Below are 54,986 nucleotides of genomic sequence, written 5' to 3'. Positions count from 1 at the left end.
CCCCGTCCAGGTCGTTCTCCACCAGATGGGCCTCGCGCCGCATGCCCAGCCGCTCGCAGAGCCGGACCGAGGACACGTTCTCCACGTCGAGGCGGGCGAACACCCGGTGCACGCCCAGCTCGTCGAAGGCGAGCGCGGCCAGGGCGCGTGCCGCCTCGGCGGCGTAACCACGGCCGTGGAAGCGGGGGTTGAAGACCCAGCCGATCTCGGCCTGGCGGGCGTGCGCGTCGGCGTGCTTGAGCGTCACCTCGCCGACGACGCCCGGCTCGCCGGCGCGGACGACGGCGAGGGTCAGTTCGTCCCCGTCCCGCACCCACTTCGGGGCCTCGGCGGCCTCGGCGATGACCTCCTCGCACCGCTCGCGGGTGCGCGGCGGGCGGTAGAGGTAGCGGGCGACCTCCGGCAGCTTCTGGTAGTCGTACATGTCGTCGACGTCGCTCGGCGTGAACAGCCGCAGTTCGAGACGGTCGGTGGCCAGGGGCAGTACGGGAGCAAGGTCCATGCGTCGTCTCCGGGGCGTGGGCGGTGCGGCCGGCGGTGGGATGCGGCCGGCGGTCCATCCTAGGACAACACAGCCCGCGCACAGGGTGGGCCGGACCCCTTTCACCGCCTCAACCACGGCCTTTTCCGGCCGAGTTGTGGTGACCGTACCGCCATCTCCCGTCCACCGCGTGACAGGTGCGCCCCGCGGGGGCCGGCGTTACGATGTGCCGTGGAGCGAGCGGCCGCCTCGGCGGGGCCGGCGGCCTCCGCATGGGGGCGGCACCTGGCCGGCGGCGGGGAGGAGGCGGTGTGATCCGCTACGAGGCGATGGCGGACGACGTCGCGAGGATCCGCTTCTCGCTCTCCCCGCTGGGCGAGAGTGTGTACAGCATGCGCATGCTGGCCTCCCCCGAGCTGCGGCGGCAGCACCTGCCCTGGGTGCACGACATCCGGCCGAGGCTGAAGTCCGTCGACCTCAGACCGCTGCGCGCCGTGATCCCGCCGTCCGGGTACATCCCCGACTTCCTCACCCCGGCGCCCGGCGCCGCGCCGGCGGGCATCGACGAGGAGCTGGAGGCGGTACGGGCCACCGACCCCGAGGAGTTCGTCCAGGAGGTGGCCTGGATGGCCGCCGACACCGGCACCCCGGCCGCCTGGCGCAGCGACGCGGCACCCCTGCACCGGCAGATGCTGGCCAGACCGGAACGCGCGATCGGCACGCTCACCGAAGTGCTGCGCACCTACTGGCGGCTGGCGCTGGAACCGTACTGGCGCCGGCTCCAGCGCGAGCTGCACCACGACATCGGGTCCCGGATGCGGATCATGGAGAGTTCCGGCGCCGCCTCCGTCTTCTCCTCGCTCCACGAACGGGTGGCCTGGGACGGCTCCCAGCTCTCCGTGCAGAGCGATTACGAGTTCCGCAGCAAGCTCGACGGCCAGGGGATCGTCCTCGTGCCGAGCATCTTCTGCGGCTCCGAGGTGCTCACCATGCTGCCGCCGCTGCAGTCGATGGTCGTCTACCCGAGGCCCGGCGGCGCGGACATCTGGAAGCGCGGCCTGACCGACCGTCCCGGCCCGCTGGCGGCACTGGTCGGCAAGGTGCGGTCCTCGGTGATCGAGTCGCTGGTGATCCCCGCGTCCACCAGTGAGCTGGCCGCGGAGATCAACTGCACCCCCGGGGCCATCAGCCAGCACATCAGCGTGCTGCGGGACTGCAACATCGTGGTCAGCCGGCGGGTGGGCCGCCGCGTCATCCACTCCCTGACCGAGACCGGCGAGGCGCTGCTGCGCGGCGCGGCCACGGGCTGACGCGGTCCGGCCCCCGCGGTGGTGGTGCCGGGCTCAGGAAACCGCGCGCAGGAACTCGATGAGGGCCGCGTTCACCTCGTCCGGGCGTTCCTGCTGGGTCCAGTGTCCGCAGCCCGCCAGTTCGAGGGGCGGGCGCCACAGGCTGGGCATCAGGTCGGGGAGGCGGGCGATGAGTTCGGGCGTGCCGGGGAAGGCGGGGACGCTGTCGCGGTCGCCGTAGACGTACAGGGCGGGCCGGGAGACGACGGCGCCCTGCCAGGGGGCGGTCAGCTCCCAGTTGCGGTCCAGGTTGCGGTACCAGTTGAGGGCCCCGGTGAAGCCCCGCGAGAAGCTCTCGGTGAGCGCGTCCAGGTCGTCCTCGGTGAACCAGTCCGGCAGCGTGCCGGGGTCCGGCAGGTCCGCGAGCCAGCCGCGCTCGGGGTCGACCAGGGGTGGTTTCCCCTGGCCGGCGCCGGGCGCGTCACCGGAGGCCGCGTAGAGGAACTTGCGCAGGGCGGTGCGGGTGTCGCGCGCGAACTCGGCGTCGGCGACACCGGGGCGGTCGAAGTAGTTCCAGTAGAAACGGCCGCCGAACCGCTCCTGCATGGCGGCCAGTGGAGGGCGCGGCCCCCGGAACGGCGGCGGCGCGCTCAGGCCGGCCACCGCCCGCACCACGTCGGGTCGCAGCAGCGCGGTGTGCCAGGCCACCGGCGCGCCCCAGTCGTGCCCGACGACGTACGCGCTCTCCTCGCCCAGGGCCTGGATGAGCCCGACGACGTCACCGACGAGATGGAAGATGGTGTACGCCTGTACGTCCTCGGGGTGGTCGCTGCGGCCGTACCCGCGCTGGTCGGGGGCGACCACCCGGAACCCCGCCCCGGCCAGCGGGCCGAACTGCCGGTGCCACGAGTGCCAGGACTCGGGGAAACCGTGCAGGAGCACCACGAGGGGGCCCTCGCCCTGCTCGGCGATGTGCAGGCGGATGCCGTTCACGTCGACCATACGATGCTCGATCATGCGCCCGAGCGTACGCGCCCCGCTCCGGCGCCGGCGGCCGTACGCGCTGGCCGTACGCGCTGGCCGTGACGCGCTCACAGCAAGGCGGTGGCGGGCCAGGTGAGGACGGCGGCGGCGGTGAGGAGCCCGGCGTTGAGCGCGATGCGGCGGTCCCCGCCGGTCAGGTGGACGGCGATCGCCCCGGTCTGCAGGAGGACGAACCCGAGGGCGGCGGCCGGTGCCGGCCAGGGCGCGGCACCGGTCAGCGATGGCAGGACCAGCCCGGCCGCGCCGAGCATCTCGACCGCGCCCAGTGCCCGGACGGCGGGCAGCGGGACGCGGTCGACCCAGGCCATCATCGGGCGCAGCCGCTCGCGGTCCCGGGCCGCCTTCAGCGCGCCGGAGTAGACGTAGAAGAGGGCGAGCGGACCGGCGAGGGTCCAGTAGGCGAGTGTCGTCATCGGCTGCGGGCGTGGTCGGTGGCGGGCTCGGTCGCGTAGCGGCTCATCACGCGGAGGCCGTCCTCCGGCGTCGGCGGGCCGCCGCCTGCCATCACCTCCTGGAGGTCCCGGAAGTACTGCACGTACAGGTCGGGGGTGAAGGTGCTGAGCATGACGGCGGGCCGGTCGGCCGGGTTGGTGAAGGTGTGCGGGACGCCGGGCGGCACCATCACCAGCGTGCCGGGGGTGGCGTCGTGGACCTGCTCCCCGACGGTGAAGCGCACCGTGCCGGAGACGATGTAGAAGCCCTCGTCGTGGCGGGCGTGGCGGTGCTGCGGCGGCCCGGGGGTGTGCGGGGCGAGGACGGACTCGGTGATGGCGAGGCGGTGCCCGGTGTGGCTGCCGTCCTCCAGGACACGCATGCGGGTGGCGCCCAGCACGATCCTCTCGCCGCCGTCGGGGCCGACCACGGATACGGCGGGGACGGCGACGGCCTGCGATGCGCTGTTCTCGGCTTGTTCGTTGCGCTCGGCTCGTTCGCTGTTCTCGGTTTCGTCGTTGTTCTCTGCTTCTTCGTTCTCTGCTTCTTCGTTCTCTGCTTCTTCGCTCATGTCCCGAGTGCACCTCCACGGCCCCGCCGCTGTCCAAGACCTGTTCCGTGCCGCCGATACCGGATGGGTATCGTTGCAGCGTGGAGCTACGTACCCTGCGCTATTTCGTGGCGGTCGCCGAGGATCTCCACTTCGGCCGGGCCGCCGCCCGCCTGCACATGAGCCAGCCTCCGCTGAGCCGGGCGATCAGGCAGCTGGAGGCCGAGACCGGCGCCCCGCTGCTGGTCCGCTCGCCCGCCGGGGTCGCGCTCACCCCGGTCGGCGCGGTGCTGCTCGACGAGGCGCGGTCCCTGCTCGCCCGGGCCGACCGGCTGCGCGCCCGGGTCGCCGCGGCGGCCGGCACCGCGACCCTCACCGTCGGCATCCTGGGCGACGGCACCGACCCGGGAGCGGCCAGGCTGGCCGCCGCCTACCGCCGCGCCCACCCCGGCGTCGACATCCGCGTACGCGACACCGGCCTGACCGACCCGACCTGCGGGCTGCGCGCCGGACTGGTCGATGTCGCCCTGACCCGGGCGCCCTTCGACAAGACCGCGCTGACGGTGCGTGAGCTGCGCACCGATCCGGTGGGCGCGATCCTGCGTACGGACGATCCACTGGCCCGCCGCGACCGGCTGTGCCTGGCCGACCTGGCCGGCCGCCGCTGGTTCCGGTTCCCGCCGGGGACCGATCCCCTCTGGCAGGCGTACTGGAACGGCGGCGAGGCGCGCGAGGGCCCGGTGGTGCGCGTCGTCCAGGAATGCGTGCAGGCCGTGCTGTGGAACGGCACGGTCGGCCTGGCCCCGCTCGGCCACGACCTGCCCGCCGGACTGACGGCGGTACCACTGGCCGACATGGCACCCAGCCGGGTGGTGGCGGCCTGGAACGACGGCGACACCAATCCGCTGCTCCACTCGTTCGTGGAGACAGCGACGGGGGCGTACCGTCGCTGACGCGCGAGCCCTTGACCTCAAGCATGCTTGAGGGAGGAGCCTGACGGCATGGACACCGAAGAGACGCGGCGGCAACTGCGGAACCTGACCGACCGTGCCGAGATCACCGACCTGCTGGACCGTTACCTGCGCTCCCTGGACGAAGGGGTCTTCGACGAGGAGTGGGCGCGCGCCTTCCACACCGAGGACGTCAGCGCGGAGATGCCCATCGGCACCGTGCACGGCCGTGCCGCGCTGCTGGCCCGTGTGCGACGCGCGATGGCACTGTTCGACCGGACGGTGCACCTGCGCACCAACACCGTCATCGAGATCGACGGCGACCGGGCCACCGCCCGGGGCGCCCAGCTGAGCACCCATGTGCCGGCGGACGGTCCGGCCGGCCTCTTCGTCTCCGCCGGCCACACCGACGACGAACTGGTCCGGACACCCGACGGATGGCGGATCCGCGCCTCGGCGCTGCGCGTGGTGTGGACCCAGGGCACGCCCCCGCGCCTGCCGGACGCGGCCCCGGCGGCCGAGGGCCTGCCGGCTGCCTGACAGGCTGTACGGCCGCCGGGGTCCGCCGTCCGCCGCGGCTCCCTACGGGGTGGCCGCCGCGGCGGCCGTCCAGTCGGTGGTGCGCAGCACTTCGGCGGTCTCCGGGTCGGCCGGGAAGAAGCATTCGATGGCCAGTTCCGCGACGGTGATGTCGAGGGGGGTGCCGAAGGTGGCCATGGTGCTGAAGAAGGCGAGTTCGCGGCCCTCGTGGCGCAGCCGCAGCGGGATGGCGATCTCGCCGGGGCCGGGCAGCTCGACCTTGGGTTCGGGCTGGTCGCAGGGGTAGGCGCGCAACTCGTCGTACAGCTTGCCGAGGACGGGGTCGGCGGTCGTGGTCACCTGTCGGCGCAGCCGGCCGAGCAGGTGGGCGCGCCACTCCCCGAGGTTGGCGATGCGCGGTGCCATGCCGTCGGGGTGCAGGCTCACCCGCAGCAGGTTGACCGGTTCTTCCAGCAGGGCGGGGTGGACGCCCTGGCCGAACAGCCAGGCGGGGTCGTTGGCGTCCACCCGGTTCCAGTACCGGTCCAGGACGACCGCCGGGTACGGCTCGTGCGCGGCCAGTACCTGGCGCACCATGTCGCGGACGGCCGACATGTGCGGGGCCCGCAGGCTGGTCTCGTGGTAGACGGGGGCGTAACCGGCGGCCAGCAGCAGGGGGTTGCGTTCGCGCAGCTCCAGGCCGAGCGCGTCGGCGAGCCGCAGCACGGCGTCTCGGCTGGGTACCGAGCGGCCGTTCTCGACGAAGCTCAGGTGCCGGGAGGAGATCTCCGCCAGCGTCGCCAGTTCCAGCTGGCTGAGCAGGCGGTGCTTGCGCCACTGCCGCAGCAGGTCACCGAGGGACTGTGCGAGCCGCGGGTCCGTCGTCGTCACCGTCATCTGTTCCTCACCTCGTTCTCCTGGCGGGCGACGCGCCGGTCGTCCCGCCTGTCGTCGTTCTCCGTCACCGCGCCGGGCGCGACAGCGCTCTCGCGGAGTGGTCATCGTGGCTCCCCGCGGGCGGGGAGAGTGGACGTACGGTGGCGTGCCTGGCCGGGGTGTGCCGGTCAGTTCCGGGCGGCCGGCTCGGGCAGGGCCTGCACCAGGACGGCGACGGCGACGGTGAAGGCGGCGAGCAGGGCCACGCTCCAGCCGAAGGCGTCCGCGTACGCGCCCCGGCCGCCGTGGCCGAGCACTCCGAAGAACACCACGCCGATGGCCGCCACGCCGAGGGCGTTGCCGCCTTCCTGGGCGGTGGAGAGGACTCCGGCGGCCGCGGCGGCGTGGTCGGGTTCGACCCCGGCGAGGACGGTGGGCGTGACGGGGTTGGCGAACAGTGCCATGCCGACGCCGGCGACGCACAGTCCGGGCATGATCCAGTAGACGGAGCCGCTGACGCCGGTGGCGGCCGCCGCGACGATCATCACTCCGTACCCGGCGGCGACGACCAGGGCGCCCAGGGTGAGTACCTGTTTGCCCAGCCGGGCCGCGAAGGCGGCCGGTACGTAGCCGATGCCGAGGGCACCGAAGATCAGGCCGGAGTTCAGCGGGGACGCGCCGTGGCCGTCCTGGAGGTAGAGGGCGAGGACGAACATGAAGGAGGCCATCGCCGCGAAGAAGCCCAGGATGATCAGGATGCCGACGGAGAAAGCCCGTTCGCGGAACAGGCTGAGCGAGATCAGCGGTGCGCGGTCGGTGCGCTCCAGGCGGTTCTGGCGCAGGGCGAAGACGGCGAGCAGCGGGACGGAGGAGGCCAGGACCACCCAGGACCAGGCGGGCCAGCCCTGTTCGCGGCCCTCGACCAGGGACAGGACGACGGCGAGGAGACCGCAGGAGCCCAGGGCGGCTCCGATCAGGTCGAGGCCGGTGCGACCGGTGCCGTGCGACTCGGGGACGTACTTGCGCATCAGCAGCAGGGAGAGAGCGCCGATCGGCACATTGACCAGGAAGATGGCGCGCCAGCCGATCCCGGCGATGTCGGCGTGGATGAGCACGCCGCCGATGAGCTGGCCGAAGGTGGCGCTGATGCCCATGGACAGGGCGAAGGCGGTGAAGGCGCGCACGCGCTGGACGCCGCTGAAGGAGGTGTTCAGGATGGCCAGCATCTGCGGGGTCATCACGGCCGCGCCGATGCCCTGCACGACGCGGGCCACGATCAGCACGCCGGGGGTGGGGGCGAGACCGGCGGCCAGGGAGGCGAGGGTGAAGAACGCCATGCCGAGGGCGAACACGCGGCGCCTGCCGTAGAGGTCGCCGAGGCGGCCGGCGGTGACCATGCCGGCGGCGTAGGCGAGGCTGAATCCGGAGACGATGAACTCGATGGCCGCGGAGCCGGCGTCGAGGTCGACGCGGAGGGAGGGGATGGCCACGTTGACCCCGAAGAAGTCCAGGGTGATCATGAACATGCCCGAGACCACGATGAGCATCCGGATCAGGGCGGCCTTGTCCATGCCCGGCTCGGCCGCCTCCTCCGAGCCGAGTGAGGCGGAGCGAATACCTTGGTCCACCGACATTGCCGGCCCCCCGATCGAATCGATGTGTTTTCCGTGGCGGTCAGTCGTCGAGCCCGGCGTGGACGAGTTCTTCCCTTCCGGTGGGACCTATTGAGCCTGCCGGTGCACAGCGGGGAGCGTCGATTACCTCATAGGTAATAACTTCCCGCCCGCGTCCGCCGATGCCGGTGTCCAACTCCCGGGGCAGCCACGGGCGCGCCCCGGCCGGACGGCGAGCGAGGTGAGAGGCCGCACACCGCATGGCCCGCATCACATGTCAGAGGCCTTGTCAGAGGCCCGTGCGGCACCCGGAACCGGCCGGCCCGGGAACCGGGCGGGATACTGTCGGATCTCTATGGGCAAATTGAGCTATAGGAAGGCTCGTCGCAACAACAGTCCCGGTCTGCTGAGACTCTGCCTGGTTCTGGCCGTTCTCTTCTCACCTGCCCGCGTCCTCGCGTACGGGGGCGAGGAGTATCTCCACACTTTCACTGGCGGACAGGCCGGCCTCGGCAAACTCGCGGCCTACCAAGGTGCTCGCCCCAACCGATGCACGGCGTCACGTCGCAGCCCGCGCTTCAGCTTCGAGTTCGTCCTGGTCGGCAGGATCACTCACTGAGCGGGCGCACCGGGTACCACCGCTCCTCCCAGGTTCCGATGCCCTAGGCTTGCCGCCATGCATACCGGGACGGCCTCGCGCCACGCACGGATCGGTGACCCGGTGCTCTCCTGAGCGCCGTACGGGCCGGTCGGGGCCCGCTGTGCGATCGAGGACCCGGCGCCGCCGCGCGGGCTCCGCCTCCGTCGTGTTGACCACAGGCTCTGCACGTCAACCACGACAGGAGATCCCATGCCCACCAAGACGCTGCGCGTGCCCACCCCGGACGGCCGGGCCGACGCTTTCGCCGCCTTTCCCGACGGCGGCGGCCGGCACCCGGGGGTGCTGATGTACACGGACGCCTTCGGCCTGCGGCCCGAGCTGGAGGACAAGGCCCGCGAACTGGCCGGACACGGCTACTACGTGCTCGTCCCCCACCTCTACTACCGGCACGGCCCCGCGCCGCTGGTCGAACTCCCCGCGCACATCGGCGAGGACGTCCGCCCCGCGGTCATCGCCCGCTTCCTGCCCTGGATCGCGGAGCACACCGGCGAACGAATCCTCCGCGACGCCGACGCCTACCTCGGCTTCCTCGCCGGCCGGCCCGAGGTCGGTGCCGGGCCGGCCGGGGTGATCGGCTACTGCTGGGGCGCCGCCCTGGCGCTGCGCACCGCGGCGGCCCACCCCGGCCGGGTCGCCGCCGTCGCCGGATTCCACCCCGGTTTCCTGGTCACCGACGCACCCGACAGCCCACACCGCCTCCTGCGCGACCTCACCGCCGAGGTCCACCTGAGCCTCGCCGAGAACGACATGACCCCAGAGGCCCTCGACGAGCTGACCCGGGCACTGGACGCCGCGGGCGTCGCCCGCACCGTCGAGATCTGCCCCGGCACCCTCCACGGCTACACCATGTCCGACACCGACGCCTTCCACCCCGCGGCACTGCGCCGGCACTGGGAGGGCCTGCTCGCCCTGCTGGACCGCAACCTGGGCGTCGACTGAGCCTCCCCCTCCCCCGGCCCCTACTCCTGTCCTCCCCAGTCGGCGAAATGGGGCGCGCCGACGCGCTGGATGCGGTGGTCGTGGGTGGACGTCCACCCGTACACCCGCGATCCGTCGTCCAGCGTCCTCACCAGGATTCCGGCGCCGTCGGGCCCGCCGGGCACCCGGTACTCCACCGCCCCCCGCCACCACGGGTGGCCGTCTCCCGTGCAGGTGGTGTGCGTGGCGGAGGACCTGCCCGCCCGCACCTCGTCGTAGGCGCGGGCGATCCGCTCGTCCATGCCCGTGGGGCGGGGGTCCGGGAGCCCGCGGCAGGTGCCCTCGGCGGCACGCGCGCCGCCGGTCCCCGTCCCGGTCGCGGTCGTGCAGGCGCCGGCGGCGCGGTCCTGCTGCTCCTGGCCGGCGAGCCGGGCGGCCTCCCCGGCGGGCAGGGCCATGGCGTCGATGCGGGCGGAGGCGCTGGTGGCGGTACGGGTTGCGGGGGCCGTGCAGGACAGGGTGCCGGGCACGGTGTTGCCGGTGAGCGGGAAGTCGCCGCGCCGGCCGGTGCACTCACCGGCGTCGTGCCCGTCGAGGGTGAGGACCGCGCTGAGGGTGGCGCTGATGCCGCTTCTGTCCACACGGGTCACGGTGTGCGGGTCGACCTCCCCGGTGAACGGCTCCGTGACCGTGCAGCCCCCGGTTTCGCAGGTGAGCGTGGCGTCCCGGCTGACCGTGAGGACGGTGCCGCGGTCCACCGCGCCGTCGAGCTTCCTGGTCTGCGTCTCCAGCGTTGCGTACATCGCGTCCGCCTGGCGGCCGGAGAGCGGGGACAGGTCCATGCCCTGGGAGTCGCCGTCCTTCAAGGGGCCCGTGGTCACCTCCGGTGCCGCCGGGGCGCCGGCCCGCGATGGCTTGTAGGGCTCCAGCCGCAGGACCCGGTAGGGCTTGTCCTTGGTGATGACGAGGCTGCCCGCGCGGGTGTCGGCGCGCAGCGCGGGCACGCCGTCGACGACGAGCCGTGCTTGCCGGGGATCGTCCGGGCCCGGCAGGGACTTCAGTCCGTCGAGGGCGTCCCCGAGTACGGCCGCCAGGTCCGCCGGTGCCAGGAACTGGCCCAGGACCGGGCCGAGCAGGACGTCCACCCCGGTACCCGAACGCCCCCAGGTGCCGGGCGCGTTCGGGTCCCTCGGCTCGCCCGCCGCTCTCTCGTAGTCCTGGGCCTTCTTGACGCGGGTGTACGTCTTGCCGCCGACGCGCAGGACGTCCTGGTTCATCTCCCGCACGCCGTCGCTCGTGGAGCCGAACTGCGTGCCGGAGCGGGTGACCGTGATGTCCCGGGCGGTGATTCCGGTGGCCGCCGTGTCCTGGTAGCGCGGCGCCGGGGCCGCCGACAGCCGCGCCGGCGCCTGGTCGAAGGGGGCACGGTCGCGCAGCAGCCGCGCCGTCGCCGCCTCGGCGTCCGGGCCGCCGGTCACCAGTGCCGGCAGTCCCGCCGACATCGCCACCACGATCACCGCCCCGACCAGCGTCCAGGTCTTCCAGCGGCGGCGCGGTGCCGTCTCCGGCTCCCTGGACGGCGCGGACGTGTGGGCCGGCGGTATCTCCGGAGCGTCCATGGGCCCCTCCCCTTCACCCGTTCCGACGCGGTCTGCCACGTCACGCACATACTGGACGGTGGCGCCACGGGTCCGGCGGGCGGGCACCCGTTGTGCGTCGGCGGGCCCGCGGGGCACATGCGGAGTGTTGCGGGCAGCCGGTGTCACAACGGCGCCGGGTGACTGGTGACTTGTGGCGGTGTGCGCCAGATCTTGATCTCGGTCGCCGGGAGGAACTCCGCGAAGAGGCCGTCGCCCGACGCCTGCCGCAGGAGGGCCCGCAGGTCCCGTTCGAAGTCCGCCGTCCTGTCCCCGAACAGGTGCGGGGCGGTGTCGGAGCGGGAGAAGACCCAGGCCACGACATCGTCCGTGGAACGTTGGACCAGTTGCCCGGCCGGCACGACGTACCGGCTGAAGTCCGCGAATCCGGCCCGGGCGAGGACCGCTTCCTCCCCGCCCGGTGTGCCGTGGGGAAGCGTTCCCCGGCCGGCGCGGCGGACCGGGCCCAGGTACCGCCGTACCAGTGCGCGCATCCCCTCGTACGGCGGCGCCGGACGCGAGGCCGGGCGCGGCTGCCGGACCGGTTCCCCGGAGCGGTCCTTGAGGTCGCTCAGGTGGACGAACGCGCCGCCGGGCTCCAGCATCCCGAGGACGGTGGCGGCGACCCGGTCGCGGTCCGTCCAGTGAAACGAGTTGGCGAACACCACCGTCCGGAACTCCCCCAGCCCGGCGGGCAGTTCCTCCGCGCGGGCGGCCGCCCAGCGTACGTTCGCCACCCCGCGGCGCGCCGCCTGCCGGGCCGCCTCGGCCAGCATGTCCCGGTCCGGGTCGACGCCGACCACCTCGGTGTACAGCGGCGCCAGCGCCAGGGCCACGAGTCCGGGGCCGCAGCCCACGTCGAGGAGCCGGCCGCGGCCGTCCAGGCCGAGTGCCCCGGCCAGGGTCTCGGCGTAGCCAGGGGCGTACGGGAGGCGCCCGCGCTCGTAGTGGGCGGAGGTGCCCGCGAACAGGGAACTGTCCCACTGCCATCCGTCGGTCATGGCGGACATCGTCCTACGCCCAGCAGGGACCCGGTGACTTGGCGGCTCCGGCCCCGCTCACTGACCGCCCAGCCCCGTGGTGGCGACCGACTTGACGATCTGCCGCTGGAAGAACAGGAACACCAGGACGAGCGGCAGGGCCGCCAGGACCGCGGAGGCCATGGTCTGGGCGTACTGCACCCCGTAGGCGTCCTTCACCGCCGTGATGCCGACCGGCAGGGTCATCAGGGCCGGATCGGAAGTGGAGATGAAGGGCCACAAGAAGTTGTTCCAGGCGCCGATGAACACGAAGATCGCGACGGCGGCCAGCATGGGCCGGGACAGCGGCAGCAGCACGGACCAGAAGACGCGCCAGTGGCCGGCGCCGTCGATGCGGGCGGCCTCCTCCAGTTCGCGCGGCAGCGAGTCGAAGTGCTTCTTCAGGATGAAGACCATCACGGGGGCCACCGTCTGCGGCAGGACGACGGCGGCGTAGGTGTCGAGCAGATGCAGGGTGAGCATCTGCCGGAACCACGGCACGACCAGGATCTGCGGCGGTACGACGACGGCGGCCACCGTCAGCGCGAACAGCCATCGCCGGCCGGCGAACAGCGTGCGGGAGAAGGCGTAACCGGCCATCGCGGAGACCAGGACCGTGACGACGGTGACGGCGGCCGAGATCAGGAAGCTGTTCAGCATCCACAGCGGCAGGTCGCCGCGTTCCCACACGGTGGCGAAGCCGTGCAGGGTGAAGCCGTGCGCGGGCCCGAACCAGTGCCCGGGGTCGCTGGCGTCCTGCTCGGACTTGAACGCCGTCAGCACGGCCCACGCCATCGGCAGCAGCCACACCGCGGCCAGCACCGCGAGCACGGCCAGGGCCAGGGTGCGGGCGAGCCGGCTCGGACCGAGGGTGAGGTGGCCGCCCGGGGGCGCGCTCCGGCGCCGTACGCCCGCGGTCCGGCGGCGCATGCCCGCCGTCCGGGCCGCCGCCGCGGTCCCCGGGGCGGCGGAGCCGGAGGCCGCGGGAGAAGAAGCCGGAGCGGAGGCGGAAGCGGAAGCTGAGGTGGAGGCCATGTCACTTCTCCCGGCGGCGAAGGGCGGCGTACTGGGCCGCGGAGGCGAGCAGGACGAGCGCGAAGAAGAGATAGCTGATCGCCGAGGCGTAGCCGAGCCGGTAGCCGGTGAAGCCGACGTCGTAGACGTACTCGACGACCGGCCGGGTGGAGCCGTTCGGGCCGCCCTTGGTGAGCAGGTAGACCTGGTCGAAGACCTTCAGGGAGGCCAGCAGCTGGAGGACGGTGACGACCGCCGTGATGCGGCCGAGCTGGGGCAGCGTGATCGACCACAGGCGGCGCCACGCCCCGGCGCCGTCGATGGCCGCGGCCTCGTACAGGTGGTCGGGGATGCTCTGCAACGCGGCCAGGTAGAGCAGGAAGTTGAAGCCGACGGTCCACCACAGGGTGGTGAGCGCGATCGCCCACATGGCCACCGACTCGTCGCTGAGCCAGCCCACCGAGCCGACGCCGATCACGTCGAGCAGGTGGTTGACCAGCCCGAGATCGGGTTGGTACAGCCAGATCCACAGCAGGCTCACCACGCCGACGGGCAGCAGGTAGGGCGCGAAGAAGGCCAGCCGCCACACCCACTGGCCGGGCAGCCCGGTGTGCACGAGCAGCGCCATGCCGAGGGCCACGACGACCAGCGGCACGGTGGAGATGAGCGTGAACCACACCGTGTGCCACAGCGACCGCCACATCTCGGCGTCCCGGAAGGCCTCGGTGAAGTTGTCCAGGCCCACGAAGGACGGGTCGTGGGCCGACAGCGAGGTGTCGGTCAGGCTCATCCACAGGCCCTGGGCCAGCGGCCACACCATGAACAGCGCGAACAGGACGAGGAAGGGCAGGGCGAACAGCAGGCCGGGCGGGAGCAGCCGGCGCACGGACAGGGCCCCGGGGCGGGGCGAGGCGTGGGGAGAGGACATCGTCGAGCCTCCTGCGCGGTGGATCGCAGCCGGTCAGGCCGGGCTGGGCTGGGAGAGGAAGGTGTTCAGGCGGCGCACCATCGCGCGGGCGGCGCGGTCGGGTGCGAGGCCGTCGAGCAGGGCCTGCTGGAGGACCTGGGACATGGCGTTCTGGAAGTCCGAGCCGGCTCCGGCGAACCACACCGACGGGTCGAGTACGACGTGCTGCTGCGCGCTCGCGTAGTGCGCCTGCGGCTGGAGCGCGGCGTAGGCCGCCGTCCGGGTGACCGGGCCGTAGGCGGGGATGTGCCCGGCCTTCGCCCAGACCTGGCTGGCCTTGAGCAGCGCGGCGACGGCCCGGTGGGTGCGGCGGCGGCGCGCCGGGTCGGGGTGCGGGTGGTGCGGCAGCACGAAGGAGTGCGAGTCGGCGTAGACGGCGGGGGTGCCGAAGACCGTGGGGAAGGGGGCGGCGCCCACCTCCGGGTCGGCGGCGCGGTAGGTGCCCAGTTCCCATTCGCCCGAAAGGATCATGGCGGTCTGCCGGTTGGTGAAGGAGGCGATGGCCGCCGGGTAGTCGAGCCGTTTCGGGTTGACGCGGCCGTCGACGATCCTCGCCATGAAGGCGATGACCTCGGCCATCCGGTCCACGTCGACCTCGGCGGGGCCGCCCGGCGGCAGCCCGAACCGGCCGCCGGTCTGCCGGTACAGGCCGTAGAAAAGCCGCCAGCCCTGGGCGGTGTCGGTGACGTAGCCGAAGGCGATGCCCTGCTTGCCGGAGGCCCTGGCCAGTTCGCGCCCGGCGGCAAGGAACTTCTCCGGTGTGGAGAACGCGGCCGCGTCCAAGGTGTTGTCGGCGGCCAGCAGGCCCGCCCGGCGGGCCGGTTCGGGGTGGTAGAAGACGATGAACGGGTGGGTGTCCAGCGGGACGGCGTACGTGCCGCCCTGGAACTGCGTGCGGGACCACACCGCGTCGGTGAACGACTTCTCGGTGATGCCGTACTCGGCCAGCAGGCTCGTGTCCCAGGGGTCGAGCAGGCCGGTGGGGGCGTAGCCGGCCAGCCGGGACAGGTGCGAGACCGCCAGGTCGGGGCCGCGCCCGCCGGCCGAGGCCATCGCGAGCTTGGTGTAGTACGGGGTGCCCCACTCCAGGACGGTGCGCTCGATGCGCGTGCCCGGCATGCCGGGGCCGGCGGCGCGGGCCATGTCGTTGAGCAGGGCGCCGTCGGACCCGCTGAACAGGTCCCACATGCGCAGGGTGGACGCGTCCGCCGCCTGGGCGGCGCCGCAGCCGCTGAGCGCGCCGGCGCCCAGCAGCGCGGCGCCGGAGGCGAGCGCGGCGGCCAGCACCCGGCGCCGGGACGGCCCGGGCGGGGGGCCGGCGGGTGCGAGTGTGCCGGTCATACGGCTCCTTTCCGCTGGGCGGCGGCCCGCGCGGGTCGTGCGGTACGTGCGGTACGTGTCGGCAGTTCCGTACGCGCCTGCCGTGCCGCCGCTCAAGGGGTGGGGTCCTGGGATGGGTGGTCGTGGGGTGGGTGGTCGTGGGAGTGTCACACCGGTGACGCGGGGCTCGCGGGCGCCGCGGGCGTCACCGCTCGTGCTCGAACGCCGCCGCCCGCCGCTGCGCGGCCCGCAGGAGGGCGGTGTCGGCCTTCTCGGAGCGGTCGAAGCGGTAGACGCCGTTGCGTTCCTGGAAGACGTCGGTGAGCTGGGTGTAGCAGTAGCCGAACATGTCCGGGTCGTCGAGCAGCACCGCGGTCAGCCGGGTGAAGCGGTCGACGAACTCCTCGGGGCCGCGCGGGCGCTCGCCGTAGCCCCAGGACGCCTCGGCGTCGTCGCCCGCACCGCTCGCCGCCGCCTCGGGGTCCCACCAGATGCCGCCGAACTCGCTGCAGAAGTAGGGCTGCCCGCGGTAGGGCACCGACCAGGGGCGGCCGTCGGGACCCGCGTTGACGTGGGGACGGTCCTCGGCCAGGCCGGCCATGGTCCTGGCGAAGGCGGCCGGGTCCTGCTCGTAGCAGTGGGAGTCGTAGACGTCGGTCTCGGGGACGCGGTGGGCGTAGCCGGAGGCGTCGATGACGGGGCGGCTGGGGTCGGCCTGCTTGGTGGCCAGGAACATGGCCCGGGTGACGTCGTCGAGCTGGGTGATGTGGTCGTGCAGGTGCTGGTACGTCTCGTTCAGCGGGCACCAGCCGATGATCGAGGGGTGCGAGTGGTCCCGTTCCAGGGCCTCCAGCCACTGGGCGACGTAACTGGCGTCGGGCCGCTGGTTGGTGCCCCGCTCCCCGGTCTCGCAGCCCCAGTCGCCGAACTCGCCCCACACCAGATACCCGAGCCGGTCGGCGTGGTGGAGGTAGCGCTCCTCGAACACCTTCTGGTGCAGCCGGGCGCCGTTGAAGCCGGCCGCGCGGGCGAGTTCGATGTCGCGGACCAGCGCCGCGTCGCTCGGCGCGGTCATCAGGCCGTCGGGGTAGTAGCCCTGGTCGAGCACGAGACGCTGGAAGACCGGTTCGCCGTTGAGCAGCAGTTGTTTGCCGCGGATGGCGACCGAGCGGAGTCCGGCGTAGGAGGCCGCCGTGTCGACGACGTGCCCACCGGCGTCCAGGACCTCCAGGCGCAGGCCGTACAGGTGCGGGTCGTCCGGGCTCCAGGGGCGTACGCGGTCGGCGGGCACGGTGAGCGCCAGCCGGGGGCACAGGTCGAGGTCGGCGCGCGCCTCGGCGGTCACCACCTCGCCGCGGTCGTCGCTGAGCACGGCGCGCACGCGGTGGCCGGGCGGGTTGGCGGTCAGCGGCAGGTCGAGGAAGAAGGTGCCGGAGGACAGGTCGGGGGTGATCCGGGGCCGCTTCATGCTGACCGCGCGCGGCACCGGCTCCATCCAGACCGTCTGCCAGATGCCGGTGGTCCGGGTGTAGTGGCAGTGGGAGTTGGCGTACCAGGTGGCCTGCTTGCCGCGGGCCTGCGGGCCGTGGCGGCTGTCGCGGGCCCGGACGACGAGGGTCACCTCGTGGCCGGGTTGGGCGATGCCGTCCAGGTCGGCGGTGAAGGGGGTGAAGCCGCCGCGGTGGCGGGCCACTTCGACGCCGTCGGCCCAGACGGTGGTGTCGTGGTCGACGGCGCCGAAGTGCAGCAGCACCCGGGCGCCGGTCCAGTCGGCGGGGACCGTCACGGTGCGCCGGTACCAGACCGCCTCCAGGAAGTCGGTCTCGCCGATCCCCGAGAGCGTGGACTCCGGGCAGAACGGCACGGTGATCTCGCCGGTGAGGCCGCGTTCCCGCAGGCCGCGCTCCAGGCCGGTGTCGGACCGGTCGGTCTCGAACTGCCAGGTGCCGTTGAGGCTGAGCCAGCTCTCCCGGACGAACTGGGGCCTCGGGTACTCGGGGCGGGGGGCCGGGTCCGACGGGGTGCCCGATGAGGACCCCGAGGGGGATTCCGCCGCGGGGTCCGTCGGGTGCGGGACGGCCATGGTGCTCCTTGCGTTGTGTACTGCCTTGCGTACTGCGCCGGGGCTGCGTTGCGTACTGCCGGGGTCGGTGCGGGGGTCGGTACGGGGCTCATGGCACCACGGCGATTACATCGATGTAAATACACGGGGCGGCCCCGGGGACCCCCCGAAACCGTTTCGTGATCGTCGGTAGGATCACCGCGGACGGAAGGAAGTGAGCGTGGCGAGCAGGCCCAGGATCAAGGACGTCGCGGAGTACGCCGGCGTCTCTCCGAAGACCGTCTCCAACGTGATCAACGACTTCGAGCACGTGTCGGAGCACACCAGGGCCGCCGTCCGCGAAGCCATCGACGCCCTCGGCTACCGCGTCAACCTGGCCGGCCGCCAACTGCGCCAGGGCCGCACCGGAATGATCACCCTGGCGGTCCCCGAACTGGACGTCGCCTACTTCGCCGAGCTGGCCAAACACGTCATGGCGGCGGCCGACCGGCACGGCCGCACGGTGCTGCTGCACCAGACCGGCGGTGTGCGCGAACGCGAACTGGCGGCGCTGCACGGGTTCGACGCCCAGTTCACCGACGGGGTGATCCTCAGTCCGCTGTCACTGACCCCGCGCGACCTCGCCACCCGGGACGCGCACCTGCCCGTCGTCCTCCTCGGCGAGCGTCAGGCCCCGGGCAGCGCCGACCATGTGGGCATCGACAACGTGGCCGCCGCGCGCGAGGCCACCGAACACCTCCTGGCACGCGGGCGGCGCGCGATCGCGGTCGTCGGCGGGGCCGCCCGGGGCCGGCAGGGCACGGACGGCCTGCGCACCGAGGGCTACCGCTCGGCCCTGCGGGCCGCCGGCGCCCCCGTCCGGCAGGATCTGATCGTGCCGGTCGACGCGTACCACTGGCAGGACGGCGCCCGCGCCGCCGCCGCCCTGCTGGAGCGCCGCCCGCGCCCGGACGCCTTCCTCTGCCTCAACGACCACCTGGCCCTCGGCGCCCTGCGCGCCCTGTACGAGGCCGGCCTGCGCGCCCCGGACGACGTCGACGTGACGGGCTTCGACGACATCGAGGCCTCCCGCTTCAGCATCCCGACCCTGACCACGATCGCCCCGGACAAACGGGGCATCGCGGACACGGCGGTGTCGCTGCTGATCGAGCGGATAGACCAGGGGCGGACAGACCGGGGGACGACGGCCCCGGCGCCCCCGGCGCCCCCGGCGGACCGACCGGACCGGGCGGCCCCCGACGGGACCGCCGCCGATCACGTGGTCGGCCACCGGCTGATCGTGCGGGAGAGCACGGGCGGGTGTTTCTGAGACGTGGCCCGGCGGGTCAGCCCGCCGCGTCCGGCGGACCGGAACCGCCGATGACCCCGGCACGGTAGGGTGCCGGGGTCTTCCGCCGAGGGCTGCCCAGAGGGTCGCCCTCCCGGCCGGAACCCGGTGGCCGGGGCTCAGTGGGTCGTGGCTCCAGTGCCACGGCCCCTGAACCGGGACTCAGAGCCGGGACTCGGAGGCGGGGCCCGAAGGCCGGGGCTCCGAGCCGGGGCTCAGCACTGGGGCCGGCGTCCGTGGTTCGCCGCGTGCTTGCGGCGGGACTTCTTCTTGCGGCGTCGCTTCGAGGACACGAGAACCTCCTGATGACGCGGACCGGGCCACCGACGAGGCCCATGCCCTATGACGGTGCATAGGTTGATCTTCCCGTCACCGATCCTCGCACAGCGTGCGGGACCCCGCGACGCGACCGCCGCCGACACCGCACCCGACCCCACGGGCAGCGACAACTCGCTTCCCGTACGTGTCACTTGACGCGGCCGCACCTCGTCCTCCCGTCGATCCGACCGAGCGTCACCCAGGTGTGCCGGCCGAGCGGACCGGTGCCGGGGGTGAGGAAGGGTCAGGGGAGGGCCGCGCCTGCTCCGACCGTGTCACAACAAGCCCCTTCCGTACTCCGAATGCAACGCCCGGGTGGTCGGCGCCGGGATTCCTGCTGAATGTGATCACGTCGCACCTGTGATCCGAGTGGGCCGGCGGTGTGCCGGCTCTAGCAGGGGCGACGGAAGGAACCCACATGCGTATCACTCGTACTCTCTTCACCGCCGCGGCCATCGCCACGGCAGTCACCTTCTCCGCGCCGCTCGCCAGCGCCATGAGCGTCTCCCAGCTGCGGTCCGCGCAGGAAGCGGTCTTCGACGGCGGGTCGCACGACTCGGGCGACGAGGACAGCGGCCACGGCGACAAGGGCGACCACTCCGACCGCGGCGGCGACCGCGGCGGCGACCGCGGCGGCGACCGCGGCGGCGACAAGCCGCACGGCGGCGTCCACGCCGGCGGCGGCGCCCTCGCCCTGCGCACCACCGGCGACGACAGCGACCACGGCAAGGACAACGACGACAGCGACCACGGCAGCGACCGCGGTGGCGACAACGGCGACAAGGGCGACAAGGGCGACCACTCCGACCGCGGCGGCGACCGCGGCGGGGACAACGGTGGCGACCACGGTGGAGACCGTGGTGGCGACCGTGGTGGCGACCGCGGTGACAAGCCGCACGGCGGTGTCCACGCCGGCGGCGGCGGCCTGGCCGGCTCGGACAGCGGCCTGGGCGCGGGCGCCGCGCTGCTCCTCGGCGGCCTGGCCTCCGGGGCGTACATGCTGCGCCGCCGCAAGGTGTCGAACGCCTCCGTGGCCTGATCACCTCCCCTCTCGGCCAGACGCTTGTGCCGTCGCGGTCCTCGTCACGCCTCCTCGGGTGACGCGGACCGCGGCAGCGGCACCGGCTCCGCCTGGCTCACGTCGTCCGTTCATGAAAGGCACCGCGCATGGCCTTCTCGCAGCCGCCTCAGACGGAGCAGCCCGGGACCGCACCTGCCACCACGCGCCCGCGCCGGCACCACCTCTTGTGGTCGGCGGCGGCGGTGGGCGTGGGTGTGGTGCTCATCCACCAGTCCCTGTCGAACCCGGTCGAGGGCCTCGGCAAGCCGGTCCAGGTCCGCACGTCCGTCGCCCCCCGGCCCACCGGTTCGGCGGGCGGTGACGACGACAAGGGGCTGGCCCGGTCCACGCCGACCCGGCTCTCGATCCCGGACATCGGTGTGGACGCTCCCTTCACCAAGCTGTCGCTCGGTTCGTCGGGCCAGCTCGAAGCGCCCCCGCTGGACAACACCAACCTCGTCGGCTGGTTCCAGGACGGGGCGTCCCCCGGCGAACGCGGCGCGTCGGTCGTCGTGGGCCATGTCGACACCCTGAGCGGCCCCGCGGTGTTCGCACAGCTGGACTCGCTCGAAACCGGCAACGACGTGGACGTGACCCGCGCCGACGGTGTCGTCGCGCACTTCAAGGTCGACTCGGTGCAGACCTTCAGCAAGGCGGCGTTCCCCGACGACGAGGTCTACGCCGACACCGCCACGCCGGAGCTGCGCCTGATCACCTGCGGCGGCCCCTTCAACCGCACCACCAAGGACTACGAGGACAACGTGGTCGTCTTCGCACACCTGGACTCCGCCACGCACACGTAGTCGAGCACGGAGGCCGCGCTCCCCTGCGGACCCTCCGCCACGAAGGCCGCCCCGGCACCCACTGGGTGCCGGGGCGGCCTTCGTGGTGCGGCCGGGCCGGAGGTCAGTCCGTGCCGGACTCCATCGCCGCGCGGTCCAGCATCTCGTCGTCGGGGGCCTTGCCGCGGGAGGCGATGGCCTCGGCGCCGCCCTCCGGCATGCTGCCGATCAGACCGGTCGCGGCGGCCTGCGCGGCGCCGATCGCGGGGCTGCCGGTGCCGATCAGCCCGATCCCGGCGTACTGCTCCAGCTTGGCGCGCGAGTCGGCGATGTCGAGGTTGCGCATGGTGAGCTGGCCGATCCGGTCCACCGGGCCGAACGCCGAGTCCACGGTGCGCTCCATGGAGAGCTTGTCCGGGTGGTAGCTGAACGCCGGGCCCGTGGTGTCGAGGAGCGAGTAGTCCTCGCCGCGCCGCAGCCGCAGTGTCACCTCACCGGTGACGGCCGCGCCGACCCAGCGCTGCAGCGACTCGCGCACCATCAGGGCCTGCGGGTCCAGCCAGCGGCCCTCGTACATGAGCCGGCCCAGCCGCCGGCCCTCGTTGTGGTACTGGGCGAGGGTGTCCTCGTTGTGGATGGCGTTGACCAGGCGCTCGTACGCGGCGTGCAGCAGGGCCATGCCGGGCGCCTCGTAGATGCCGCGGCTCTTCGCCTCGATGATCCGGTTCTCGATCTGGTCGGACATGCCCATGCCATGCCGGCCGCCGATGGCGTTGGCCTCGATCACCAGATCGACGGGGGAGGCGAACTCCTTGCCGTTGACCGTCACGGGACGACCCTGCTCGAAGCCGATGGTCACGTCCTCGGCGAGGATCTCGACCTCGGGGTCCCAGAACCGTACGCCCATGATCGGCTCGACGGTCTCCACGCCGGTGTCCAGGTGCTCCAGCGTCTTGGCCTCATGGGTGGCGCCCCAGATGTTGGCGTCGGTGGAGTACGCCTTCTCCGTGCTGTCGCGGTAGGGCAGGCCGTGGGCGAGCAGCCACTCCGACATCTCCTTGCGGCCGCCCAGCTCGGTCACGAAGTCCGCGTCCAGCCAGGGCTTGTAGATCCGCAGGTGCGGGTTGGCGAGCAGGCCGTAGCGGTAGAACCGCTCGATGTCGTTGCCCTTGAAGGTGGAGCCGTCGCCCCAGATCTGGACGTCGTCCTCCAGCATCGCCCGCACCAGCAAGGTGCCGGTGACGGCCCGGCCCAGCGGCGTGGTGTTGAAGTAGGAGCGGCCGCCCGAGCGGATGTGGAACGCGCCGCAGGTGAGCGCGGCCAGGCCCTCCTCGACCAGCGCGGCGCGGCAGTCGACCAGGCGCGCGATCTCGGCGCCGTAGGCCTTCGCACGGCCGGGCACCGACGCGATGTCGGGTTCGTCGTACTGGCCGATGTCGGCGGTGTAGGTGCACGGGACGGCGCCCTTGTCGCGCATCCACGCGACCGCGACGGAGGTGTCGAGGCCGCCCGAGAAGGCGATGCCGACGCGCTCGCCGGCCGGAAGGGAGGTGAGGACCTTGGACATGGGAAAATTATGCATGATTACGCATGGCCATGCAAAGCCCCCCCTCGGCGATAGCCCCCGGCGGTCCGAATTCCGGACCGCCGGGCTACGGGGGTGCGGGACCGCGGGGCCGCAGGGCGCCGCCCCCCGTCGTGCGCCGCGCGCCCCGCGCGCCCCGCGCTCAGGAGGCGCGGCGCACGGCCACCACCCCAGTGGTGGTGCCCTGCCAGAACGTGCCGTCGGACGTCGTCGTGCCGGTCATCTCCAGAGGGTTGTAGAGCAGCCCCAGCCCCAGGAACCGGGTGGTGAGGGTGCGGCCGGTGTCGGAGTCGAGGACGGCGTAGTGGTAGGCGGCGAAGGTGTTGGTGCCGAGGGCGGAGGCGGTCGGGCCGGTGACCGTGACCGTGTAGATCCGGCCGTCGGCCACGGACAGCCGGGGCAGGGCCGCGCTCTTGGCGGCGCTGCGCCACACGAGGTGGCAACCCTGGCCGTCCGCGTCGACGTCGACGCGCGCGAGCCCGCCGGCGAAGGACGCGGACGCGGGCCGGGAGGGCCCGGCGTCGTCGGGCAGCGCCGGGTAGGGGTAGCCGTAGGTGGAGGTCACGAAGACGCTGCGCCCGGTCGCGATCACCGCGTCCTCGGTGCCGTCCACGACGGGCAGCGTGCACACCTCGGAGCCGTCGCGCCGACGCACGACCAGATTCTCCTCGTCGTCGGCGTTGTCCGTGATCGCCAGGTAGTCGGTGCCGTCGCCGGGCCCGAAGTACACCGGTGTCGAGCCGGTCCCCCAGGACAGCTGGCCCGGCTTGCGGGCGGTGCCCCGGTCGTAGGCGCGCCGCCACAGGATGTGCGGGACGCCGTCCGGGCCGGCGTCGAGCGCGTACAGGGCGTGGCTGGTGGTGACCGCCGCCTGGCCGGGGACTGTGGACAGGGAGTTCGCCACCGTCTCGCCGGCCGGCAGGGCCAGGGTGTGCACGTCCCCGGCCGGGGTGAGGACCCCGACCGTGCCGGCGGGGGTGGCGAACCAGACGTTGCCCCGCCAGTCCGGGGACAGGCCCACCACGCCGCCGCGCGCGGCCTCGCCCAGCGGGAGGCTCGCGTCCACGCTCAGCTTCCAGGTGCCGTCGGCGCCGCGGTGGTGGCCGACGCGCAGCAGGTTGCCGTCCGGATCGACGGTGACGAGCCGGTCGTCCTGGTCCAGGTAGGCGTAGACGCCGCCGAAGAGGCTGCCCTGCGGCAGGTCCAGGGTGGCCAGCCGCCCGCCGGTCGCCGGGTCGAGGAGGACGGCCACGGGGTTGCGGCCGAAGATGCGGGTGCACAGGGCGACGATCAGCCCGTCGCCTCCGGCGGTGACGGTGGGGCACGCCGACTGGAGGGCGGTGCGGGCGGCGGTGACCGGCGCGGTGCCGGTCCCCGCGTACGGCGTGGTGTCGGAGTTCGCCGTGTCGCCGTGCATGGTGGCGGTGCCGGTGGCCGCGGTGTACGGGTTCGACGGCGGCAGGGGGCCGTAGGTTCCGGCGTGCGCCGGGGTCACGGCCGCGGTGAGCGCCGCCAGCACGAGGGCGGCGACAGCGGTTCGGCTACGCATGGCAGCGCCTTCCGGACGAGGTCAGGGTGACGGGGACAGATCAACCGTGACCGTAGTGATCAGGCGTTGCGGCGGTGTTGCGGCCGTATGGCAAGGTGCCGGACCGCCCCGGGCCCCGGCCCGGCGGCCTTCCTCGATGAGGTCGGTGAGGGCGGTGCGCGTCACCGTCTCCTGCGCGCTCACCCTGGTCGCCGCCGAGCAGCAGCGCCTCGCGTTCCCGCGTGGCGGCGTGGCGGCGTGGCGGCGTGGCGGCGTGGCGGAACGCCTCACTGACGAGATCGTCGGCGGCCGGGAAGTAGTGGCCGATCAGCCCGGGGCGGACGCCCGGCTCGTCGGCGACGCGCCGCAGCGTGATGCGTTCCAGCGCGTCCTGCACAGCCCGATGCGCGCGGCCGTCCGCACGATCTCGGCGCGGCGCCGGCCGGGCTGCTTCCGGGTCCGGGCCGGCTGAGGTCTCGACGTCATGGACGACACGTGCACGGCCAGTGGACCACGCCGTCCCGCACCAGCAGCGGTGCGGGCGGGCCGCTGTCCTCGTACGCCCGGAGCCGGCCGAGTGCGACGGCGCCGTCCTGGTGGCGGTGCCGGTCGCCGGCCTTCGCCGCGAGCCGGCCGAGGAGTTCACCGGCCGGCTCGAAGCCGTCGGGGTGGATCTCCTGCCGGCTGGTCAGCGCCAGGCGCCGTGCGCCGTGTGCCGCCGGCACAGCAGCGCGGAGCCGAGCACGCCGCCCACCTCGAACCCTTCCCCGTGGCAGCCGAGCAGCGGCTCGGGGTGGTCCTCGACGACGGGTTCACCGTCGTCGTCCTCCGTCACGCACGGGAAGCGGTCACGATGCGCAGGGTCTGCGGCCGGGGGCCGAGACCGAGGTGCCCGTGCAGTTCCGCGATCTCCTGCCGCGTCACCTCGTCGCGCAGGTCCACGGTGAGCAGCAGTTCGAACAGGCCGGCCATGGCGGCACACGCCACAGCCCGGCCCTCCCCGCCCCCGCTCAGACCCCCTCCGCACGGTCGATGAGCAGGTGGACGCCGTCGAGGATGCGGTCGAGGGCGAAGTCGAACGGGTCGACGGGGGTGGCCGAGCCAACCGGAGTGGCCGGAGTGGCCGAGCCGGCCGGAGTGTCCGAGCCGGCCGATGGGGTCGCGCCGGTCCCCGTCGTCGTGAAGGCGCCCTCCGCGACGGCCCGGGTCAGGCTGGGGAAGCGGTCGGCGTGGCGGTCGAGCAGTTCGCCGGTCAGCCGGTTCCACTCCCGGTCGCGGTCCTCGTCGAAGTCGGCCGCCTGCTGTGCGAGGTTGCGCACCGCGCCGACGACCAGCAGGAAGACCTGGTGGCGCTCGGCGCCCGGCAGACCGGTCGGCTCCAGGACCCCGAGCGCGGTGTCCAGCCAGGCGAGCTGGGCCGGGCCCATGACCTGGCGGCGCATCGCGGTGGCCGCGAGCAGCCAGGGGTGCCGCTGGTACACGGCCCAGGACCGGCGGGCCCACTCCTTGAGCCGGGGGCGCCAGCCGGGGCCCACGGCGGACAGGTCGGGCCGCTCGGCGAGGACGGCCTCGACCATCAGATCGACGAGTTCGGCCTTGCCGGGCACATAGCGGTACAGCGCCATCGCCGAGACGCCGAACTCGCCCGCGACTTTGTTCATCGAGACGGCGTCCAGACCCTCGGCGTCGGCCAGGGCCACGGCCGCCTCGGCGATCCGGCGGGGGGTCAGGCTGGGCTTGGGCCCACGGGTCGGCTGGTCCTGCTCGCCCCACAGCAGCGCGATGCCCGCTTCCAGGTCGCGCGTCTTCTCCTTGGCGGAGCCGGCGCCCCTGCCCCCCCGGGCTCCCGCGGTTCCCGCCATGGCCGTCCTCCCTGCCTTCCTGCCGATCGCCTTCGTCCGAGCGGGGGCAGTTGACACCCCCAGCAACTGTATATACCTTAAACGCAATCGCTTATGCCATAAACAGTTTAGGGGGACAACACATGCTCGGCGTCATCGTCACCGCCTCCGCCGCCCTCGCCGCCGCGCCCGCCGCCGGGCTGCTGGCCCACCGGCAGCTCAAGCGCGCCGCCCTCGCCGCACGGCTGCGCGTCACCACGCCGTACGGCATCGACGAGTCCGGCTTCGTCCGTATCGGCGGCATCGACCAGTGGATCTCCCTGCGCGGCGACGACCTGCGCAACCCCGTGGTCCTGGAGATCCACGGCGGCCCCGGCGCCTCCAACCTGGCGTACACCCCGCGCACCCGCGCCTGGGAGCGGCACTTCACCGTCGTACGGTGGGACCAGCGCGGCGCCGGCAAGACCTTCGGCCGCACCGGCCCGGACGGCCAGGGCGGCCCGGACGGCCAGGGCGAGCTGACACTGGAGCGCCTGTACCGAGACGCCGTCGAGGTCACCGTGTACGTCCGAGCCCGGCTGGGCGTGGAACGCCTCGTGCTGGTCGCCAACTCCTTCGGCACCGTCCTCGGCCTGCGCCTGGCCCGCGACCACCCCGAGCTGTACTCCGCCTACGTCGGCACCGACCAGAACATCAACGCCGGCGGCCGCGACCGCACCGCCCGCGACGCGCTCCTCGACCGCCTGGAACGCGCGGGCAAGACCAAGGAACTGGCCGCGGTACGGGCGCTGGACACGGGCGAGCAGGCCATGGGCACCGAGGAGTGGTCGGCGTACACCAAGCTCCTCGTCACCTCCGACCCCCTCACCTACGACACCATGAAGACCGTGGTGGTCAGGTCGCTCTGGTTCTCACCGCTGCACACGCTGCGCGAACTGCGCGACTACTTCAAGGGCATGACCTTCTCCCAGCGGGTCGCGCTCGACGGCGGCACACTCGACGAGTGGGCCGAAGGCACCGCGTTCCGCCTCCCCTTCTTCGTCTTCCAGGGCGAGCACGACGTGATCACCCCGCCCGGCCCGGCCCGCCGGTTCTTCGACGACGTCACCGCCCCGGTCAAGGACTTCGCGCTCATCGAGGGCAGCAGCCACTTCGCCTCGTTCCGCCGCCCGGACCGGTTCCTGGAGCTGATGCTCACCAAGGTCCGCCCGGCGGTCACCGGCACACCGGTCCCCCGGTGAGCCCCCACCACCCGATGGCCGGTGACCGGTGACCGGTGAGGCCCATCACGCCGTAAATCCTGTGCACCGGGCGGCCGGTCGCGTTAACGTCGACCGTATGAACGTCACCGGCCGAAGCACCACCGCGACCGCGCGAGCGACCAGCTCGCCGGTTGCCGCCGCCTGACGTACCCCCTCCCACCGGCGACCGGAAACGGCCCGCCGGTGGTTTTTCCGGGGCTCTGCCGCTCCCCTGCGCCGACCGTGCGGACCCGTTGTCCGGTGCCACCCCGCACAGCGCACGCGAGGAGCACCCCATGAACCGCCCCATGAACACCGAGCAGCTCGTCCGCACCTTCACCGAGTACTTCGAGGAGCGCGGCCACCGCCGGATCACCGGCTCGACACTGCTGCCGCCGCCCGGCGACCCGGTGCTGTTCACCACCGCGGGCATGCATCCGCTCACCCCCTATCTGGAGGGGCGCCCGCACCCCCTCGGCAGGCGGCTGGTCAATGTGCAGCGCTGTCTGCGCACCACGGACCTGGAGGAAGTCGGTGATCCCACCCACCTGACCGTCTTCGAGATGCTCGGCACCTGGTCGCTCGGCGACTACGAGGGCCCGGCCAGCCTCGACTGGGGGTACGGGCTGCTCACCGAGGGCTTCGGCGTCGACCCGGCCCTGCTGCACGCCACCGTCTTCGGCGGCGACGGACAAGTCGGCCCGGACACCGACTCCCTGGAGCTGTGGCAGCAACACGGGGTGCCGGTCGAGGTGACCGGCGAGGACAACTGGTGGTCCAACGGACCGACCGGCCCGTGCGGCCCCGACTCGGAGATCTTCCTGTGGACCGGCGACACCCCGCCGCGCTCGACACCCACCCGCGACGACCGCTGGGTGGAGGTGTGGAACCACGTGATGATGCGCCACCGCCGCCTCCCCGACGGCTCGCTCGTGCCGCTCCCCCAGCGCAACATCGACACCGGACTCGGCCTGGAACGGCTGGCCTCGCTGCTCCAGGGCCGCACCTGCGTGTACGACAGTGATCTCTTCGCCCCCTGGCGGCTGCGCCTGCCGGTCCTGTGGCCGCTGGACGAGTCCTCCTTCCGGCTGGTCTGCGACCATCTGCGCTCGGCCGTGGTGGTGATCGGCGACGGGGTACGCCCGGCCAACACCGGCCGCGGCTATGTGCTGCGCCGACTGGTGCGCCGCGTGCTCACCGTGCTGTGGCGCGACGACCCCTCGCGCGGCCTCGGGGACCTGCCCGCCGAACTGATCCGGCACACCCTGGACCACTTCCGCCAGGACCTGCCGCTGGACGACGTACGCCGTGTGCTCTGCGAGGAGGAGCGCCGCTTCCGCCGTCTCCTGGAGCGCGGCCGCCAGGTACTGGCCCGGCCCCGGTTCCGCGGCCCGCTGGACGAGGAGGACTTCCACTACCTGCACGACACCCACGGCCTGCCCCGCGAGCTGGTCCTGAGCCTGCGCGCCGGATGAGGACCCGGCCTGTCGGCGCCGGTCAGTGCGGGTCAGTGCCGGTCAGTGGGGGAAGCTTTGCGGCGGCCGGGTCACCGTGTCCTCGCGGAACTCCTCGATACGGGTGTGCACCTGGCGCATCAGCTGGGTGTCCTCGATCCGGTGCAGTTCGGCCAGCGCGCAGACCGCGGGGACTTGGCGGACGGGGGGTGACCGCGGTGTACTGCGGTCACCCGTCCGTACGGCCCTGTGCAGGGCTGCCAAAGCTGCCGGACCCTAGCCGTACAGCTTTGCCCAGGTCTTCGGGCCGATCTTGCCGTCCTTGGTCAGGCCGTGCGCGCCCTGGAACTTCTTGACCGCGGCGAGGGTGTTCGTGCCGAAGGCCCCGTCGACGCCGCTCCAGGGCAGATAGCGCCAGTTGGCCAGCAGGCACTGGGCCTGGGATACCGCGGCGCCGTGGTCGCCGTACACGAGCAGCGGCCGGCCGCTGTAGTACGCGCAGGCGGCCCGCGGTGACAGACCGGCCGCGGGAGTGGCTGGCGCGGCCTGGGCGGTGGCGCCGACGGCCGGCACGGAGAGCAGGACGGCGGCCACGGCCATGGCCGCCGGAGCGCGACGGAGCCGCGGGCGCGTCAGGTGAACGCGGTGCATGGTTGTCTCCCCTCCCCCGGCTCAGCAGTCCGGAACGCCGGAGATCTTCTTGCCGCCCTGAAGGAACACGTTGCTGACATAGGCGTCGTCGCTGCCGGTGGTCAGCGTGACCCTGCTCCACCACGGGTTGGTGCCGCCGCTGGGGTCGGCCACCGGGGTGGTGTTCTTGTTGGTCTGGCACCAGTCGGAGAGGTGGATGTGCGAGACGGTGGCCAGGATGACGGCGCTGGTCCTCGGCGCTTCCCGCAGGTGCACGTCGGTCGCGTAGACGTAGACGGTCTTCGCCTTCAGCTGCGCGTGCGTGTCGGCCTGCGCCGCCGGTGCGACGAACACGGCGGCCGCGGTGAGGGAGGCGGCTCCCGCCGCTATCAGGGCACGTCGGTACGGCTTCATGTGTTTCCCCCGTTGACGAAGTGGGTCGGGCCGCCGGTCCGCGGCCCCTGTGCCCTCAGAGTGTTCCGCCCCGGGTGGGCCGTATTGTAAAAAATCGCATCTTCTCGGGACCTCCCCTGACGGAATCCCACGGTCCGGTCAGGGCGGCGGCGGCCGCATGGACCATACTGGGGCCGCGGCGAGTCAAGGAGGCAGGCGTGCCCGAGCGCACCCAGGAGTTCGGCAAGTACGGCGCCCGCGGCATCAAGGGCCATGAGGCCGTCGCCCGCCGGCTCGACGCCCTCGCCGGTTTCATCGCCACTCCGGTGACCGCGCGACGCGGCCTGCTGGCCCGTCTGCATTACCTCACCCGCAGCCCGCACGCCCGTGCGGCGGCCCGTGCGGCGGGCCTGACGGTCACCGACCGTACGCTCAGGGCCTGGCTCGACGGCCGGCGCAACCCGTCCCGCAAGAACCTCGAACGCGTCGAGACCGCGTACCGCACCGTCCGCCGCCACAACGTGGCCCGCTACCTGCTCGGCCGCCTCAACCGGGAGGGCCGGGGCACCCGGGTGGAGATCCACCCGCTCAACCAGTCCCAGGTGCCCCGGCCGCGCCAGCGCGTCGTGGAGTTCCGCGCCCTCAACATCCGCCGCTGGGACCGCATCATCGCGGCCTGGACCGCCGACGACGTCCAGGCCCTCGACGACGCGTGGGTCGACCAGATCATCGACCTGGGCTCGCAGTGGGGGCAGTACGAGTACGTCACCAACGTCGGCTTCGCCGCCTGACGGCGCGGCGTACCGGACGGTGCCGCCGGGCAGCGGATGGGCAAGGTAATGCACTGAGCAGTATTCGTTATCCGCATGGTTCATGAGCTTCAAGTGTTAAGTTCGGCATCATGCGGATGAATCTTGCGGACCGGGTGCGCTCGGCGGTGGCGGCGCTCCTGCATGCCACCGGCGAGTCGCAGACCGACCTCGCGGCAGCCCTCGGCGTGAGCCAGGCGCAGGTGAGCCGCCGTCAGTCCGGGACCGCCACCTGGAGTCTCGACGACTGCGACGCGGTCGCCGAGCACTTCGGAATCGACGTACTGGACCTGCTGGCCGGACCGACCCGGGCGTCCGAGGCGCTGCCGGACAGCGCCCGGCGACGCGCGGTCGCACGGTCCCTTCGATCCGCTGCTGGTGCTGGTGCTGGTCAGGAGGAGGCCACGCGATGACGGATTTCGACGCGATCGACGCCCTGCTGGCCACCGCCCGGCAGGAGGTGCCGCTGCCCACGGCGGAGCAGCGGCGCGCACTGCGCGAGGGGCTGAACCTGTCCCGTACGCAGGTGGCGCAGGCCCTCGGCGTCAGCCCGTCCACGGTGGGCGGCTGGGAGTCGGGACGGGACCCGAGTGGCGAGGTCCGCGAGAGGTACGCGTACTTCCTCTCCGGGGCCCGCGCGAAACTGGCCGCCCAGGAACAGGGCGCCGCTGAGGACCGGGGCGAGCCCCAAGACGTCGATGAGGACACCGCGCAGGAACCGCCGCCGAGCGGGAACGGTCATGACGACCGTGACAGCGGCGATGACCGTGACAGCGGCAGCCACGGTCATGGTGAGGGTGACGGCGAAGGCGCGGCGGACGACGTCGAGGCCCTCGCCCAACCCCGGGCCTGCGTGCTGTGCGGCGGACCGGCCCGGCAGCAAGTCGCCGGATTCCCGCAGCATCTGGACCCCGCGGAGTGCTCCGCGCCGGCACCGCCCGCCGCGCGCACAGAGACCCCCCGCCCGGTCAGCGCCCCCAGCCCCAGCCCCAGTTCTGCCCCCCGCACCCGCCCCGGTGACGGCGGTGTCAGGATCGTCCCCGCCGGTCGCCGGGCACAGGCCGCCCACGATGTGCCCGACCTGATCGGCCGCGCCGTGACGGAGACCCTGGCCAAGCACGGCGGCGATGTCGAGGCGGCCACCGCCGCCCTGGTCAAGCGGGCGATCCCGGACGCGATGGCGCTCCTTGACCACACCCGCAAGGGCGGCCGCTACGACATCGTCGCCCACCCATGGCTGCCGGACGTCCTGCACAAGCAGTCCGCGCGCGGCGCCGACCAGATCTGGGAGGCCCGCCCCAAGTGGACGAGGCCCGAACTGTCGCCCGGCTGCCACGAGGTGACCGCCCTCGACATCAACGGCGCCTACCTCAGCGCGCTCAAGACCCATCTGCCCATCGGCCAGCTGGAGCACTCCGCCGACGGCCACCACGACCGCCGCCGCGCCGGAGTGCACCTGATCACCCCACCGGACTGGGCGCATGACGCGGTACTCCCCCACCCCATCGGCAGCCGGGACGAACCCGGCCCGCTGTGGGTGACGGAGCCGACGCTCCGGCTGCTGCTGCGCCTGTCCGGACCCAAGTACGGGCTGTGTGACCCGCCGGAGATCCATGAGTCCTGGACCTCCGGGGCCACGGAGAACCTGTTGGAGAAGTTCCGTACGACGCTCAAGGACGCGCGGGACCGGGCGATCACCGAGGACGACGAGGTGACGCTGACGTATGTGAAGGCGATGTACTCCAAGTTCGTCTCCACGCTGGGCGAGTCCAACTACAACCGCGAGGTCTACCGCACCGACTGGATGCATCTGATCCGCAGTCAGGCGTTCGTGAACCTGTGGTGGAAGGCCCACCGGGCCTATGACGAGGGCCTGATGGTGGTCCGCGCGATGGGCACCGACGAACTCCATGTGATCGGTGACTGGCGCGGCGTCTTCCCCGAGGGGCGCGGCGTCACGGAGGTCAAGGTCAAGGACACCTACACCGTCGGCACGCAGACCTCGGAAGCCGCAGAGACCACCGAGACCCCGGAGCCGCCGGAGCCCCCTATTACGGCGTAATAGCCCACGGCCCCAACAGCAGCCCCGAGCAGCACACCGGAACCGGCGACACACACATTTCCGCAGTCAGATGAACCCTCGTGTGAAAAGTGGTTCCGGCATACCATGGATGCGGCGAAGGCGGAGCAGGGCTGTGGCCGAAACGTTCCCGCCCGAGCGGGCCCGCCACGAGCAAGGTGGCTGGGCCTCGACTTAGACGAAGGAAAGTACATGGCAAGCGGCACCGTGAAGTGGTTCAACTCCGAAAAGGGCTTCGGCTTCATCGCCCAGGACGGCGGGCCTGACGTCTTCGCGCACTACTCCAACATCGCGGGCAACGGCTACCGCGAGCTGGTCGAGGGTGAGCAGGTCACCTTCGACGTCACGCAGGGCCAGAAGGGCCCGCAGGCAGAGAACATCGTGCGCGGCTGACCGTTCGCGCCCACCGGGCTCTGTCCGGGAGAATCGTTCTGAGCGAAGAATCGAACTGTTCGAAAACTCTTCTGGACATTGACCAGACAGCAGGAAAGACGTCCTGCGGATCGCACCTCATGTACTTCACGTTCATGAGGAACGATCCGCAGGACGTTTCTTGTTGCGGGGCTCAGGTCGCGCGGCGGAGCGGGACGACAACCCTCGCCCCGAGGCGTCCCGGTACGATCCGGTAGTACTTGATATGACCGATCTTCTCGGTCTCCTCCAGCCAGCCCAGCCCGATGACCTGCTTGCGCGTCCGGGAGAAGACGGGCGGAGCCATACCCACCAGCTTGGCCAGCTGCGCCGCAGTCTCCAGCACGGCCCCGGAGCGGTCGGTCGGATGCAGGGCGTACAGCATGACGACGAGACGCTGGTTGGCGGTCATGCCGGCCGTGGCCTCCAGCAGCTTGAGGTTCTGCTGCTTGTCGTCACTGGTCACTTTGCCTCCCACCGTGCTGGAGTGTTCTCGTCGAAGCCCGGGATGTCCGGCGGATTGCATGTCCTCACCGCTTCACGCTGCTCCAGCCCGGTCCCATGAAAGGCAATGTACGGGCTGATGCGGTAGAAGTTGTAGTTACCGATGCGTCCACGGACGACCAGGACCCGATGCTTGGTCAGCTTTCTGTTGATCTTCCCGACCGCGTCCGTCGACATGCCCACCCGTTGGGCGATGTCCGCGCCCGTGGCCCTCAGCGGCTCCATACCCTCGGGCGAGACACCGATCCACCACAGGACGAGGAACTTCTGACTGGGCGTGAACGCCTTTGACTCCGTGATGGCCTCGACCCGCGCCTTGTCCACCTGGGTATGCCTGCCGGAAAAGGCATACGGCGCATAGGGGACCGGCTCGCCCGTATCGGCGTCCACCAGTCTGCGTACTGCTCCCAACAGGCCCTCCATGCGTGGGGCGTTGCTGCACTGTTCATACAGGGCGACCATCAGGCCGACCACATGAACCTAACGTACATGAGCAGGAAGTCAATCAACTCCGCCCGTCGGCCGTGTCGCTGCTCCCCCAGGCAATACCAACGGATACCGACATGGCTCTCCACCGAGGGCTCCTCCTGCCGGAGACATGTACGTGACGTCAATCTACCGCTGTTCCAGAACAGCGGTGCCCAGATCCCTCGGACCGCTTGCCGGTTCCTGTGGACCGTGTGGCAGATCGCTGAACAGCGGTCACAGATCGCAGAAACCGGGTGCCACGACCCGTCGAACCGGGTGCCCGGTTCCCTCGACCGCCCTGCACGTTCACCGGAACTGCCTCACAGTTCGTACGATCGTGGTCCTGGTGCACATTTCCGCAGGTCAGAGGCGGTTTGCGGGCTGCGCTCTCTTACTTCGTCCAACCCGCCGTAGGTCCACTGCCGCGCTGTCTCCTCCATGGCGAACTGACCCGGACCCCACTGTTCCTGTACCACGGAAAGTCAGCCAGTACGCGCCCGCAGCCGACGTCTCAGGCGCGCGTATGCCTCGGACGACCCCCACTCGGCTCAGCCACGCTGGAGGAAAAGGGGCTTGGGTGGTGTGAGGAGAGCCCCGGCAGCAGACAGCGCCGCGGACCGTCCCCGTCCCGCTCCCCTATTACGGCGTAATAGGTCGGGGAAAGAGTCAGCCCCCTATTACGGCGTAATAGGGGGCTGACTCAGTCGGTCCGGTGCTCAGCGAAGACCGCTTTGCGACTCCAGTCGCTCTCGCTGGTGCTTGTTGAGGAGGTCGAGCATCCGGTCGAACTCGGTATCGGTCATCTTGCGGATGAGGTGCATGGCCAGGAAGGCACCGTTGTCGTAGGGCAGACGCCGAGTCGCGGAGTCCGAACGAGGTTCAGGGACCGTGTCCGTGCGGTCCGTGTAGTCGACGTCCTCCGCCTCCTCTGCTTCCTCTGTTTCCCCCGCTTCCTCTACTTCCTCTGCTTCGGCTTCCGGCTCCTGGATGGCGTGCTCGGTCGGGGGCAAGACCGGGGTCGTCGGCACGGCGTCTTCCGGTGATGCAGCCGGGAGCGGCACCGCCGGGCCTTCCAGAATCGCCGGAGCGACCGAAGGCGAAGGGGCCGCCCTGCGCTCCGCTTCCCTGCGCGCGCGTTCCGCCTTGAGTTCCTCCAAGGCGGCTTCCTGGCGCTCCTGGGGTTCCTTGGCCACCGTGCGGAGCAGCTCGACAGGTTCCTCGCCGACCGCTGCCTGGAGTTCGGGCGAGAGGTTCAGCAGGGCCAGGCGTTGGGAGACCCAGCCCTGCGACTTGCGCAGCCGCTTGGCGAGCTTGACCTGTGAGCCATGGATGACGAGGAGTCGTTGCAGGGCGCGGGCCTCGTCCAACGGGTCGAGGTCGTTGCGGTGGATGTTGGCGACGAGCGCGGATTCCAGGATCGCTTCGCCGTCACTCCCCTGCTCGTCGTCGACCATCACACTGAGATGGGTCAGGCCGGCCTCCCGGGCGGCGGCCAGTCGGCTGCTGCCGTCCACGACGACGTGGGTGGCGTCGGGTTCCAGATCGGCTTCGCGCTCGGGGTTGGCCTTGGTGTAGGCGTCCCGGTTCATGACCGTGATGGCCTGCTTCTGGCCATGCTCCCGGAGGCTGCCCGCGAGTTCGGTGAGGTCTCCGAGGGTGGTGCGCGGGTTGTCGGGGTTGGGGCTGATGCGTTCGACGGGCAGTCGGGTGGGCGGAGCGACCCCTTCGGTGGGCACACCGGTGGCGGCACCGATCGCGGCACGGCGGGCGCTGACCGGTCGGGCGCTTCCACCGAAGCGGCCCGCTCCCAGCTGATCGGCCTTGCTCATGAGATCTCCCGCGCCAGAGCACGCATCCCGATGGCCTGCTGCGAGGCGGGGGCGTAACTGAGCAGGGGCTGCTTCATGCGCACTGCTTCTTTCTGCTCCTTCAGATCGCTGATGAGGCCGACGACCCGTGGATCCTTTATGTCGATCCAGCCCTGGAGGGAGGAGGTCGCGATGTAGCCCCGGCGGCCGTCGTAGAGGTTGACGACGATGCCGAGATAATCAAGGTCGAGGCCGAGGTCGTTGCGGAGGTCCTCGATCTGGTTGGTGAGCAGATCGTAGGCGTCGGCGGAGCTGTCCTCGGCCTGGACGACGATGAGCGCGCCGGACTGGCCGGGCCGCTCGGTGTCGCGCCGGCGTCCGTAGTAGGCGGCGGCGTCCATGCTGAGGCCGAGGCTCGGCGGGCAGTCGACGAGGATCACGTCGTAATCGGCTTCGAGCGGGGTGAGTGCCCGCTCCAGGGCGGCTTCCCGGGCGCGCACGGCGGACAGCCGTACGTCGAGGAGGAAGGCGTCGTGACAGGCGGGCAGAAGGTGCAGCCTGCCGCCGAAGTGGTCCTCATCGATGGAGACGATGAGGTCCCGCAGCTCGCCCTTGGGGTCTCCGGCCATGTGGTTGGTGAGGCTGTCACCGTTCATCGGCAGGGGAGCGGCACCGAGCTGGTTGGTGAGGTGGCACTGTGGGTCGAAGTCCACCAGGAGGACGCGCAGCCCGAGGCCGGGAAGTTTCTCGATGTCCAGCGGGTCGTTGACCGGCTCGCCGGAGCCGGTGCCGCCTTCGCCCTCGGCTTCGCTGGCGCGCAGTGCGGAGGCCAGGGCCTTGGCGACCCGGATGGGGTAGAGCCTGTTGGAGTCCTCCGACAGTGCCTCACCCACACCGGCGGTGATGGCCGTCTTGCCGACGCCGCCCTTCTGGTTGCAGACGACGATACGGCGGGTGATGTCAGGCCGTCGCACGTCGGGGGCGGGGTTGGTGTCGAGCCAGAGCTGAACGGACTGGGCGAGTCCCTGGATGAGGGAGACCCGGCGGTCCTCCGCGACCTGCCGGAAGTCCTCCCACTGCCCGGGGGGCAGGAAGGTGGAGAAGGACTCGGCGCCCGCCGTGTCGACCGGCGCGGTCGCCGAGGCAAGGCCGCACCAGGCGGTGATGCCCTGTTCCACGGCGGTCTGGATCTCGATCCCGAGCTGGGCGGTTCTCACCTTGAGGTTCTGCCGGAGCCATCCCGGCAGTTTGGAGACGACCTTCGCTCGGTCGCTTGAGGTGGCTGGCATACTCATGCCGCTACCTTACTAACGCGAGAGATCATCTACAGCACCGACACGTTAGTTAGTACGACTTGGTGAGTCGTCAGGTACCCGAGGGCGGGTCCGGCCGTCCTCTCCGAGTCCGAGGGTGCCCTATTACGGCGTAATAGGGGAGTGGTTCACGAACTCCTTCGCGGCGGTCAGTGCGAGGTGTGCTTCGTCGGTACGGGCCACCGGGCGGGCGGTCCGCTGTTCCTGCTTGCTCAGGGACCGGACGGCCGCGCTCAGATAGCGCTGGAGGCTCACCATCTGAAGCGGCGTCCGGCAGTGCGGCAGGACCGCCTCGATCTCCTCGAACCAGTAGTCCGTGTCCTCGTCCGCCGACAGCCCGTCCCGCTGCGCCAACAGCCGGGCCGCGAGAGGGACCAGCACCTCGTGCCGTCGCTGGGCGGCTTCCTGCGCTCGGCGCTCCGCCGCCTGCTCCTGGACGAGTCGGCGCTCGGCCTGGAGGACGGCCTCCGGTGTCCGGCGGACCGGATGTGCGTGGGGGGTCTCGTCGGTGAGGGTGCTGGCCTTGAGGCGCTTCGCCTTGTTGTACGCGGCACTCGGCGCCGCCACGGCCAGGGCCGGGGCCAGCTCCGCCCAGGGCACTCCGGCGGCCCGGGCGTCGTCCACCGCGCGGGCCTGGTGCGGCTCCGCCTGTTCCTTGAGGTACTCCCACAACCGCACCCGCCCGAGGGCCGCCGCGCGGCGCACCTCAAGGGACTGAGCCCGCAGGGCAGCGGCGCGCTGCTCGGCGTACAGCAGCGCGCCGTACACCTCGTGGTCGGCCGGCATACGTTCCACGTCCGGGTCCTCGGCGTCCTCGTGGAGTTGCCGCAGCTCGCCGACGAGGGCGGCCGCATCCAAGGGACCGATCCTCAGAGGCGGCCTGACCAGGGGAGTTGTGGTCCGGTCCGTGCTCCGTGCGCGCTTCGCCATGGAGGGATTGTGTCGTGTCGAAGCCCGATTCACAGAATGTGAATCCTGCGGCCGGGGCGGGGGCCGGGCTATTACGCCGTAATAGGGGAGCGGTGCCAGCGGTGAAGACGACGGCAGGGACCGACCGGTTGCCTCTCCAGAAGCACGGGCGGGGTCTCGCTAGGGGGCGGTAGGGGCTCAGTAGGGGTTCTGGGCGGCCAGGGACGAAAGGGCAGGGTCCGAGAGTGCTGTGGTCCCTGTTGGTCCCTGCCCTTCAGTCCCTGGCGTTTGCGCAGGTCAGAGCGGTTTCGGCGGTCTCGGGAGGGACTGTAGGGACTGAAAAGCGCAATTATGACGTAGACAAGACATGTGTATTCATACGCGCGGGCGCATGTGAACCACATATCAAGTACAGCTCATAATTGCCGAGTTCAGTCCCTAGAGTCCCTGTATCGTGAGGTGCAAGTCTCTGACCTGCGGAAATGCCCAGGGACTCAGCAGGGACTCCGGACACTGTCAGCCCCTCGGTCCCGGTCCCTGGTCCCCTTCGGCCCCTGACCCCCCTCCCGCAGGGACTCAGGGACTCAAGGGACCAGGAAAACTGATAGAAAACGGCACGCGGCCCGGAACAGCCCCACTTTTCGCACGATGCCCCCTAGACTCTTTCGCACTAGAGTCCCTTCGGTCCCTGTGGGCATGTCACTGCTCGTCAGGTCCGTGAAGTGTTCGAGCAATGAGACGTGACGAGGACGATCCCCTGTGCCGCGCGAAGGTGAGAACCGCGTAAGTGCAGCCCGAGTCGGGCCCGTGCCGACGCACGCCGTCGCGCGCTGGTGCGCCGCCAGGGGCTGGCCGGTCCACCCGCTGGCACCGGGACGCAAGACCCCGGCGGGGAACTGCCCGCAGTGCCGGGCGCGCAAGCACGAGCCGGCCGCCTGCCCCTGCCTGCCCGCAGGCCGTCCCTGCCACGGCTTTCACGCGGCGACCACCGACACCGGACGTATCGACCGCTGGTGGGGCGAGGCGCCCACGGCGGGCGTCGGCGTCGCCTGCGGCCCGGCCGATCTGGTCGTCATCGACATCGACGCCCACCCGGCACCGGTGGCCGACCGCTCCCGGCTGCTCCCCGGGATCGCGATCCCCGAGCAGGTGACGCTCGACGGGCTCGCCTCCGGCTTCGACACCCTGGCGTTGCTGGCCGCCTACCGGGGTGCGCCAGACCCGGCCGGGGACGAGACGACGCTGAGGGTCCGTACGCCCTCGGGCGGCCTGCACATCTGGTACCGGAACCCCGACCCGTCGACCCGGTTCCGCTGCTCGACCGGCTCGGGACGGAACGCGGCGCTCGCCTGGCAGGTCGACGTACGCGCGGACGGCGGCTACATCGTGGCGCCGGGCACCCGGACCGCGCAGGGCGTCTACCGGGCCGAGGGCACGGCCCGGACCCCGGCCGCCCTGCCGGAATGGCTCGGGAACGAACTCGCCCGCACCGGGCACGTGGTCACCGCCCAGCCGGTCGTACCGCCCGCCGGTGGCCCGGAGGCCGCCAGCGGGGCTCCCGCCCGTCCGGTACGCCGCCGGGCAGGCACCGCGGAGCAGCTCCTCGACCCGCTGATCGCCCAGGTCGCGGGCTGTGTGGCGGCCTCGGAAGGGACCGGTTTCTCGGAGAAGCTCAACCGGGCGGCCTACACGGCCGGTGGACTGGTGGGCGCCGGACACCTGGAGCACGCGGCCGTCCGGGACCGGCTCGTCCGTGTCGCGCACTACGCTCGCCCCTGGCAGCAGGCCAGGAATGAAACGATCGTCGACGACGCCCTTGCCGTAGGGTCTGCCCGCCCTCTCCACCTCAAAGGACGTCCATGAGCAGCAGTGCCGGAAGCTCACCGCGCTTCGACCCGCAGGCTGCCGCTCAGCAGATGCTGGACCTTGAGTCGGCCTGTTCGTCCAGCCCGGCGCTGCTGCCCGCTCAGACGGCCGCTGAGCCCCCGTCAGGGCCGCCCCAGCCGCCGCCCCCAGGTGTCTTCGGAACGGCGGTGCTGCCCCCGTCCCTGTCGGACCGTGGCAACGCGCGGCTCTTCGTGCTGATGCACCGGGACCAGTTCCGCCATGTGGAGGGCCTGGGCTGGTTCGCCTGGGACGGCTACCGGTGGAAGCGCACGGGCGGTGAGAAGGCTGCACTGTGGGCCGCGGGGGAGATGGCCGAGGAGATGCCGGACAGCGACCCGCGCGGTGTCTTCAGCGACCGCGAGATCGCCCAGCACAAGCGCCGCACCCTGTCCACCACCGGCATGAAGGCCCTGCTCACCCAGGCCAAGGCGTCACCGGACCTCTCCGTGGACCCGGACTGCCTGGACGGCGACCCCTACGCCCTGTGCACCCCCGCGGGCGTGGTCGACCTGCACAACGGCCATCTGCGCAAGGCCGACCCCACCCGGGACTTCCACTCACGTGCCACCAGCGTCGCCCCGCAGCGCATGGAGACGCCCCGCTGGCACCGCTTCCTCGCCGACACCTTCGGTGCCGACGAGGAGGGCCGGGAGATGATCGACTTCCTGCACCTGCTGCTCGGGTACTCCATCACCGGTGACGTGGGCGCCCAAGTACTGCCGTTTCTGCACGGTGAGGGCAAGAACGGCAAGTCCGTCCTGCTCGACACCATGATCCAGATCCTGGGGGACTACGCGGACGCGGCCCCGCCCGGGTTCCTGATGGACCGGGGGGCGTTCTCGGAGCACTCCACGGAGCTGACCGAGCTGCACGGACGCCGCCTGGTGGTGTGCAGCGAGCTGAAGCCGAACGACAAGTTCGACGAGGCGCGGGTGCGGCTGCTGACCGGCGGTGACAAGATCAAGGCCCGCCGGATGCGGCAGGACTACTTCTCCTTCACCCCCACGCACCACCTGTGGCTGCTGGGCAACCACCGGCCGGAGGTCTCCACCGGCGGCTTCGCCTTCTGGCGGCGCATCCGGCTGCTGCCCTTCACCCGGACCGTCCCGGCCGCCCGCCGGATCGACAACCTCGCCTTCGAACTCGTCCGGGACGAGGGTCCGGGCATCCTGCACTGGCTCATCGAGGGCGCCCAGCGCTATCTCGCCACCCGTGACCCGCTGGAGGGCCCCGACCGCGTCCGCATGGCCACCACCGCCTACGCCACCACCGAGGACCACATCGGCCGCTTCCTCGCCGAATGCTGCACCCGGGACGGGGAGACGGGGCGTGAACTGCGGGTCGAACAGGGCCTGCTGTACACCGAGTACAGCTCGTGGTGCAACGCGGGAGAGGGGATCAGGCCGGCGACCCCGCGCGCCTTCGCCAACCGGGTCCGCCAGGAGGTCGGAGTGGCCTCACCCGCCGACATGATCAAGTCGAACGGGCGCAAGTTCTACCCGGGTATCGCCCTGCTGGAGCACCCATGATGTCCGCCGGACTTCAGCCGTCCTCACCCGTCGCCCTGCCCCCCGCGCGGCGGGCGCTCTACGATGGACGTCAGGCCCCGCAGGGGACGGCTCCCCCAGGAAGGCCCGCCATCGGCCGGAGAGCGGGCCGGAGCGACATGTTCACATGCCGGGCCACGTCCCCCTTGCCGGGGAGCACGCCGACGAAGGAGGGGCTGCAGCCATGAGCTCGCTACTGACCGAGAGCGACCTCATCCACGAGGAAGAGGTGGTGTGGCTGGAGAACCCCGACAAGCTCGACTACGTCCGTCAGGCGCTGGACAAGACCAAGCGGCGCAACACCAAGCCGCCTTACGCCCGGGACGGACGCATGGTCGGCTACGCGCTGCTCGACGAGCACGCCTCGCCCGACCCCGACAGCGGGCTCTACAAGCGCCGGGTCTTCTTCCTGCTGCCGCACGACCGCGACAGCCTGCCCGACGGCCTCTACCGCGAGGGCGCCCCCGGTGAGGCCGTGGACCCGCGCACCATCGCACCGAAGAAGCCCGGTGCGAAGACGCCCCGGTCGCAGTGCGGTTCCCTGCCCATAGCCACGGCCCCCTGACCGCGAACGCCGTCCCGCCAGTGAACTGTGTCTCAACTGTGGTGGAGTACTGACGACTTTCTGAAACGTGGGGCAGATGCTTCTGACATGGCCTCACCGAACAACGCTTCACCGAACCACCGCCGCACGCCGCGCCGCTCCCGCCGTGCCCGCCGCGACCCGTCCGTACGCGACCGGATACGTGTCCTCCCGGTCCGGCCGGTCCGGGTGGGCAGCCGTCTCCCGCTGACCGCTGCCGCCCTGGTCGTCGTGGCCGCCGTCACCGGATGTGGAGCGCGTGGCGGTGGCCCGGCCTCGGCCACCGGTGACGGGATGCCGGCCGCCGCCACGCAGGGTGCCGCGCGTCCGGTGACCGGCCTGGACGCGCCGGCCCCGCAACAGCCCGCCCGCCTTCCCGGCCTGGGTCCGAAGACCCTGGCGCAGATCCCCGGCGACGCCCGGCAGGTCGTCCTGGTCACCGGCCAGGGCAAGAACGCGAACCGCTCCGAGGTCGTGCTGTACCAGCGCACCGATGCGGGCTGGCGGCCGGGCGCGACCTGGCCTGCCCACAATGCGCTCAAGGGCTGGACCGACGACCACCATGTGGGGGATCTGCGGTCCCCGATCGGCGTGTTCACCCTCAGCGACGCCGGGGGACGGCTGCCCGACCCCGGTTCCAAGCTGCCGTACACCCGCTCCCGCGGGTTCACCGTCGGCGGGGACGGCTTCAACGGCGAGTCTCTCGCCGGGGCCTTCGACTATGTCGTGGCCATCGACTACAACCACAAGAAGGGCACGTCCCCGCTGGACTGGACGCGCCCGCTCGGCGCGGACCGGGGCGGCGGCATCTGGCTGCACGTCGACCACGGCGGCCCCACCCACGGCTGCGTCAGCCTGGACAAGGCGCATATGAAGGAGTTGCTGCGCACGCTGGACCCGGCGCTGCACCCGGTGGTCGTGATGGGGGACGCCGGCTCGCTCAGCAGCTGAGGCGCTGACCTATTACGGCGTAATAGGCGGGCGGCGATGGGGGAGCGATGGGCGACGGTCGGGGCGGACGCGCTGGGACCGATGACGCCGTAAGCGGCGGGACCTATTACGCCGTAATAGGTACGGCCGATCGGGCGGCGGGCTCGGACCGGTTCAGTGCGCCGCTGCGGGCGCGCTCTTCTTGCGGGCGCGGTACGCGGCGGCCTTGATCTTGTTTCCGCAGGACTCCATGCCGCACCACTGCCGCCGTATGCCCCGGGAGCGGTCGATGTAGATCCGGGTGCACTCCGGGTTGCCGCACTCCTTGAGGAGGGGTACGTCCGGTCCGCTCAGCAGCTCGACGGCCTGCCGGGCGAGGGCGGACAGGACTTCCTGCGGGCTCGCCTCCGTCCGGCGGCCCTCCTGGGTGAGCTGCGGCACGGCGGCCGCCTGGCGTGCGGTGCCGTTGAGCAGGTCCAGCGCCCCGGTGTCGTACGCCTCGCCCAGGCGGCGCGCGGTGACCAGCTGGTAGACGGCCTCTCGCAGGGCCGTCGCCCGGTCTACGTCCGCCTGCTCGCTCGGCGTGACCGCGTCGACGACCCCGGATTCCAGGAACCAGGCGTCCAGCCGGTCGGGTGTCACGAACATTTCAAACTGGGCCGTACGGCGGGCGCGCAGGGTCGCGGCGAAGTCCAGGGCCGGATGTCCGCAGACGAAGACATGGTCGAGATTCATATCACCAGTCTGGCAGGTGACGATTGTCCTCGCAAGGACAGGTCCCGGGGCCGCTTTCTCCGCCCGCCGCCGGGCGGGCCTCAGCGGCGCAGGTGGGCGATGCCCTGGTCGAGGGCGGCCTCCAGGTGGGCCGTGCTGCCGGTCGACAGCAGGATCACCACGCCGCCCTGGACACCGGCGAGCAGGGCGGCGGCCTCGCGGTCGGCGTCCAGGCCGGGGGCTGTCTCGCCGATGCTCTGCATATGCCGGATGCCCGCCGCGAGGTGGCCCTGCCACTGCTGGAGCAGCTCGCCGGCCACCGCCCGCGCGCCCTGGCTCGCCCTTCCCACCTCGGACAGGGCCACGTGCAGCGGACAGTCCATGCCCTGGGCGCGGTAGCGGGCGACGACCTTGTCGCGCCATTCCCGCCAGGCCGCCCAGGAGGTGAGGGCGCCCAGTTGCGGCTGCTGGTCCGCCAGTACCCGCGCCGCCTCGTGCCGGGCCACGGCCAGCAGCAGTTCCTCCTTGCCGCCGGGGAAGTAGTGGAACAGCTGGCTCTTGCTGGTCGCGGTGTGCGTCATGACGTCCTCAAGACGCAGGGAGAACACACCGTGGCGGCGGACCTCCCCGGCGGCGCCCTCGATGATGCGCTGCCGGGTCGCGGCGCCCTTGCGGGTCAACGGCACGTGTCCTCCAGGGGTGGGGTCCGTCAGGGCAGGAGCAGCAGTTTTCCGGTGGTGCGGCGGGAGGCGATGTCCGCGTGGGCGCGGGCCGCCTCCGCCAGGGGGTAGCGGCCGCCGATGCGCGGGCTGAGTGTGCCGTCGAGCACCATGGCGAACACCTCGCCGGTCCGGCGGACCAGGGCCTCGCGGGTGGGCACGTGGTCCTGGACCGTCGGGTACGACAGCAGGATGCTGCGGGGCAGATCGGTCGGCCGGAACGTGGGCACGCCCATGAACGGCCCGTAGTACGCGTGCACTCCGTGCCGGCGCAGGGAGAGCTGCGAGGAGCGGAAGGTGTCGGTGCCGCCGCCGTCGTAGACGACATGGGCGCCCTCGCCGCCGGTCAGCTCCATGATCCGGTCCTCGAAGCCGCCGCCGGACCAGACCAGCACGTGGTCGGCGCCGGCCTCCTTGGCGGCGGCCGCCTTCTCCTCGCGGGAGACCAGGCCGATCACGGTGCCGCCCCTGGCCTTGATCAGCTGGGTGAGCAGCAGGCCCACGCCACCCGCCGCCGCGTGCACCACGGCCGTGTCACCGGGCTGGACGGCGTAGGTCTCGGTGGTGAAGTGGTGGGCGGTGAGGCCCTGGAGCAGCACTGCGGCGGCGGTCTCGTCCGAAATGCCGTCCGGGACCTTCACCAGTGAGTCCGCCGGTACGGCGAGCAACTCGGCGTAGCTGCCCCGGTGGTAGTACCAGGCCACCCGGTCACCGACGGCCAACGAGTCGACACCGGCGCCGAGCGCGGTGACGTACCCCATGCCCTCGGCGCCGAGCACCACCGGGGCCGTCCAGCCGGGGCCGCCCTGCTCGCGGGCGCCGAGGTCCATGTAGTTCACTCCGGCGGCACCGAGCCGGACGAGCACCTCGCCGGGGCCGGGGACCGGGTCCGGCAGCTCGGTCCAGCGCATGACTTCGGGGCCGCCGTGTTCCTTGATGTGGATCGCGTGCATGAGGGGACACCTTTTCCGGTTTCCGGGTTTCCGGGGTTCCGGTCTTCCGTGCGGATGGATGTGTGCGGGGATGCGGGGGGGTGGTTCGGCAAGCACGGTAGGAAGACGAGATTGGACCTGCAAGTCCAGAAATGAGGGTCCGCCTGGTGCGTGCGAAGGGTCCTCTCGGCGCGTCCCGGCTCGCAGACGGTCCGCTCACAGGTGGTCCGCTTACAGATGGTCCGCTTCGACGACGGCTCGGGCGAAGGCATCCGGTGCCTCCTGCGGCACGTTGTGGCCGATGCCCTCCAGGGTGTGGTGCCGGTACGCGCCGGTGAAGAAGTGCCGATACGCCGCACCGTCGGCCGGCTGCGCTGTGAACGGGTCGCGGTCGGCGTCCAGGGTGACGGTGGGCACGGTGATGACCGGCTGCGCGGCGAGCCGCTTCTCCAGGCGGTCGTAGCGGCGCTCACCGTCGGCGAGGCCGAGCCGCCAGCGGTAGTTGTGGATGACGATGGCGGCATAGTCGGGGTTCTCGAAGGCGGTGGCCGTGCGCGCGAAGGTGGCGTCGTCGAAGTCCCAGGTGGGGGAGACGGTGTCCCACACCAGTCGGCACAGGGCGCGCCGGTCGTCCCTGTCGTCCATGGCGCGGCGGCCCCGCTCGGTGGCGAAGTAGTACTGGTACCACCAGGCGTACTCGGCCCGCGGGGGCAGCGGCTGCTTCTGCTTCTCGACATTGGTGACGAGGTAGCCGCTCACCGACACCAGTGCCTTGACCCGCTCCGGCCACAGCGCCGCGATGATGTCGGCGGTGCGCGAGCCCCAGTCGAACCCGGCGAGCACCGCCTTCTCGATCTTGAGCGCGTCCATCAGGGCGACGATGTCGAGGGCGACCACCGACTGCTGGGCGTTGCGGAACGTCCGGGCGGACAGGAAACGCGTCGTGCCGTGGCCGCGCAGGTAGGGGGCGATCACGCGGTAGCCCTGCGCCGCGAGCAGCGGGGCGACGTCGACGAAGCTGTGGATGTCGTACGGCCAGCCGTGCAGGCAGATGACCACGGGGCCGTGCCGGTGTCCCGCCTCGGCGTAGCCGATGTCCAGGAGACCGGCCTTGACGTGCTTCAGCTCGGTGAAGGCGGTGGGCGCGGCCGGGGACGCGGCGGGTGCGGGAGCGGCTGCGGACGTGGGGGAGGAGGCGGGGGAGGAGGCGGGGGAGGGGGTGGCGGATGCGGGTGCGACGCCCGGCAGGCCGGTCAGTGATACCGCGGTCGCGCTCGTGCCCAGGCCCATGGCCTTGCTGAAAGTGCGTCTGTCGATCATGCGAAGTCCTCCGTCGAGGTGCTACAGGCCCAGGTCCGCGGCGAGGCAGGAGAAGTTCGTCCAGGAGTCCTCGGGGTCGTAGCCGTCGCCCGTCGGGTTCCTCGGGCCGGCCGGCCTCTCTTCGACCATGTCCGCGTAGGAGACGCGCTCGGGCAGCTTGCCGAACCGCGCGTGGCGGGCGGCTGCCGCGCTGTCCGTGGCGGTGCCTGCCGCGCTGTCCGTGTCCGTGGTGACGCTGATGTCCATCGTCGGCCTCCGCCGGGTGTGTGCCGGACCGTTCCTCCGCGTCCGTTCGTGTCCGTTCGCGGGCGTACGCGTTCGTTCGGGGCGTACGCCGTCAGGCTCGCACCGCCTTGCGTCACCTGTCAAGCCGGTGACGCAGGTACGGCGGTGACGAAAGCGCACGTACCGCCGTAGAGTCGGCGGACGCCTGGAAGCGGTTCCCACGACCGCCAGGGCCCCCGAGGTCACGGATGGAGACGAGTCGAGATGAGCACGGCCCCGCGGACGGACCGACCCTCGCCCGCGCCGCATGTCGCCGACAGCCATGAACTGATCCGTGTGCATGGGGCGCGCGAGAACAACCTCAAGGACGTCAGCGTCGAGATCCCCAAGCGCCGGCTGACCGTCTTCACCGGCGTCTCCGGCTCGGGCAAGAGTTCCCTGGTGTTCGACACGATCGCCGCGGAGTCGCAGCGACTGATCAACGAGACGTACAGCGCCTTCGTGCAGGGCTTCATGCCGGCGGCGGCGCGGCCCGAGGTCGACGTGCTCGACGGGCTGACCACCGCGATCATCGTCGACCAGCAGCGGATGGGCGCCGACCCCCGCTCCACCGTCGGCACCGCCACCGACGCCAACGCGATGCTGCGCATCCTGTTCAGCCGGCTCGGCACACCGCACCTCGGCTCGCCCAAGGCGTACTCCTTCAACGTGGCCTCGGTCAGCGGGGCCGGCGCGGTCAGCGTGGAGCGCGGCGGGCGCACGGTGAAGGAGCGGCGCAGCTTCAGCGTCACCGGCGGCATGTGCCCGCGCTGCGAGGGCCGCGGCACCGTCTCCGATCTCGACCTCACCCAGCTCTACGACGACGCGAAGTCCCTGAACGAGGGCGCGCTGAGTGTCCCCGGCTACAAGTCCGGCGGCTGGAACCACCGGCTCTACGCCGAGTCCGGCCTGGTCGACGCCGACAAGCCGATCCGGGAGTACACCGAGCGCGAGCTGGCGGACTTCCTGTACCGCGAGCCGACCAGGATGAAGATCGCCGGGATCAACATGACCTACGAGGGTCTGGTGCCGCGCATCCAGAAGTCGATGCTCGCCAAGGACCGGGAGGGCATGCAGCCGCACATCCGGGCGTTCGTGGACCGTGCGGTCACCTTCACCACCTGCCCCGGCTGCGCGGGCACCCGGCTCACCGAGGCGGCCCGCGCGTCGAAGATCGAGGGCATCAGCATCGCCGACGCGTGCGCGACGCAGATCAGCGACCTGGCCGCCTGGGCGCGCGGCCTGGCCGAACCGTCGGTCGCGCCGCTGCTCACCGCGCTGTGCGGGACCCTCGACTCGTTCGTGGAGATCGGCCTCGGCTACCTCTCGCTCGACCGGCCCGCGGGCACCCTGTCGGGCGGCGAGGCGCAGCGCGTCAAGATGGTCCGCCACCTGGGCTCCTCGCTCACCGACGTCACCTACGTCTTCGACGAGCCCACCACCGGCCTGCACCCCCACGACATCCAGCGCATGAACGACCTGCTGCTGCGGCTGCGGGACAAGGGCAACACGGTGCTCGTCGTCGAGCACAAGCCGGAGACCATCGCCATCGCCGACCACGTCGTGGACCTCGGCCCCGGCGCGGGAACGGCGGGCGGCACCGTCTGCTTCGAGGGCACCGTCGAGCAGCTGCGGGCCGGCACCACCCTCACCGGCCGCCACTTCGGTGACCGGGCCGCCCTCAAGGAGTCGGTGCGCAAGCCCACCGGCACCCTGGAGATCCGCGGCGCGCACGCGCACAACCTGCGGGACGTGGACGTCGACGTCCCGCTCGGGGTGCTCACCGTCGTCACCGGGGTGGCCGGCAGCGGCAAGAGTTCGCTGGTGCACGGGTCGATTCCGCCCGGTGCGGAGGTGGTGTCGGTCGACCAGGGCGCGATCCGCGGCTCCCGGCGGAGCAACCCGGCGACGTACACCGGACTGCTCGAACCGGTCCGCAAGGCGTTCGCCAAGGCCAACGGCGTCAAGCCGGCCCTGTTCAGCGCCAACTCCGAGGGCGCCTGCCCCGGCTGCAACGGCGCCGGTGTCGTCTACACCGACCTGGCGATGATGGCCGGGGTCGCCACCACCTGTGAGGAGTGCGAGGGCCGGCGGTTCGACGCCTCGGTGCTGGAGTACACCCTCGGCGGCCGCGACATCAGCGAGGTGCTGGCCCTGTCGGTGACCGAGGCCGCGGAGTTCTTCGGCGCCGGTGCGGCGCGCACCCCGGCGGCCCACACGATCCTCACCCGGCTCGCCGACGTGGGCCTCGGCTACCTCACCCTCGGCCAGCCGCTCACCACGCTCTCCGGCGGCGAGCGGCAGCGCCTCAAGCTGGCCACGCACATGGCCGACCAGGGCGGGATCTACGTCCTCGACGAGCCGACCGCCGGTCTGCACCTCGCCGACGTGGAGCAACTGCTCGGCCTGCTCGACCGGCTCGTCGACGGCGGCAAGTCGGTCATCGTGGTCGAGCACCACCAGGCCGTCATGGCGCACGCCGACTGGATCATCGACCTCGGTCCCGGGGCCGGCCACGACGGCGGCCGGGTCGTCTTCGAGGGCACCCCCGCCGACCTCGTCGCCGCCCGCTCCACCCTCACCGGTGAGCACCTCGCCGCCTACGTCGGCCGCTGACCTCGCCGGGGGCTTCTGCTCACCCCCCGGACGGGTGAGCAGAAGCCCCCGGCAAGGTCGTAACCTGCACAGACAAAGACGTGCACAGGACAGAGACGTGCACAGACAAAGACGTGCACAGACAGAGACGTGTACGGCCGGTGGCGTACGGGCACAGACGTGCGCGGCCGGTGGTGTACGGCCGGCGGCGTGCGCGGCCGGTGGTGTGGACCGGCGACGTGGAAGGAAAGGGTGACGTGTCATGACGGACGTCGAGGAGAAGGCACTGCTGGCGGGCGGCTGCTTCTGGGGCATGCAGGAGCTGATCCGGGCGCTTCCGGGCGTGCTGGACACCCGGGTGGGATACAGCGGCGGCGCGCTGCCCGAGCCCACCTACCGCCGGCACGACGGCCACGCCGAGTCGATCGAGATCAGCTACGACCCGGCCGCCACCGACTACCGCGCGATCCTGGAGTTCTTCTTCCAGATCCACGACCCGACCACCAAGGACCGGCAGGGCAACGACCTCGGCTCCAGCTACCGCTCGGCCATCTTCTACCTCGACGACGAGCAGCGCCGGATCGCCGAGGACACCATCGCCGACGTGAACGCGTCGGGGCTGTGGCCGGGTCCGGTGGTGACCGAGGTGGTACCGGCGGGACCGTTCTGGGAGGCCGAGCCGGAGCACCAGGACTACCTCCAGCGCTACCCGGACGGCTACACCTGCCACTTCCCGCGGTCCAACTGGCGGCTGCCCCGGCGCGCGGAGTCCTGAGCCCCGGCCCCGACCCGGGCCCAGGCCCAGGAGCAGAGGGCCCACACAGTACGCGGTGGAGTTTCCGCCGCCCACGACACGACCTCCACGGTGGAAGGCGAAACACGGTGACGACCGTCGCATATCAGGGTGAACCCGGCTCCAATTCGGCGACCGCCGCCCGCGCGCTGTTTCCCGACGGCGGCCAGCTGCCCTGCACGGGCTTCGAACCGGCCCTGGACGCCGTGACGCTCGGCACCGCCGACGTGGCCGTGATCCCCGTGGACAACTCGGCGGCCGGACGCGTCGCGGACGTGCACCATCTGTTGCCCGAGTCGGGGCTGTTCATCGTCGGCGAGTACTTCCTCGCCATCCGCTTCGACCTGATGGCCGTCCCCGGCACGTCCCTCGATCAGGTGGAGTGCGTACGCAGCCATGTGCACGCCCTCGGCCAGTGCCGCAAGATCCTGCGCGAGGGCGGCTGGCGCACCCTGGTCAGCGACGACACCGCGGGATCGGCCCGCGAGGTGGCCGAGCTGGGCGACCCGCGCCACGCGGCGCTCGCCCCGCCCGCCGCGGCACAGCTGTACGGGCTGGAGGTGCTGCGCGCGGGGGTCGAGGACGACCCGGACAACACCACCCGGTTCGTGGTGCTCTCCCGGGAGGCGAGCAGCCCGCCGGCCACCGGCGAGCCGACCGTGACGAGCCTGTTCTTCCTCGTGCGCAACATCCCCAGCGCGCTCTACAAGGCGCTCGGCGGGTTCGCCAGCAACGGCGTGAACCTCACCAAGATCGAGAGCTACCAGATGGGCGCCGGGCTGAACCCGAGCCGCTTCTACGTGGAGGTCGAGGGCCACCCGGACGATCCCGGTGTCGCCCTGGCCCTCCAGGAACTGCGCTTCTTCTCCTCCGAGGTGCGCATCCTGGGCGTCTATCCGGCGCATTCGCACCGGCTGGGCGAGCGCATCGGCTGACCGGGCCGGTCGCACACCCCGGCGGCTGCCTACGCTGTGCAGCGTGACGACGGAACACGCGAACACCGAGGATCTCGCCGGCGCGCTCTACGACGCCATCGCCCTGGTGACACGGCGGTTGAAGCAGACGCGGGTGCCCGGCGGGCTGTCCCTGCCGGAGCGCTCGGCGCTGTCCCGGCTGGCCCGCTCCGGACCGGCCTCGGCGGCCGAACTGGCGCGGGCCGACCAGGTCACCGCGCAGGCCATGGGGGCGGTCGTCGGCGGCCTGGAGACCAGCGGGTTCGTCGAACGGCGGCCCGACCCCCGCGACGGCAGGCGCATCATCGTCTCGCTGACCCCGGCCGGCGAGGACGTGCTGCGGCGCAAGCGCGACGCCCGGGGGCGGCAGCTCGCCCAGGTGCTCACCGCCGAGTTCACCGCCGCCGAGCTGGAGACCCTGCGGGCGGCTGCGCCGCTGCTGGAACGGCTGGGCGAGAGTCTCTGAGGCCCGAGGCGGCAGGGACTGAAGGGACTCGGAATCGAACAAGGCGTGCGGGCCGGGCTGCCCTGTGCGCCGAGACGGTGCCCGTCGCGGCCGGGGTGGGCGGCGGCCACGCCTTCCGCCCCGACCTCACGACCGTCCCCCTCGGCGGCGGCGAACCGGCCATGTCGTGCCGGACGTGTCGTGCCGGCCATGTCGTGCCGGCCACCCGGGTTCCCGCCAAGGGCACCGCCGCGGCGGTCAGGCGTCGGCCGATTCCTGGGCCTGGGCCTGGGTGTCGGTGGCCGGGGTGCGCTGTGCCGCTTTGGTGGCCGTGTAGAAGACGGACGTGCCCTGCTTGCCGCGCTGGGCCAGGTTCTTGGCCACCAGCCCCTCAAGAGTGGTGCGCACGACGGTGGGCTTGACGTTCCGCTCGGGGTGGGCCTGGCCGAGTGCGGTGGTGACCTCCGCGGCGGAGCGCGGCTCGTGCTGGGCGACGAGGTGGCGGCGGACGAGTTCGACCAGGGTGATCTGGTCCGGCTTGGCGGCGGTCGGCGTGGCTGCGCCGGTCTTGGCCGCGCCGGTCTTGGCCGCGGCCGGCTTGGAGGCGGTCGCCTTGGCCGCCGTCGCCTTGGCCGCGGTGGACTTCGTCGCGGCGGGCTTCGCCGCGGTCGCCTTGGTCGCCGTCGTCGTGGCCGTGGTCTTCGTCGCGGTGGCCTTGGTGGTGGCCTTGGTGGTGGCCTTGGTGGTGGCCTTGGTGGTGGCGGTCTTGGCCGCGGTCGGCTTGGCGGTGGCGGTCGGCTTCGCGGTCGCCGTCTTCCTGCCCGTGGTGCCGCGCCCCTGTGCCGGGGTCTTTTTCTTGCCACGCGCCGATTCGGCCGCGCCGGACTTGGTGGTGTCCTTCTCGGCCGTGGTGGCCCTGGCGGTGCCGGACTTGGCGGTGCCCTTGCCGCGGGGAGTACGGGGAGCGGGGACGACGCCGGTCTCCGGGGCGGTCGTCGGCGGCTGCGCGGGGGCGGCCGAACCGAGCGCCTGCCGCATGTTCACCAGGACGCCGTGATCACGTTGCAGCGCGGCCAACTGCTCCCGCAGCACGGCGATTTCACCGCTGACGCGCTCCTGCTCCTTGAGGTTCTGCTCCAGGTCGTCGCTGACCCGGGCGGTGTACTGCGACGCCAGGTCGGTCGCCGTGGTGGTGTCGGGCATGGTGTGGGCCTCTCCTCGTGTTACCGCGGTTGGCTGGGACGTGACTTGACGCCGACCGGTGCATCATGAGCCGTGCGGCTGAGGGCAGCGTAGTGGATGGTGCACGGAGGGTTCCCACGCATGAGTGATCCGGTTCCGGAAAACAGCGTGCGGCCGTCCTCGCCGCCGGGGGCGGGGGAGTGTCAGTGGTGGCTGCGACGCTGTCCGTATGGATGAGCGGGACATCATGCGGGGCCGGGTCTACGGCGCCGATCACGAGGACGCCGGGCCCCGGTACGGGCGCCGCTACGCGGAGTTGGTGGGCGGGCCGCTCGACGGCCTGCTGCTGGACGTCACCGACCGGGCGGGACCCGAGCCCGGCGGCGGTGTCGTCCTGTTGACGGAGATAGGCCGCTACGGGCCGGGCGGTCGCACCGTGTACGCGCCGCGCCCCTCGGACCCGCGCCGTTTCGACTGGCGCGAGGACGTGCCCTGAGCGAGTGCCGGTGTGTGCGTGCGGTGCCGTCAACGGGAGGTGAGCGGCCGGGCGCGGGCGGCGGCCGCGCGCAGTGTCGGTACGTCGATGAACTCGGTGTGGGTGCCCGCGCTGCCGCACACGAACGCGCCCGCGACCGATCCGGCCAGCACGCAGTCCGCGAGCGGGCGTCCCGCGAAGCGGGAGTGCAGGAAGGCGGTGACGAAGGCGTCCCCGGCACCGTTGGTGTCCACCACCGGCCGCTCCGGACGTACTGCCGGGAAGTGGCGGACCTCGTCCTCGCCGCGCACCAGCACATGGCAGCCGTCGGCGCCGTCGGTGGCGACCACGAGACGGGCCCGGCCCTCGTCGACGATCGCGCGCAGCACCGTCTCCAGCCGGTCGTACAGCGCGGCGGCGCTGAGGAAGACGTAGTCGGAGGCGAGGGCGTAGACGCGGTGGTGCGGGTCGTGTCCGTCCCAGTCGTGCAGGTCGGTGGAGCTGGTCACGCCGAGGCGGTGCACGTCCTCGTACATGTCCCGGTTGGTGCCGGTGATCGACAGGTGGACGTGGGCGGTGCGCTCCAGGAAGGGCAGGTAGAAGGCGCGCGGCAGCCGCAGTCCGGCGGGGTGCCGGCCGTCGAAGAAGGAGAAGCGGCGGCCGTGGGCGTCGACGAGGTTGACCGCGCGCGGGGTGCCGTGCGGGGAGACGACATGGCTGAAGTCGAGGCCGTGGCGCGCGTAGTGCTCCAGGACCGCGCGGCCCTGGGGATCGTCGCCGAGGAAGTCGATGAACTTGGTGCGCAGGCCGAGGGTGTGCCAGCCCAGCGCCACCCCGTTGCCGGTGTGGCCCACATAGTCCCGTACCGGCTCCACGAACACCGAGTCGCCCGGCGGCACCCGGAGTTCCCCGGCCCGCACGACGGTGTCCACGCCCGTCCCGCCGACCACCAGGACGTCGTAGTCGCCGGGGCTCGTTCGGCGCTCGGCACCGGTGGGTTCGGGAACGGTCATGCGCGCGAACGTAGCACCGCTGAAAATTTTGCGAAAGACCTTGCAAGGCGCGGATGGTGGCGGTGCGCCTGCCGAACCGCCTCTGCTGTGCGAAGGGTTGACTTGCGGTGGGGTGGCGCATACGTTCTCGGCCGCAATCCCTTGCAGCAAGAACCGGCAGCGCGAGAACCGGCGACCCGTGAGCCGGCGGCACCCGCTGACCGCTGACCGCCGCCGTCCGGTCCCTCACTTGACCTGCTCGGCGGCCCACTGGGCCCACTCGCGGCGCATGGCGTGGAAGCGCAGGCCGTACTCCAGGGCGATGCGGCCGTAGACCGAGAGATTGTCGTCGTCCCAGTCGACGGACTCCACCAGATCGCGCAGCTCCTCGTGCGACTGGTACGACGAGGTGGCCAGGTCGTCCAGGAAGATGCGGGCCGGCCCGGGTTCGAGCACGCCGAGGAAGAAGACGCGCAGCAGGACGTCGCTGCGGGTGGTGCGCTGCGGCCTGGACTCGGCCAGCCAGCACCGCAGCTCTTCCAGGCCGTCATCGGTGAGGGCGTACTCCTTGCGGCCGCGGGGTCCCTCGGCGGCCACCGTGATGAGTCCGGTGCCCGCCAGTCTGGTCAGCTCCGTGTAGATCTGGCTCTGGGTGGCCGGCCAGACGTTGGCAAGGGAGGTCTCGAACCGCTTCAGCAGGTCGTAACCGCTGGCGGGGTGCTCCGAGAGAAGTCCGAGCAGTGCGTGTCTGAGGCTCATGCTCCCCACTCTACCTTCCACTCTTGACATGTCGCTAGAGGACCTTCTACTTTTGACATGTCGAGAGTGGGACCCGAAAAGGG

General features: G+C 71.8%; 56 protein-coding genes and 1 pseudogene (1 of these 57 only partly in view). 22 read left to right on the top strand and 35 right to left on the bottom strand.

Translation table 11 applies throughout. The features are described from left to right. Window positions 1–502, bottom strand: the 5' portion of a protein-coding gene (locus ABZ858_RS21185; RefSeq protein WP_361380572.1) for a GNAT family protein. 56 nt of this gene lie to the left of the window's left edge; only the first 502 of its 558 coding nucleotides appear in the window; the start codon lies at window positions 500–502; its stop codon lies off the left edge, out of view. Window positions 503–792: 290 nt separating this feature from the next. Here ABZ858_RS21185 and ABZ858_RS21180 point away from each other — a divergent pair, with 290 nt between their 5' ends. After that, entirely contained in the window at window positions 793–1,791 is a 999-nt protein-coding gene (locus ABZ858_RS21180) for an ArsR family transcriptional regulator (RefSeq protein WP_361380569.1), read from the top strand. A 33-nt stretch (window positions 1,792–1,824) separates the two neighbouring features. Here the strand turns inward: ABZ858_RS21180 and ABZ858_RS21175 are convergent, their stop codons facing one another. From ABZ858_RS21175 to ABZ858_RS21165, 3 genes are all read right to left on the bottom strand, one after another. Further along, entirely contained in the window at window positions 1,825–2,787 is a 963-nt protein-coding gene (locus ABZ858_RS21175) for an alpha/beta hydrolase (RefSeq protein WP_361380566.1), read from the bottom strand. A gap of 74 nt (window positions 2,788–2,861) precedes the next feature. Continuing rightward, window positions 2,862–3,227: a DoxX family protein gene (locus ABZ858_RS21170; protein ID WP_361380563.1), complete on the bottom strand. Its 366-nt coding sequence runs from the start codon at window positions 3,225–3,227 to the stop codon at window positions 2,862–2,864. Continuing rightward, on the bottom strand, window positions 3,224–3,817 hold the full coding sequence (locus tag ABZ858_RS21165) for a cupin domain-containing protein (protein WP_361380560.1): 594 nt from the start codon (window positions 3,815–3,817) through the stop codon (window positions 3,224–3,226). The genes ABZ858_RS21170 and ABZ858_RS21165 overlap by 4 nt, the downstream gene beginning before the upstream one ends. A gap of 80 nt (window positions 3,818–3,897) precedes the next feature. Between ABZ858_RS21165 and ABZ858_RS21160 the strand changes: the two genes are divergently transcribed. Together ABZ858_RS21160 and ABZ858_RS21155 are read left to right on the top strand one after the other, a co-directional pair. Then, window positions 3,898–4,749, top strand: a complete 852-nt coding sequence (locus tag ABZ858_RS21160; protein ID WP_361380557.1) for a LysR substrate-binding domain-containing protein — start codon at window positions 3,898–3,900, stop codon at window positions 4,747–4,749. A 48-nt stretch (window positions 4,750–4,797) separates the two neighbouring features. After that, window positions 4,798–5,286 (top strand): nuclear transport factor 2 family protein, encoded by a 489-nt coding sequence (locus ABZ858_RS21155; protein ID WP_361380554.1) that lies wholly within the window; start codon window positions 4,798–4,800, stop codon window positions 5,284–5,286. A 42-nt stretch (window positions 5,287–5,328) separates the two neighbouring features. On the opposite strand, the gene ABZ858_RS21150 is transcribed toward ABZ858_RS21155, so the two are convergent. Together ABZ858_RS21150 and ABZ858_RS21145 are read right to left on the bottom strand one after the other, a co-directional pair. Next, on the bottom strand, window positions 5,329–6,162 hold the full coding sequence (locus ABZ858_RS21150) for a helix-turn-helix transcriptional regulator (RefSeq protein WP_361380552.1): 834 nt from the start codon (window positions 6,160–6,162) through the stop codon (window positions 5,329–5,331). Between the two features lie 167 nt (window positions 6,163–6,329). After that, window positions 6,330–7,775, bottom strand: a complete 1,446-nt coding sequence (locus ABZ858_RS21145; protein ID WP_361380549.1) for an MFS transporter — start codon at window positions 7,773–7,775, stop codon at window positions 6,330–6,332. An 829-nt stretch (window positions 7,776–8,604) separates the two neighbouring features. On the opposite strand from ABZ858_RS21145, the gene ABZ858_RS21140 reads away from it, so the two are divergent. Further along, window positions 8,605–9,354: a dienelactone hydrolase family protein gene (locus tag ABZ858_RS21140; RefSeq protein ID WP_361380546.1), complete on the top strand. Its 750-nt coding sequence runs from the start codon at window positions 8,605–8,607 to the stop codon at window positions 9,352–9,354. Window positions 9,355–9,374: 20 nt separating this feature from the next. Here the strand turns inward: ABZ858_RS21140 and ABZ858_RS21135 are convergent, their stop codons facing one another. The 6 genes from ABZ858_RS21135 to ABZ858_RS21110 form a co-directional block, all read right to left on the bottom strand. Beyond that, window positions 9,375–10,952 (bottom strand): hypothetical protein, encoded by a 1,578-nt coding sequence (locus tag ABZ858_RS21135; protein WP_361380543.1) that lies wholly within the window; start codon window positions 10,950–10,952, stop codon window positions 9,375–9,377. A gap of 143 nt (window positions 10,953–11,095) precedes the next feature. Then, the gene (locus tag ABZ858_RS21130) at window positions 11,096–11,971 is read right to left on the bottom strand and encodes a class I SAM-dependent methyltransferase (protein WP_361380540.1); all 876 of its coding nucleotides are present in this window, start codon (window positions 11,969–11,971) and stop codon (window positions 11,096–11,098) included. A gap of 57 nt (window positions 11,972–12,028) precedes the next feature. Then, window positions 12,029–12,919 carry a carbohydrate ABC transporter permease gene (locus ABZ858_RS21125; protein WP_361380839.1) on the bottom strand — a complete coding sequence of 297 codons (891 nt, stop codon included), beginning with the start codon at window positions 12,917–12,919 and terminating at the stop codon, window positions 12,029–12,031. A 106-nt stretch (window positions 12,920–13,025) separates the two neighbouring features. Beyond that, on the bottom strand, window positions 13,026–13,931 hold the full coding sequence (locus ABZ858_RS21120; RefSeq protein WP_361380537.1) for a sugar ABC transporter permease: 906 nt from the start codon (window positions 13,929–13,931) through the stop codon (window positions 13,026–13,028). A 33-nt stretch (window positions 13,932–13,964) separates the two neighbouring features. Continuing rightward, on the bottom strand, window positions 13,965–15,311 hold the full coding sequence (locus tag ABZ858_RS21115) for an extracellular solute-binding protein (RefSeq protein WP_361380534.1): 1,347 nt from the start codon (window positions 15,309–15,311) through the stop codon (window positions 13,965–13,967). A gap of 184 nt (window positions 15,312–15,495) precedes the next feature. Further along, window positions 15,496–17,373 (bottom strand): sugar-binding domain-containing protein, encoded by a 1,878-nt coding sequence (locus ABZ858_RS21110; RefSeq protein ID WP_361380531.1) that lies wholly within the window; start codon window positions 17,371–17,373, stop codon window positions 15,496–15,498. A gap of 199 nt (window positions 17,374–17,572) precedes the next feature. Between ABZ858_RS21110 and ABZ858_RS21105 the strand changes: the two genes are divergently transcribed. The 3 genes from ABZ858_RS21105 (at window position 17,573) to ABZ858_RS21095 (ending at window position 20,860) form a co-directional block, all read left to right on the top strand. After that, entirely contained in the window at window positions 17,573–18,661 is a 1,089-nt protein-coding gene (locus ABZ858_RS21105) for a LacI family DNA-binding transcriptional regulator (RefSeq protein WP_361380528.1), read from the top strand. A gap of 754 nt (window positions 18,662–19,415) precedes the next feature. Beyond that, window positions 19,416–20,036 carry a hypothetical protein gene (locus ABZ858_RS21100; RefSeq protein ID WP_361380525.1) on the top strand — a complete coding sequence of 207 codons (621 nt, stop codon included), beginning with the start codon at window positions 19,416–19,418 and terminating at the stop codon, window positions 20,034–20,036. Window positions 20,037–20,164: 128 nt separating this feature from the next. Then, the gene (locus ABZ858_RS21095; protein ID WP_361380522.1) at window positions 20,165–20,860 is read left to right on the top strand and encodes a class F sortase; all 696 of its coding nucleotides are present in this window, start codon (window positions 20,165–20,167) and stop codon (window positions 20,858–20,860) included. Between the two features lie 103 nt (window positions 20,861–20,963). On the opposite strand, the gene argG is transcribed toward ABZ858_RS21095, so the two are convergent. The 7 genes and pseudogenes from argG to ABZ858_RS21060 form a co-directional block, all read right to left on the bottom strand. After that, on the bottom strand, window positions 20,964–22,406 hold the full coding sequence (gene argG / locus ABZ858_RS21090; protein ID WP_361380519.1) for an argininosuccinate synthase: 1,443 nt from the start codon (window positions 22,404–22,406) through the stop codon (window positions 20,964–20,966). Window positions 22,407–22,566: 160 nt separating this feature from the next. Beyond that, a complete protein-coding gene (locus ABZ858_RS21085; RefSeq protein ID WP_361380516.1) occupies window positions 22,567–23,973 on the bottom strand; it encodes a hypothetical protein in 1,407 nt (468 codons plus the stop codon). 259 nt (window positions 23,974–24,232) lie between these two features. Next, window positions 24,233–24,438, bottom strand: a pseudogene (locus ABZ858_RS21080) (TetR family transcriptional regulator); the annotation flags it as partial. After that, the gene (locus tag ABZ858_RS21075; protein ID WP_361380513.1) at window positions 24,435–24,677 is read right to left on the bottom strand and encodes a hypothetical protein; all 243 of its coding nucleotides are present in this window, start codon (window positions 24,675–24,677) and stop codon (window positions 24,435–24,437) included. The gene ABZ858_RS21075 and the pseudogene ABZ858_RS21080, both read right to left, overlap by 4 nt. Next, window positions 24,641–24,787, bottom strand: coding sequence for a hypothetical protein (locus ABZ858_RS21070; RefSeq protein ID WP_361380511.1), 147 nt, complete (start codon window positions 24,785–24,787; stop codon window positions 24,641–24,643). The genes ABZ858_RS21075 and ABZ858_RS21070 overlap by 37 nt, the downstream gene beginning before the upstream one ends. Continuing rightward, complete coding sequence (locus ABZ858_RS21065) at window positions 24,784–24,924, bottom strand: hypothetical protein (RefSeq protein ID WP_361380508.1); 141 nt, start codon at window positions 24,922–24,924, stop codon at window positions 24,784–24,786. The genes ABZ858_RS21070 and ABZ858_RS21065 overlap by 4 nt, the downstream gene beginning before the upstream one ends. Window positions 24,925–24,962: 38 nt before the next feature. Beyond that, window positions 24,963–25,814, bottom strand: coding sequence for a TetR/AcrR family transcriptional regulator (locus ABZ858_RS21060; protein ID WP_361380505.1), 852 nt, complete (start codon window positions 25,812–25,814; stop codon window positions 24,963–24,965). Window positions 25,815–25,936: 122 nt separating this feature from the next. Between ABZ858_RS21060 and ABZ858_RS21055 the strand changes: the two genes are divergently transcribed. Both ABZ858_RS21055 and ABZ858_RS21050 read left to right on the top strand, forming a co-directional pair. After that, window positions 25,937–27,034, top strand: a complete 1,098-nt coding sequence (locus ABZ858_RS21055) for an alpha/beta hydrolase (protein WP_361380502.1) — start codon at window positions 25,937–25,939, stop codon at window positions 27,032–27,034. Between the two features lie 308 nt (window positions 27,035–27,342). After that, complete coding sequence (locus ABZ858_RS21050) at window positions 27,343–28,509, top strand: alanine--tRNA ligase-related protein (RefSeq protein ID WP_361380836.1); 1,167 nt, start codon at window positions 27,343–27,345, stop codon at window positions 28,507–28,509. A gap of 42 nt (window positions 28,510–28,551) precedes the next feature. Here ABZ858_RS21050 and ABZ858_RS21045 read toward each other — a convergent pair whose 3' ends face one another. The 3 genes from ABZ858_RS21045 to ABZ858_RS21035 are packed head-to-tail and all read right to left on the bottom strand — an operon-like array spanning window position 28,552 to window position 29,532. Continuing rightward, window positions 28,552–28,752 (bottom strand): hypothetical protein, encoded by a 201-nt coding sequence (locus tag ABZ858_RS21045; protein WP_361380499.1) that lies wholly within the window; start codon window positions 28,750–28,752, stop codon window positions 28,552–28,554. Between the two features lie 12 nt (window positions 28,753–28,764). Then, complete coding sequence (locus ABZ858_RS21040) at window positions 28,765–29,139, bottom strand: peptidoglycan-binding domain-containing protein (RefSeq protein ID WP_361380495.1); 375 nt, start codon at window positions 29,137–29,139, stop codon at window positions 28,765–28,767. Between the two features lie 21 nt (window positions 29,140–29,160). Next, window positions 29,161–29,532 carry a peptidase M23 gene (locus tag ABZ858_RS21035; protein ID WP_361380492.1) on the bottom strand — a complete coding sequence of 124 codons (372 nt, stop codon included), beginning with the start codon at window positions 29,530–29,532 and terminating at the stop codon, window positions 29,161–29,163. 197 nt (window positions 29,533–29,729) lie between these two features. Here ABZ858_RS21035 and ABZ858_RS21030 point away from each other — a divergent pair, with 197 nt between their 5' ends. The 4 genes from ABZ858_RS21030 (at window position 29,730) to ABZ858_RS21015 (ending at window position 32,793) form a co-directional block, all read left to right on the top strand. Then, window positions 29,730–30,302: a transcriptional regulator gene (locus ABZ858_RS21030; protein ID WP_361380489.1), complete on the top strand. Its 573-nt coding sequence runs from the start codon at window positions 29,730–29,732 to the stop codon at window positions 30,300–30,302. A gap of 110 nt (window positions 30,303–30,412) precedes the next feature. Next, the gene (locus ABZ858_RS21025; protein WP_361380486.1) at window positions 30,413–30,733 is read left to right on the top strand and encodes a helix-turn-helix transcriptional regulator; all 321 of its coding nucleotides are present in this window, start codon (window positions 30,413–30,415) and stop codon (window positions 30,731–30,733) included. After that, window positions 30,730–32,382 carry a helix-turn-helix transcriptional regulator gene (locus ABZ858_RS21020; RefSeq protein ID WP_361380483.1) on the top strand — a complete coding sequence of 551 codons (1,653 nt, stop codon included), beginning with the start codon at window positions 30,730–30,732 and terminating at the stop codon, window positions 32,380–32,382. The genes ABZ858_RS21025 and ABZ858_RS21020 overlap by 4 nt, the downstream gene beginning before the upstream one ends. 210 nt (window positions 32,383–32,592) lie before the next feature. Beyond that, the gene (locus tag ABZ858_RS21015; RefSeq protein ID WP_018569290.1) at window positions 32,593–32,793 is read left to right on the top strand and encodes a cold-shock protein; all 201 of its coding nucleotides are present in this window, start codon (window positions 32,593–32,595) and stop codon (window positions 32,791–32,793) included. Window positions 32,794–32,965: 172 nt separating this feature from the next. Here the strand turns inward: ABZ858_RS21015 and ABZ858_RS21010 are convergent, their stop codons facing one another. The 5 genes from ABZ858_RS21010 to ABZ858_RS20990 all read right to left on the bottom strand — a co-directional run bounded on the left by ABZ858_RS21010 (window position 32,966) and on the right by ABZ858_RS20990 (window position 37,762). Then, entirely contained in the window at window positions 32,966–33,277 is a 312-nt protein-coding gene (locus tag ABZ858_RS21010; protein ID WP_361380480.1) for a replication initiation protein, RepL2, read from the bottom strand. Continuing rightward, on the bottom strand, window positions 33,274–33,726 hold the full coding sequence (locus ABZ858_RS21005) for a MarR family transcriptional regulator (RefSeq protein ID WP_361380833.1): 453 nt from the start codon (window positions 33,724–33,726) through the stop codon (window positions 33,274–33,276). The genes ABZ858_RS21010 and ABZ858_RS21005 overlap by 4 nt, the downstream gene beginning before the upstream one ends. 773 nt (window positions 33,727–34,499) lie before the next feature. After that, the gene (locus ABZ858_RS21000) at window positions 34,500–35,612 is read right to left on the bottom strand and encodes a ParB/RepB/Spo0J family partition protein (protein ID WP_361380477.1); all 1,113 of its coding nucleotides are present in this window, start codon (window positions 35,610–35,612) and stop codon (window positions 34,500–34,502) included. Then, window positions 35,609–36,886 (bottom strand): ParA family protein, encoded by a 1,278-nt coding sequence (locus ABZ858_RS20995; protein WP_361380474.1) that lies wholly within the window; start codon window positions 36,884–36,886, stop codon window positions 35,609–35,611. Before ABZ858_RS20995 ends, ABZ858_RS21000 begins: the two co-directional genes overlap by 4 nt. Window positions 36,887–37,009: 123 nt before the next feature. Beyond that, on the bottom strand, window positions 37,010–37,762 hold the full coding sequence (locus ABZ858_RS20990; RefSeq protein WP_361380471.1) for a hypothetical protein: 753 nt from the start codon (window positions 37,760–37,762) through the stop codon (window positions 37,010–37,012). Between the two features lie 858 nt (window positions 37,763–38,620). On the opposite strand from ABZ858_RS20990, the gene ABZ858_RS20985 reads away from it, so the two are divergent. The 4 genes from ABZ858_RS20985 (at window position 38,621) to ABZ858_RS20970 (ending at window position 42,781) form a co-directional block, all read left to right on the top strand. Beyond that, a complete protein-coding gene (locus tag ABZ858_RS20985) occupies window positions 38,621–39,676 on the top strand; it encodes a bifunctional DNA primase/polymerase (RefSeq protein WP_361380468.1) in 1,056 nt (351 codons plus the stop codon). Next, window positions 39,673–41,229, top strand: a complete 1,557-nt coding sequence (locus tag ABZ858_RS20980) for a phage/plasmid primase, P4 family (protein WP_361380465.1) — start codon at window positions 39,673–39,675, stop codon at window positions 41,227–41,229. Before ABZ858_RS20985 ends, ABZ858_RS20980 begins: the two co-directional genes overlap by 4 nt. Window positions 41,230–41,431: 202 nt before the next feature. Next, window positions 41,432–41,812, top strand: a complete 381-nt coding sequence (locus tag ABZ858_RS20975; RefSeq protein ID WP_361380462.1) for a DUF6009 family protein — start codon at window positions 41,432–41,434, stop codon at window positions 41,810–41,812. A gap of 87 nt (window positions 41,813–41,899) precedes the next feature. Continuing rightward, window positions 41,900–42,781 carry a L,D-transpeptidase family protein gene (locus tag ABZ858_RS20970; protein ID WP_361380459.1) on the top strand — a complete coding sequence of 294 codons (882 nt, stop codon included), beginning with the start codon at window positions 41,900–41,902 and terminating at the stop codon, window positions 42,779–42,781. A 153-nt stretch (window positions 42,782–42,934) separates the two neighbouring features. On the opposite strand, the gene ABZ858_RS20965 is transcribed toward ABZ858_RS20970, so the two are convergent. The 5 genes from ABZ858_RS20965 to ABZ858_RS20945 form a co-directional block, all read right to left on the bottom strand. Further along, entirely contained in the window at window positions 42,935–43,495 is a 561-nt protein-coding gene (locus ABZ858_RS20965) for an ABATE domain-containing protein (protein ID WP_361380456.1), read from the bottom strand. A gap of 80 nt (window positions 43,496–43,575) precedes the next feature. After that, window positions 43,576–44,160, bottom strand: coding sequence for a TetR/AcrR family transcriptional regulator (locus ABZ858_RS20960; protein WP_361380452.1), 585 nt, complete (start codon window positions 44,158–44,160; stop codon window positions 43,576–43,578). A 23-nt stretch (window positions 44,161–44,183) separates the two neighbouring features. After that, on the bottom strand, window positions 44,184–45,146 hold the full coding sequence (locus ABZ858_RS20955; protein ID WP_361380449.1) for a quinone oxidoreductase: 963 nt from the start codon (window positions 45,144–45,146) through the stop codon (window positions 44,184–44,186). 210 nt (window positions 45,147–45,356) lie between these two features. Then, the gene (locus ABZ858_RS20950; RefSeq protein ID WP_361380446.1) at window positions 45,357–46,445 is read right to left on the bottom strand and encodes an alpha/beta hydrolase; all 1,089 of its coding nucleotides are present in this window, start codon (window positions 46,443–46,445) and stop codon (window positions 45,357–45,359) included. A 21-nt stretch (window positions 46,446–46,466) separates the two neighbouring features. Next, window positions 46,467–46,691, bottom strand: coding sequence for a hypothetical protein (locus ABZ858_RS20945; RefSeq protein WP_361380443.1), 225 nt, complete (start codon window positions 46,689–46,691; stop codon window positions 46,467–46,469). 243 nt (window positions 46,692–46,934) lie between these two features. Here ABZ858_RS20945 and ABZ858_RS20940 point away from each other — a divergent pair, with 243 nt between their 5' ends. The 4 genes from ABZ858_RS20940 to ABZ858_RS20925 all read left to right on the top strand — a co-directional run bounded on the left by ABZ858_RS20940 (window position 46,935) and on the right by ABZ858_RS20925 (window position 51,516). Beyond that, window positions 46,935–49,325: an excinuclease ABC subunit UvrA gene (locus ABZ858_RS20940; RefSeq protein WP_361380440.1), complete on the top strand. Its 2,391-nt coding sequence runs from the start codon at window positions 46,935–46,937 to the stop codon at window positions 49,323–49,325. A 241-nt stretch (window positions 49,326–49,566) separates the two neighbouring features. Then, a complete protein-coding gene (msrA, locus tag ABZ858_RS20935) occupies window positions 49,567–50,079 on the top strand; it encodes a peptide-methionine (S)-S-oxide reductase MsrA (protein ID WP_361380437.1) in 513 nt (170 codons plus the stop codon). Window positions 50,080–50,186: 107 nt separating this feature from the next. Beyond that, a complete protein-coding gene (locus tag ABZ858_RS20930) occupies window positions 50,187–51,032 on the top strand; it encodes a prephenate dehydratase (RefSeq protein WP_361380434.1) in 846 nt (281 codons plus the stop codon). 43 nt (window positions 51,033–51,075) lie between these two features. Further along, entirely contained in the window at window positions 51,076–51,516 is a 441-nt protein-coding gene (locus ABZ858_RS20925) for a MarR family transcriptional regulator (protein ID WP_361380431.1), read from the top strand. A gap of 237 nt (window positions 51,517–51,753) precedes the next feature. Here ABZ858_RS20925 and ABZ858_RS20920 read toward each other — a convergent pair whose 3' ends face one another. Then, window positions 51,754–52,698, bottom strand: coding sequence for a BlaI/MecI/CopY family transcriptional regulator (locus tag ABZ858_RS20920; protein ID WP_361380428.1), 945 nt, complete (start codon window positions 52,696–52,698; stop codon window positions 51,754–51,756). A gap of 208 nt (window positions 52,699–52,906) precedes the next feature. On the opposite strand from ABZ858_RS20920, the gene ABZ858_RS20915 reads away from it, so the two are divergent. Next, on the top strand, window positions 52,907–53,173 hold the full coding sequence (locus tag ABZ858_RS20915) for a hypothetical protein (protein WP_361380425.1): 267 nt from the start codon (window positions 52,907–52,909) through the stop codon (window positions 53,171–53,173). 29 nt (window positions 53,174–53,202) lie between these two features. Here ABZ858_RS20915 and ABZ858_RS20910 read toward each other — a convergent pair whose 3' ends face one another. Continuing rightward, window positions 53,203–54,165, bottom strand: coding sequence for a carbohydrate kinase family protein (locus tag ABZ858_RS20910; protein WP_361380421.1), 963 nt, complete (start codon window positions 54,163–54,165; stop codon window positions 53,203–53,205). A 225-nt stretch (window positions 54,166–54,390) separates the two neighbouring features. Then, entirely contained in the window at window positions 54,391–54,903 is a 513-nt protein-coding gene (locus tag ABZ858_RS20905; protein ID WP_361380417.1) for a PadR family transcriptional regulator, read from the bottom strand. Window positions 54,904–54,986 lie beyond the last annotated feature (83 nt).

Source organism: Streptomyces sp. NPDC047017 (assembly GCF_040644175.1).
Taxonomy (GTDB): domain Bacteria; phylum Actinomycetota; class Actinomycetes; order Streptomycetales; family Streptomycetaceae; genus Streptomyces.
Note: the sequence above shows the minus strand (reverse complement) of the source record. Positions and strands in the feature narration are given on the sequence as shown.

Coding starts and splice junctions, on each gene's coding strand:
- ABZ858_RS21175 (WP_361380566.1), bottom strand. CDS start 2,787: ATGATCGAGCATCGTATGGTCGACGTGAACGGCATCCGCCTGCACATC.
- ABZ858_RS21170 (WP_361380563.1), bottom strand. CDS start 3,227: ATGACGACACTCGCCTACTGGACCCTCGCCGGTCCGCTCGCCCTCTTC.
- ABZ858_RS21165 (WP_361380560.1), bottom strand. CDS start 3,817: ATGAGCGAAGAAGCAGAGAACGAAGAAGCAGAGAACGAAGAAGCAGAG.
- ABZ858_RS21155 (WP_361380554.1), top strand. CDS start 4,798: ATGGACACCGAAGAGACGCGGCGGCAACTGCGGAACCTGACCGACCGT.
- ABZ858_RS21150 (WP_361380552.1), bottom strand. CDS start 6,162: ATGACGGTGACGACGACGGACCCGCGGCTCGCACAGTCCCTCGGTGAC.
- ABZ858_RS21145 (WP_361380549.1), bottom strand. CDS start 7,775: ATGTCGGTGGACCAAGGTATTCGCTCCGCCTCACTCGGCTCGGAGGAG.
- ABZ858_RS21140 (WP_361380546.1), top strand. CDS start 8,605: ATGCCCACCAAGACGCTGCGCGTGCCCACCCCGGACGGCCGGGCCGAC.
- ABZ858_RS21135 (WP_361380543.1), bottom strand. CDS start 10,952: ATGGACGCTCCGGAGATACCGCCGGCCCACACGTCCGCGCCGTCCAGG.
- ABZ858_RS21130 (WP_361380540.1), bottom strand. CDS start 11,971: ATGACCGACGGATGGCAGTGGGACAGTTCCCTGTTCGCGGGCACCTCC.
- ABZ858_RS21125 (WP_361380839.1), bottom strand. CDS start 12,919: ATGCGCCGCCGGACCGCGGGCGTACGGCGCCGGAGCGCGCCCCCGGGC.
- ABZ858_RS21120 (WP_361380537.1), bottom strand. CDS start 13,931: ATGTCCTCTCCCCACGCCTCGCCCCGCCCCGGGGCCCTGTCCGTGCGC.
- ABZ858_RS21115 (WP_361380534.1), bottom strand. CDS start 15,311: ATGACCGGCACACTCGCACCCGCCGGCCCCCCGCCCGGGCCGTCCCGG.
- ABZ858_RS21110 (WP_361380531.1), bottom strand. CDS start 17,373: ATGGCCGTCCCGCACCCGACGGACCCCGCGGCGGAATCCCCCTCGGGG.
- ABZ858_RS21100 (WP_361380525.1), top strand. CDS start 19,416: ATGCGTATCACTCGTACTCTCTTCACCGCCGCGGCCATCGCCACGGCA.
- ABZ858_RS21095 (WP_361380522.1), top strand. CDS start 20,165: ATGGCCTTCTCGCAGCCGCCTCAGACGGAGCAGCCCGGGACCGCACCT.
- argG (WP_361380519.1), bottom strand. CDS start 22,406: ATGTCCAAGGTCCTCACCTCCCTTCCGGCCGGCGAGCGCGTCGGCATC.
- ABZ858_RS21085 (WP_361380516.1), bottom strand. CDS start 23,973: ATGCGTAGCCGAACCGCTGTCGCCGCCCTCGTGCTGGCGGCGCTCACC.
- ABZ858_RS21065 (WP_361380508.1), bottom strand. CDS start 24,924: ATGGCCGGCCTGTTCGAACTGCTGCTCACCGTGGACCTGCGCGACGAG.
- ABZ858_RS21060 (WP_361380505.1), bottom strand. CDS start 25,814: ATGGCGGGAACCGCGGGAGCCCGGGGGGGCAGGGGCGCCGGCTCCGCC.
- ABZ858_RS21055 (WP_361380502.1), top strand. CDS start 25,937: ATGCTCGGCGTCATCGTCACCGCCTCCGCCGCCCTCGCCGCCGCGCCC.
- ABZ858_RS21050 (WP_361380836.1), top strand. CDS start 27,343: ATGAACACCGAGCAGCTCGTCCGCACCTTCACCGAGTACTTCGAGGAG.
- ABZ858_RS21040 (WP_361380495.1), bottom strand. CDS start 29,139: ATGCACCGCGTTCACCTGACGCGCCCGCGGCTCCGTCGCGCTCCGGCG.
- ABZ858_RS21035 (WP_361380492.1), bottom strand. CDS start 29,532: ATGAAGCCGTACCGACGTGCCCTGATAGCGGCGGGAGCCGCCTCCCTC.
- ABZ858_RS21025 (WP_361380486.1), top strand. CDS start 30,413: ATGCGGATGAATCTTGCGGACCGGGTGCGCTCGGCGGTGGCGGCGCTC.
- ABZ858_RS21020 (WP_361380483.1), top strand. CDS start 30,730: ATGACGGATTTCGACGCGATCGACGCCCTGCTGGCCACCGCCCGGCAG.
- ABZ858_RS21015 (WP_018569290.1), top strand. CDS start 32,593: ATGGCAAGCGGCACCGTGAAGTGGTTCAACTCCGAAAAGGGCTTCGGC.
- ABZ858_RS21000 (WP_361380477.1), bottom strand. CDS start 35,612: ATGAGCAAGGCCGATCAGCTGGGAGCGGGCCGCTTCGGTGGAAGCGCC.
- ABZ858_RS20995 (WP_361380474.1), bottom strand. CDS start 36,886: ATGAGTATGCCAGCCACCTCAAGCGACCGAGCGAAGGTCGTCTCCAAA.
- ABZ858_RS20980 (WP_361380465.1), top strand. CDS start 39,673: ATGAGCAGCAGTGCCGGAAGCTCACCGCGCTTCGACCCGCAGGCTGCC.
- ABZ858_RS20975 (WP_361380462.1), top strand. CDS start 41,432: ATGAGCTCGCTACTGACCGAGAGCGACCTCATCCACGAGGAAGAGGTG.
- ABZ858_RS20970 (WP_361380459.1), top strand. CDS start 41,900: ATGGCCTCACCGAACAACGCTTCACCGAACCACCGCCGCACGCCGCGC.
- ABZ858_RS20965 (WP_361380456.1), bottom strand. CDS start 43,495: ATGAATCTCGACCATGTCTTCGTCTGCGGACATCCGGCCCTGGACTTC.
- ABZ858_RS20955 (WP_361380449.1), bottom strand. CDS start 45,146: ATGCACGCGATCCACATCAAGGAACACGGCGGCCCCGAAGTCATGCGC.
- ABZ858_RS20950 (WP_361380446.1), bottom strand. CDS start 46,445: ATGATCGACAGACGCACTTTCAGCAAGGCCATGGGCCTGGGCACGAGC.
- ABZ858_RS20945 (WP_361380443.1), bottom strand. CDS start 46,691: ATGGACATCAGCGTCACCACGGACACGGACAGCGCGGCAGGCACCGCC.
- ABZ858_RS20940 (WP_361380440.1), top strand. CDS start 46,935: ATGAGCACGGCCCCGCGGACGGACCGACCCTCGCCCGCGCCGCATGTC.
- msrA (WP_361380437.1), top strand. CDS start 49,567: ATGACGGACGTCGAGGAGAAGGCACTGCTGGCGGGCGGCTGCTTCTGG.
- ABZ858_RS20920 (WP_361380428.1), bottom strand. CDS start 52,698: ATGCCCGACACCACCACGGCGACCGACCTGGCGTCGCAGTACACCGCC.
- ABZ858_RS20915 (WP_361380425.1), top strand. CDS start 52,907: ATGGATGAGCGGGACATCATGCGGGGCCGGGTCTACGGCGCCGATCAC.
- ABZ858_RS20910 (WP_361380421.1), bottom strand. CDS start 54,165: ATGACCGTTCCCGAACCCACCGGTGCCGAGCGCCGAACGAGCCCCGGC.
- ABZ858_RS20905 (WP_361380417.1), bottom strand. CDS start 54,903: ATGAGCCTCAGACACGCACTGCTCGGACTTCTCTCGGAGCACCCCGCC.